The organism is Pseudarthrobacter sp. 902506025 (genome assembly GCF_040702325.1).
GTDB lineage: Bacteria > Actinomycetota > Actinomycetes > Actinomycetales > Micrococcaceae > Arthrobacter.
Window position 1 is genome coordinate 225,895 of the sequence record NZ_JBFBKW010000002.1, and the last position, 56,076, is coordinate 281,970.

At 66.5% G+C, this 56,076-nt stretch carries 52 protein-coding genes (2 of these 52 cut by a window edge); 23 read left to right on the top strand and 29 right to left on the bottom strand.

Annotation, left to right across the window (positions count from 1 at the left end; all coding sequences use genetic code 11):
* On the top strand, positions 1-15 hold the 3' end of the coding sequence (locus AB0280_RS04850; RefSeq protein WP_307491405.1) for an MFS transporter. 1,374 nt of this gene lie to the left of the window's left edge; the window shows 15 of its 1,389 coding nt (coding positions 1,375-1,389); its start codon lies off the left edge, out of view; it ends in the stop codon at positions 13-15.
* A 64-nt stretch (positions 16-79) separates the two neighbouring features.
* On the opposite strand, the gene bcp is transcribed toward AB0280_RS04850, so the two are convergent.
* From bcp to AB0280_RS04885, 7 genes are all read right to left on the bottom strand, one after another.
* Positions 80-559, bottom strand: a complete 480-nt coding sequence (gene bcp, locus AB0280_RS04855) for a thioredoxin-dependent thiol peroxidase (RefSeq protein ID WP_224023231.1) — start codon at positions 557-559, stop codon at positions 80-82.
* 81 nt (positions 560-640) lie between these two features.
* Positions 641-1,321 (bottom strand): winged helix-turn-helix domain-containing protein, encoded by a 681-nt coding sequence (locus AB0280_RS04860; protein WP_224023229.1) that lies wholly within the window; start codon positions 1,319-1,321, stop codon positions 641-643.
* Between the two features lie 9 nt (positions 1,322-1,330).
* Entirely contained in the window at positions 1,331-2,674 is a 1,344-nt protein-coding gene (allB, locus tag AB0280_RS04865; RefSeq protein WP_307491408.1) for an allantoinase AllB, read from the bottom strand.
* Positions 2,667-3,863: a glycerate kinase gene (locus tag AB0280_RS04870; RefSeq protein ID WP_307491410.1), complete on the bottom strand. Its 1,197-nt coding sequence runs from the start codon at positions 3,861-3,863 to the stop codon at positions 2,667-2,669. The genes allB and AB0280_RS04870 overlap by 8 nt, the downstream gene beginning before the upstream one ends.
* 2 nt (positions 3,864-3,865) lie before the next feature.
* A complete protein-coding gene (gcl, locus tag AB0280_RS04875) occupies positions 3,866-5,656 on the bottom strand; it encodes a glyoxylate carboligase (protein ID WP_366366330.1) in 1,791 nt (596 codons plus the stop codon).
* Between the two features lie 131 nt (positions 5,657-5,787).
* Positions 5,788-6,666, bottom strand: coding sequence for a 2-hydroxy-3-oxopropionate reductase (locus AB0280_RS04880; protein WP_307491414.1), 879 nt, complete (start codon positions 6,664-6,666; stop codon positions 5,788-5,790).
* Positions 6,667-6,699: 33 nt separating this feature from the next.
* Positions 6,700-7,500 carry a hydroxypyruvate isomerase family protein gene (locus AB0280_RS04885; RefSeq protein WP_307491416.1) on the bottom strand — a complete coding sequence of 267 codons (801 nt, stop codon included), beginning with the start codon at positions 7,498-7,500 and terminating at the stop codon, positions 6,700-6,702.
* Between the two features lie 193 nt (positions 7,501-7,693).
* Here AB0280_RS04885 and AB0280_RS04890 point away from each other — a divergent pair, with 193 nt between their 5' ends.
* Complete coding sequence (locus AB0280_RS04890; RefSeq protein ID WP_307491418.1) at positions 7,694-8,566, top strand: hypothetical protein; 873 nt, start codon at positions 7,694-7,696, stop codon at positions 8,564-8,566.
* 143 nt (positions 8,567-8,709) lie between these two features.
* Here the strand turns inward: AB0280_RS04890 and AB0280_RS04895 are convergent, their stop codons facing one another.
* Positions 8,710-9,963 carry an MFS transporter gene (locus AB0280_RS04895; RefSeq protein WP_370871798.1) on the bottom strand — a complete coding sequence of 418 codons (1,254 nt, stop codon included), beginning with the start codon at positions 9,961-9,963 and terminating at the stop codon, positions 8,710-8,712.
* 106 nt (positions 9,964-10,069) lie between these two features.
* Entirely contained in the window at positions 10,070-11,290 is a 1,221-nt protein-coding gene (locus AB0280_RS04900; RefSeq protein WP_366366332.1) for a M20 metallopeptidase family protein, read from the bottom strand.
* A gap of 136 nt (positions 11,291-11,426) precedes the next feature.
* On the opposite strand from AB0280_RS04900, the gene AB0280_RS04905 reads away from it, so the two are divergent.
* Entirely contained in the window at positions 11,427-12,449 is a 1,023-nt protein-coding gene (locus tag AB0280_RS04905) for an Lrp/AsnC family transcriptional regulator (RefSeq protein ID WP_159630362.1), read from the top strand.
* Positions 12,450-12,516: 67 nt separating this feature from the next.
* Here the strand turns inward: AB0280_RS04905 and AB0280_RS04910 are convergent, their stop codons facing one another.
* Positions 12,517-12,960 (bottom strand): hypothetical protein, encoded by a 444-nt coding sequence (locus AB0280_RS04910; protein ID WP_307491425.1) that lies wholly within the window; start codon positions 12,958-12,960, stop codon positions 12,517-12,519.
* A 390-nt stretch (positions 12,961-13,350) separates the two neighbouring features.
* Here AB0280_RS04910 and AB0280_RS04915 point away from each other — a divergent pair, with 390 nt between their 5' ends.
* From AB0280_RS04915 to AB0280_RS04930, 4 genes are all read left to right on the top strand, one after another.
* On the top strand, positions 13,351-13,650 hold the full coding sequence (locus AB0280_RS04915; RefSeq protein ID WP_307491427.1) for a putative quinol monooxygenase: 300 nt from the start codon (positions 13,351-13,353) through the stop codon (positions 13,648-13,650).
* 84 nt (positions 13,651-13,734) lie between these two features.
* Positions 13,735-14,613 carry a Rieske 2Fe-2S domain-containing protein gene (locus tag AB0280_RS04920; RefSeq protein WP_307491429.1) on the top strand — a complete coding sequence of 293 codons (879 nt, stop codon included), beginning with the start codon at positions 13,735-13,737 and terminating at the stop codon, positions 14,611-14,613.
* Between the two features lie 95 nt (positions 14,614-14,708).
* Complete coding sequence (locus AB0280_RS04925) at positions 14,709-15,344, top strand: GyrI-like domain-containing protein (RefSeq protein WP_307491431.1); 636 nt, start codon at positions 14,709-14,711, stop codon at positions 15,342-15,344.
* Between the two features lie 7 nt (positions 15,345-15,351).
* The gene (locus tag AB0280_RS04930) at positions 15,352-16,182 is read left to right on the top strand and encodes an MBL fold metallo-hydrolase (RefSeq protein ID WP_307491433.1); all 831 of its coding nucleotides are present in this window, start codon (positions 15,352-15,354) and stop codon (positions 16,180-16,182) included.
* A gap of 172 nt (positions 16,183-16,354) precedes the next feature.
* Here the strand turns inward: AB0280_RS04930 and AB0280_RS04935 are convergent, their stop codons facing one another.
* On the bottom strand, positions 16,355-17,836 hold the full coding sequence (locus AB0280_RS04935; protein ID WP_366366334.1) for an HNH endonuclease signature motif containing protein: 1,482 nt from the start codon (positions 17,834-17,836) through the stop codon (positions 16,355-16,357).
* A gap of 74 nt (positions 17,837-17,910) precedes the next feature.
* Positions 17,911-19,110: an N-acetylglucosamine-6-phosphate deacetylase gene (locus AB0280_RS04940; RefSeq protein ID WP_275180749.1), complete on the bottom strand. Its 1,200-nt coding sequence runs from the start codon at positions 19,108-19,110 to the stop codon at positions 17,911-17,913.
* Positions 19,111-19,284: 174 nt separating this feature from the next.
* Here AB0280_RS04940 and AB0280_RS04945 point away from each other — a divergent pair, with 174 nt between their 5' ends.
* The gene (locus tag AB0280_RS04945; RefSeq protein ID WP_366366335.1) at positions 19,285-20,160 is read left to right on the top strand and encodes a hypothetical protein; all 876 of its coding nucleotides are present in this window, start codon (positions 19,285-19,287) and stop codon (positions 20,158-20,160) included.
* 62 nt (positions 20,161-20,222) lie between these two features.
* On the opposite strand, the gene AB0280_RS04950 is transcribed toward AB0280_RS04945, so the two are convergent.
* Positions 20,223-20,795: an AAA family ATPase gene (locus AB0280_RS04950; RefSeq protein WP_307491441.1), complete on the bottom strand. Its 573-nt coding sequence runs from the start codon at positions 20,793-20,795 to the stop codon at positions 20,223-20,225.
* A gap of 98 nt (positions 20,796-20,893) precedes the next feature.
* The gene (locus AB0280_RS04955; RefSeq protein ID WP_307491443.1) at positions 20,894-22,150 is read right to left on the bottom strand and encodes an SLC13 family permease; all 1,257 of its coding nucleotides are present in this window, start codon (positions 22,148-22,150) and stop codon (positions 20,894-20,896) included.
* Between the two features lie 269 nt (positions 22,151-22,419).
* Here AB0280_RS04955 and AB0280_RS04960 point away from each other — a divergent pair, with 269 nt between their 5' ends.
* Together AB0280_RS04960 and AB0280_RS04965 are read left to right on the top strand one after the other, a co-directional pair.
* Positions 22,420-22,698 (top strand): hypothetical protein, encoded by a 279-nt coding sequence (locus AB0280_RS04960; protein WP_307491445.1) that lies wholly within the window; start codon positions 22,420-22,422, stop codon positions 22,696-22,698.
* Positions 22,699-22,700: 2 nt separating this feature from the next.
* Complete coding sequence (locus AB0280_RS04965; RefSeq protein ID WP_307491447.1) at positions 22,701-23,633, top strand: threonine/serine dehydratase; 933 nt, start codon at positions 22,701-22,703, stop codon at positions 23,631-23,633.
* A 40-nt stretch (positions 23,634-23,673) separates the two neighbouring features.
* Here AB0280_RS04965 and AB0280_RS04970 read toward each other — a convergent pair whose 3' ends face one another.
* Positions 23,674-24,027, bottom strand: coding sequence for a hypothetical protein (locus tag AB0280_RS04970; protein WP_307491449.1), 354 nt, complete (start codon positions 24,025-24,027; stop codon positions 23,674-23,676).
* Between the two features lie 156 nt (positions 24,028-24,183).
* Between AB0280_RS04970 and AB0280_RS04975 the strand changes: the two genes are divergently transcribed.
* Positions 24,184-25,098, top strand: coding sequence for an SMP-30/gluconolactonase/LRE family protein (locus AB0280_RS04975; RefSeq protein ID WP_307491451.1), 915 nt, complete (start codon positions 24,184-24,186; stop codon positions 25,096-25,098).
* A 71-nt stretch (positions 25,099-25,169) separates the two neighbouring features.
* Here the strand turns inward: AB0280_RS04975 and AB0280_RS04980 are convergent, their stop codons facing one another.
* From AB0280_RS04980 to hisC, 3 genes are all read right to left on the bottom strand, one after another.
* Positions 25,170-25,811: an NADPH-dependent F420 reductase gene (locus AB0280_RS04980; protein WP_307491453.1), complete on the bottom strand. Its 642-nt coding sequence runs from the start codon at positions 25,809-25,811 to the stop codon at positions 25,170-25,172.
* Between the two features lie 85 nt (positions 25,812-25,896).
* Positions 25,897-26,586: a YitT family protein gene (locus tag AB0280_RS04985; protein ID WP_370871800.1), complete on the bottom strand. Its 690-nt coding sequence runs from the start codon at positions 26,584-26,586 to the stop codon at positions 25,897-25,899.
* A complete protein-coding gene (hisC, locus tag AB0280_RS04990; RefSeq protein ID WP_366366338.1) occupies positions 26,583-27,701 on the bottom strand; it encodes a histidinol-phosphate transaminase in 1,119 nt (372 codons plus the stop codon). The genes AB0280_RS04985 and hisC overlap by 4 nt, the downstream gene beginning before the upstream one ends.
* A gap of 83 nt (positions 27,702-27,784) precedes the next feature.
* On the opposite strand from hisC, the gene AB0280_RS04995 reads away from it, so the two are divergent.
* A complete protein-coding gene (locus AB0280_RS04995; protein WP_224023186.1) occupies positions 27,785-28,267 on the top strand; it encodes an Lrp/AsnC family transcriptional regulator in 483 nt (160 codons plus the stop codon).
* A 245-nt stretch (positions 28,268-28,512) separates the two neighbouring features.
* The gene (locus AB0280_RS05000) at positions 28,513-30,507 is read left to right on the top strand and encodes a rhamnogalacturonan lyase (protein WP_307491687.1); all 1,995 of its coding nucleotides are present in this window, start codon (positions 28,513-28,515) and stop codon (positions 30,505-30,507) included.
* A 73-nt stretch (positions 30,508-30,580) separates the two neighbouring features.
* On the opposite strand, the gene AB0280_RS05005 is transcribed toward AB0280_RS05000, so the two are convergent.
* The 3 genes from AB0280_RS05005 to AB0280_RS05015 form a co-directional block, all read right to left on the bottom strand.
* Entirely contained in the window at positions 30,581-31,522 is a 942-nt protein-coding gene (locus tag AB0280_RS05005; protein ID WP_307491456.1) for an SRPBCC family protein, read from the bottom strand.
* Between the two features lie 138 nt (positions 31,523-31,660).
* Positions 31,661-32,389, bottom strand: coding sequence for a polysaccharide deacetylase family protein (locus AB0280_RS05010; protein ID WP_307491459.1), 729 nt, complete (start codon positions 32,387-32,389; stop codon positions 31,661-31,663).
* Positions 32,390-32,616: 227 nt separating this feature from the next.
* Complete coding sequence (locus AB0280_RS05015) at positions 32,617-35,256, bottom strand: Tat pathway signal sequence domain protein (protein ID WP_366366340.1); 2,640 nt, start codon at positions 35,254-35,256, stop codon at positions 32,617-32,619.
* A 316-nt stretch (positions 35,257-35,572) separates the two neighbouring features.
* Between AB0280_RS05015 and AB0280_RS05020 the strand changes: the two genes are divergently transcribed.
* Positions 35,573-36,184 (top strand): NADPH-dependent FMN reductase, encoded by a 612-nt coding sequence (locus AB0280_RS05020; protein WP_224023178.1) that lies wholly within the window; start codon positions 35,573-35,575, stop codon positions 36,182-36,184.
* Positions 36,185-36,315: 131 nt separating this feature from the next.
* Here the strand turns inward: AB0280_RS05020 and AB0280_RS05025 are convergent, their stop codons facing one another.
* Positions 36,316-36,792, bottom strand: a complete 477-nt coding sequence (locus AB0280_RS05025) for a sensor histidine kinase (RefSeq protein WP_366366342.1) — start codon at positions 36,790-36,792, stop codon at positions 36,316-36,318.
* Between the two features lie 200 nt (positions 36,793-36,992).
* Here AB0280_RS05025 and AB0280_RS05030 point away from each other — a divergent pair, with 200 nt between their 5' ends.
* Positions 36,993-37,745 (top strand): ZIP family metal transporter, encoded by a 753-nt coding sequence (locus AB0280_RS05030; RefSeq protein ID WP_159630406.1) that lies wholly within the window; start codon positions 36,993-36,995, stop codon positions 37,743-37,745.
* Here AB0280_RS05030 and AB0280_RS05035 read toward each other — a convergent pair.
* Both AB0280_RS05035 and AB0280_RS05040 read right to left on the bottom strand, forming a co-directional pair.
* Positions 37,723-38,436 (bottom strand): ABC transporter ATP-binding protein, encoded by a 714-nt coding sequence (locus AB0280_RS05035; protein ID WP_366366344.1) that lies wholly within the window; start codon positions 38,434-38,436, stop codon positions 37,723-37,725. The genes AB0280_RS05030 and AB0280_RS05035 overlap by 23 nt on opposite strands.
* Before the next feature lie 31 nt (positions 38,437-38,467).
* Entirely contained in the window at positions 38,468-39,496 is a 1,029-nt protein-coding gene (locus AB0280_RS05040; RefSeq protein WP_366366346.1) for an ABC transporter permease, read from the bottom strand.
* Between the two features lie 167 nt (positions 39,497-39,663).
* Between AB0280_RS05040 and AB0280_RS05045 the strand changes: the two genes are divergently transcribed.
* The 4 genes from AB0280_RS05045 (at position 39,664) to AB0280_RS05060 (ending at position 43,653) form a co-directional block, all read left to right on the top strand.
* A complete protein-coding gene (locus tag AB0280_RS05045) occupies positions 39,664-40,974 on the top strand; it encodes a sensor histidine kinase (protein ID WP_307491469.1) in 1,311 nt (436 codons plus the stop codon).
* Positions 40,971-41,630 carry a response regulator gene (locus AB0280_RS05050; RefSeq protein WP_159630414.1) on the top strand — a complete coding sequence of 220 codons (660 nt, stop codon included), beginning with the start codon at positions 40,971-40,973 and terminating at the stop codon, positions 41,628-41,630. Before AB0280_RS05045 ends, AB0280_RS05050 begins: the two co-directional genes overlap by 4 nt.
* A 116-nt stretch (positions 41,631-41,746) precedes the next feature.
* A complete protein-coding gene (locus AB0280_RS05055) occupies positions 41,747-43,360 on the top strand; it encodes an AMP-binding protein (RefSeq protein ID WP_307491472.1) in 1,614 nt (537 codons plus the stop codon).
* Positions 43,361-43,467: 107 nt separating this feature from the next.
* Positions 43,468-43,653, top strand: a complete 186-nt coding sequence (locus AB0280_RS05060; protein ID WP_141159249.1) for a hypothetical protein — start codon at positions 43,468-43,470, stop codon at positions 43,651-43,653.
* A 221-nt stretch (positions 43,654-43,874) separates the two neighbouring features.
* Here AB0280_RS05060 and AB0280_RS05065 read toward each other — a convergent pair whose 3' ends face one another.
* The gene (locus AB0280_RS05065; protein WP_364401756.1) at positions 43,875-44,186 is read right to left on the bottom strand and encodes an antibiotic biosynthesis monooxygenase family protein; all 312 of its coding nucleotides are present in this window, start codon (positions 44,184-44,186) and stop codon (positions 43,875-43,877) included.
* Positions 44,187-44,213: 27 nt separating this feature from the next.
* Positions 44,214-44,732: a GNAT family N-acetyltransferase gene (locus AB0280_RS05070; protein ID WP_366366349.1), complete on the bottom strand. Its 519-nt coding sequence runs from the start codon at positions 44,730-44,732 to the stop codon at positions 44,214-44,216.
* A 143-nt stretch (positions 44,733-44,875) separates the two neighbouring features.
* On the opposite strand from AB0280_RS05070, the gene AB0280_RS05075 reads away from it, so the two are divergent.
* Complete coding sequence (locus AB0280_RS05075; protein ID WP_224023162.1) at positions 44,876-46,117, top strand: GAF domain-containing sensor histidine kinase; 1,242 nt, start codon at positions 44,876-44,878, stop codon at positions 46,115-46,117.
* Between the two features lie 64 nt (positions 46,118-46,181).
* On the opposite strand, the gene katG is transcribed toward AB0280_RS05075, so the two are convergent.
* On the bottom strand, positions 46,182-48,476 hold the full coding sequence (katG, locus tag AB0280_RS05080; protein ID WP_366366350.1) for a catalase/peroxidase HPI: 2,295 nt from the start codon (positions 48,474-48,476) through the stop codon (positions 46,182-46,184).
* A 327-nt stretch (positions 48,477-48,803) separates the two neighbouring features.
* Between katG and AB0280_RS05085 the strand changes: the two genes are divergently transcribed.
* On the top strand, positions 48,804-49,895 hold the full coding sequence (locus tag AB0280_RS05085) for an SDR family oxidoreductase (RefSeq protein WP_366366351.1): 1,092 nt from the start codon (positions 48,804-48,806) through the stop codon (positions 49,893-49,895).
* On the opposite strand, the gene AB0280_RS05090 is transcribed toward AB0280_RS05085, so the two are convergent.
* Complete coding sequence (locus AB0280_RS05090; protein WP_366366353.1) at positions 49,849-51,084, bottom strand: MFS transporter; 1,236 nt, start codon at positions 51,082-51,084, stop codon at positions 49,849-49,851. The genes AB0280_RS05085 and AB0280_RS05090 overlap by 47 nt on opposite strands.
* Before the next feature lie 224 nt (positions 51,085-51,308).
* Between AB0280_RS05090 and AB0280_RS05095 the strand changes: the two genes are divergently transcribed.
* The gene (locus tag AB0280_RS05095; RefSeq protein ID WP_275180762.1) at positions 51,309-53,042 is read left to right on the top strand and encodes an ABC transporter ATP-binding protein; all 1,734 of its coding nucleotides are present in this window, start codon (positions 51,309-51,311) and stop codon (positions 53,040-53,042) included.
* Positions 53,039-55,066, top strand: coding sequence for an ABC transporter ATP-binding protein (locus AB0280_RS05100; protein WP_307491490.1), 2,028 nt, complete (start codon positions 53,039-53,041; stop codon positions 55,064-55,066). Before AB0280_RS05095 ends, AB0280_RS05100 begins: the two co-directional genes overlap by 4 nt.
* A gap of 71 nt (positions 55,067-55,137) precedes the next feature.
* On the opposite strand, the gene AB0280_RS05105 is transcribed toward AB0280_RS05100, so the two are convergent.
* Positions 55,138-56,076, bottom strand: partial view of an MFS transporter gene (locus AB0280_RS05105; RefSeq protein WP_224023152.1) — the 3' portion only. Its footprint extends 438 nt past the window's final position; only the last 939 of its 1,377 coding nucleotides appear in the window; its start codon lies beyond the right edge, outside the window — the gene reads right to left on this strand; the stop codon is at positions 55,138-55,140.

A 56,076-nucleotide genomic window follows, 5' to 3' on the forward strand; every position in this document is an offset into this window, starting at 1 on the left:
GAAGCTGCGCATTAAACACCGGACGCCCCGGCACCAGGTGCCGGGGCGTCCGTGGAAATGCTGCAGGAAGTGATCGGCGCTAGAGTCCCAGGGCTTCCTTGAGGCGGCCGACGTGGCCGTCGGCCTGTACCTGGTACTGGGCCAGGGTGACGTTTCCTGCAGGGTCCACCACAACCGTGGAGCGGACGATGCCTTCGTGGATTTCGCCCTGGACCAGCTTTTCGCCCCAGGCGCCGTAGGCCAGGGCAACCGCGTGGTCGGGGTCGGAGAGGAGGGGGAAGGTGAGGGAGAAGTCGCCGCTGAAGCCGGCCAGGGCTTCCTGCGCGTCGGGGGAGATGCCCACTACCTCGTAGCCCTTGCCCTGCAGGGAGGCCAGGCTGTCGCGGAAGTCGCAGGCCTCGGTGGTGCAGCCGGGGGTCGCAGCCTTCGGGTAGAAGTAGACAATGACGTTCTTGCCACGGTAATCGGCCAGAGAGGTCTCGCGGCCCTGGGCGTCCCGGAGGGTGAAATCAGGAGCCGGGGTGCCGGGCTGAAGCTTGGTGGTCAGGGTGGGGCTCATGGCGTTCCTTTGTAAGACTCGGTCAGTGATGGCCAAACATCAAGTGAAGCGGGTCACCGCTTACTGATACAAACCAGCGCGTCATATGCAGTATTCCGCCGGACCCCGAACGGCTGCGTGCGGGCCCGGCACAAACTGGTAGCCGCCGCCGCGGACAGTGGCCACGGCATGGCGGGCATTGCCCAGTTTCTTGCGGATCCTGCCCACGTAGACGTCGATGGAACGTGCGGTGGCTCCGGGAAAATCCAACGATTCCAGGAACTCCTGCAGCTCTTCGCGGCCTACCGTGCGGGACAGGTGCGTCACCAGGTAGCGCAGCACCTTGTATTCGACGCCGGTCAGCGCCACCGGCCTGCCGTCCAGCAGGACGGAGTCGGCGGCGAGGTCCACGGCGACCCTGCTGACGGGGCCGGCCGACGGCGGAAGGCGGGTGCCGCCGTCGGCCGCGGTTGCGCCGGGGTTCTCCGCCATGGAAGGAACGCGAGAGGAGTCGGCTGCGGCTCCTTCCGCATTGGCGGAGACCCCGGACGTGGGGGCTCCGGCGGCAGGCCAATGGACTTCCGCCTCCGGAGCAGTTTCGAGGGCCCTGGCAAGGACCATTTGGGCGGCGTGGCGCAGGATATCCGGGCTGGTCCCTTCGGCCGGGACCACCCAGACGGCCAGCCCGTGGGCGGTGGCGCGCCTGGGCGGAACCCGGTGCGGAACGCCGTGCGGAACCGGATGCGGGACCGCCGTCCGCGGATGGTGGGCTTCCACTGCCATGGCGGGCCCTTATACGCCGCCGCGGCGGATCAGCTTGCCCGTGGGGGTCTGGCCGTCCACTACGGCGCCGCGGAGGAAGGTCTTGCGGACCACGCCGGACAGGGCCTTGCCGTCGTATGGCGTGATGGGGTTCTTGTGCTTGAGCTTGGACACGTCCACCACGAACGCCTCATCAGGGGCAAACACGGCGAAGTCGGCGTCGTAGCCCAAAGCCAGCTGGCCCTTGTTGGTGAGCCGGGCCAGGCTGGCAGGCTTCTCCGCCATCCAGGACACCACCTGTTCCAGCGGGATGCCGCGGTGCCGGGCCTCGCTCCAAATCAGGGACAGTCCCAGCTGCAGGGATGAGACGCCGCCCCAGGCCACGGCGAAGTCGCCGTTCTCCAGGTCTTTGAGGTCCAGGGTGGACGGGGAGTGGTCCGAGACGATGCAGTCGATGGTGCCGTCCTGCAGGCCCTGCCACAGCAGCTCGCGGTTGGAGGCTTCCCGGATGGGCGGGCAGCACTTGTAGGCGGTGGCACCGTCCGGGATTTCCTCCGCCATCAGCGTCAGGTAGTGCGGGCACGTCTCCACGGTGAGCTTGACGCCGTCGCGCTTTGCCGAGGCGATCATGGGCAGCGCGTCCGACGACGACAGGTGCAGGATGTGCGCACGCGCGCCGGTCCACCGGGCGCGTTCGATGACCTCGGCGATGGCCTTGTTCTCGGCGCCGCGGGGGCGGGAGGCGAGGAAGGTCTCGTAGTGGTCGCCGCCGGGGTGGGGTGCGCGGTCGATGGCGTGCGAGTCCTCGGCGTGGACGATCATGAGCGAGTCGAAGGACTTCAGCTCGGCCATGTCCTCTTCCATCTCATCCGCGTCCAGGTGCGGGAACTCGTCCACGCCGGAGTGCAGGAGGAAGCACTTGAAGCCGAACACGCCTTCGTCGTGCAGGGGACGGAGGTCTGCCTTGTTGCCGGGGATCGCGCCGCCCCAGAAGCCGACGTCGATGAAGGCCTGGTCCTCGGCCACCTCGCGCTTGAGCTTGAGGTTCTCCACCGTGGTGGTGGGCGGGACGGAGTTCAGCGGCATGTCGATGATGGTGGTGACGCCGCCGGCCGCAGCTGCGCGGGTGGCGGAAGCGAAGCCCTCCCACTCGGTGCGGCCGGGCTCGTTGACGTGGACGTGGGTGTCCACCAGGCCCGGGAGCAGGGTTTCGTCGTCGGCCAGTTCGACGATCTCGGTGCCGGCCAGGCCGTTGCCCAGCGGCTCGATGGCGACGATCTTGCCGCCGCGGACGCCCACTTCGCGCGGGGCGATGCCGGCGGTGGTGAGGATGCGCTGGCCCCGGATGACCAGGTCAAAACGTTCTTCAGACACGGAGGTCCTCCTTGGTACTTGCAGCGCCGGCAGGCCGTCCGGCCGCCAGCCGCTTGCTGATCTGGGTGCCCAGCTGCTCCAGAAGCTCGCCGGCCTCTGATATGCACCTGTTTACATCGGTTTCGAGCTCGGTCAAAGCGTAAACGCCTTCGAATCCTGCAGCGGCGGCCTGGCTGTGCTCCAGGGTGGTCCGCCCGCACACCGCGATGACGGGAATGCCCTGCGCTGCTGCGGCCCTGGCAACACCCATGGGGGTCTTGCCGAGCAGGCTTTGTTCGTCCAGGCTGCCTTCGCCGGTAATCACCAGGTCGGCGCCGGCCAGCCTTTCGGCCAGATCGGTGAATTCGAGGACGACGTCGATTCCCGGCCGCCGCGTTGCGGCCAGGGCTGCGATGGCGGCGTAGCCCACGCCGCCGGCCGCCCCGGCCCCGGGAGCCTCGGCGGCCTTGACGGCGCGGAATCCGATTTCCCTGGCCAGGACTTCGACAAACCTGGCCAGGGCGGCGTCGAGCATGCCGACGTCTTGTGGTGTGGCACCCTTTTGCGGGCCGAAAACCGCCGCGGCGCCCTGGGCGCCGAGCAGGGGGTTGTCGACGTCGGATGCCAGCACGAAGCGGGTGTCCACCAGGCGGGGCTCAAAGTGGGTGAAGTCGATGCTGTGCAGGTTGGCCAGCGCAGCCCCGCCGGGGGGAAGCTCGTTGTTCCGGTTGTCCAGGAGCCTGGCGCCGAGCCCCTGCAGGAGCCCTGCGCCGCCGTCGGTATTGGCACTGCCGCCAACGCCCAGCATGATCCGCCGGCAGCCGGCGTCCAGCGCAGCCCGGATTAGCTGCCCGGTGCCCAGGCTGCTGGCCGTGGCGGCAGACGTTGAGTCCGGGCGGGCGCCACTCCGCACGCTTGGCACCAGGGCCAGCCCGGACGCCGTCGCCATTTCAATGACGGCCTCCTGCCCGCGGACCGCGAAGTCCGCCTGCACCGGCTGTCCGGTTGGCCCGGCGACCGTTGCCGTGCGGCGGGTGAATCCGGAGCCGACGGCGGCGTCGAGGGTGCCCTCGCCGCCGTCGGCCACCGGAATCTGGACGATGTCAAGGTTGCCGCCAGTCCCGCGTTGCAGGCCCCTTTCCAGGAAGCTGCACACCTCCGGGGCGGACAAGGATCCCTTGAACTTGTCCGGGGCGATCACGATGCGCATGGTTAGGCCTGCAGTGCCAGGATGGCGGTGGGAGCGTCGGCGGCGGATTCCGCCAGTTCCTCGAACTCGTTCACGGCGTTGATTTCCACGCCCATGGAGATGTTGGTGACCTTCTCCAGGATCACCTCCACCACCACGGGAACCCGGAACTCACCCATCAGGGCCTTGGCCTTGTCGAACGCGGCAGCGAGGTCGCTGGGGTCCTCCACGCGGACGGCCTTGCAGCCCAGGCCCTCGGCCACCTTCAGGTGGTCCACGCCGTAGCCGCGGGTGTCCTCGGACAGGTGGGAGCTGTTGATGTTCTCGAACGCCAGGGACACGTTCTGTTCCATGTTGAAGCCGCGCTGCGACTGCCGGATCAGGCCCAGGTACGAGTTGTTCACCACCACGTGGATGTACGGCAGGTTGAACTGCGCGCCCACGGCCAGTTCCTCGATCATGAACTGGAAGTCGTAGTCGCCGGAGAGGGCCACCACGGTCTGGTCCGGGTTGGAGCGGGCGACGCCGAGGGCAGCCGGGGCGGTCCAGCCCAGGGGGCCTGCCTGGCCGGCGTTGATCCACTTGCGCGGGCCGAAGACGTGCAGCATCTGCGCGCCGGCGATCTGGGACAGGCCGATGGTGGAAACGTAGGTGGTGTCGCGGCCGAAGGACTTGTTCATCTCCTCGTACACGCGCTGCGGCTTGATGGGGATGTTCTCGAAGTGCGTCTTGCGGTGCAGGGAGGCCTTCCGGTCCAGGCACTCGGCAACCCAGGCGCTGTAGTCCGGCAGGGACCCGGCCGCAGCCCGTTCCTTGGCGAGCTCAACCAGCCCTGCCAGCGCCGCGCCGGCGTCGGACGCGATGCCCAGGTCCGGCGAGAACACGCGGCCGATCTGCGTGGGCTCGATGTCGATGTGCACGAACTTCCGGCCTGCCGTGTAGGTTTCCAGGCCGCCGGTGTGGCGGTTGGCCCAGCGGTTGCCGATGCCGATCACGAAGTCGCTCCGCAGGTAGTTCTCGTTGCCGTAGCGGTGGCTGGTCTGCAGGCCCACCATGCCGGCCATGAGCTGGTGGTCATCCGGGATGGTGCCCCAGCCCATCAGGGTGGGGATGACCGGAACGTTCAGGGTTTCGGCCAGCTCCACCAGCTGCGCGGAGGCGCCGGCGTTGATGATGCCGCCGCCGGCCACGATCAGCGGGTGCTTGGCGGCGAGCAGCATGTCCAGGGCCTTTTCCAGCTGCTTGCGGGAGGCCTTGGGTTTCTCAACGAGGAGTGGCTCGTAGGTGTCGATGTCGAATTCGATTTCGGCCATCTGCACGTCGATGGGCAGGTCCAGCAGCACCGGCCCGGGGCGGCCGGAGCGCATCAGCTGGAAGGCCTTCTGGAAGGCGCCGGGAACCTGGCCCGGTTCCAGGATGGTCATGGCCATCTTGGTGACGGGCTTGGCGATGGACTCGATGTCCACGGCCTGGAAGTCCTCCTTGTGCAGCTTGGCCACGGGGGCCTGGCCGGTGATGCAAAGCATGGGGATCGAGTCTGCCCAGGCTGCGTAGAGGCCGGTGATCATGTCGGTGCCGGCGGGCCCCGAGGTGCCGACGCAGATGCCGATGTTGCCGTCCTTGGCGCGGCTGAAGCCATCGGCCATGTGGCTGGCGCCTTCGACGTGGCGGGCCAGGGTGTGGCGGATGCCGCCGTGGGCGCGCATTGCGGAGTAGAAGGGGTTGATGGCGGCGCCTGGCAGGCCGAACGCCTCGATGGCGCCTTCCTTTTCCAGGATGGCCACCGCTGCATCAACGGTACGCATCTTGCTCATGGGGTGCTCCTTGAAAGCTTGAAAGTCTGTTTTTGGGTGTGCTGGAGAGACCGCCGTCGTCTCGTGTACGACGGCGGGTTCCCTGCTGAGGTGCTTGTTCCGCGCTTTTGTCCCGGCTGCGCCGGGAGTGGCTAATTCCTGCCGCTGAGCTGCAGGACCTGCTTGAAGAGTCCGGAGTGGTCCAGTGCGCCGTCACCCTGGTTGACGGTGGCGGCGACGAGCTGGGCGGCGACGGCGCCGAGCGGGATGGCGACGTTCGCTTCGCGGGCGGCGGCGGTGACGATGCCCAGGTCCTTGTGGTGCAGGGCGAGCCGGAAGCCGGGGTCGAAGTTGCGGTCCAGCATCTTCTGGCCCTTCTGGTCCAGGACCTTGGACCCGGCCAGGCCGCCGCCGAGGACCTTGAGGGCGGCGTCGGTGTCCACACCGTAGGCCTCCAGGAAGGCGATGGCTTCGCCGAGGACCTCAATGTTGACGGCGACGATCAGCTGGTTGGCCGCTTTGACGGTCTGGCCGGAGCCGGAGGGGCCGACGTGGACGATGGTTTTGCCGACGGCGTTCAGGACATCCTGGGCGTCGTCGAAGTCTGCCTTGTCGCCGCCCACCATGATGGACAGGACGGCGTCGATGGCGCCCTGTTCGCCGCCGGAGACCGGGGCGTCGAGGGGGCGGATGCCTGCTTCGCGGGCTTCGTCGGACAGGCGCTTGGCCACGTCCGGGCGGATGCTGGAGGCGTCGATCCACAGCGTGCCCTGCTTCGCGTTGGCGAAGACGCCGTCCTTGCCGCTGACCACGCCCTCAACGTCGGGGGAGTCCGGCACCATGGTGATGACGACGTCGGCGTCCTTGACGGCGTCCGCGATGCTCGAGGCGCCCTTGCCGCCCTCGGAGACCAGCTTGTCGATCTTGTCCTGGCTGCGGTTGAATCCGGTGACGGTGTGGCCGGCCTTGACCAGGTTGGTGGCCATGGGCAGGCCCATGATTCCGAGTCCGATGACTGCAACGTTGCTCATGATGGTTCTCTTTCTGGAAAGTCTGTGTGGGTACTAGTTGCTGGCGTGCTCGCGGATGGCCCAGCTGAAGGCTGTTTCCTGCGGTTCCTTGTACTCGAGGCCGATGTAGCCCTCGTAACCGAGTTCGCGGCTGCGGGCGATCCATTCGCCGAGCGGGAGGGTGCCGGTGCCGGGGGCGCCGCGGCCGGGGTTGTCGGCGATCTGGATGTGGCCGAACTCCCTGGCATGGTTTTCGATGACTGCCTGGACGTCGTCGCCGTTGACCGCCAGGTGGTAGAAGTCGGCGAGGAGCTTGATGTTCCCGACGCCGGCTTCCTCCTTGACGCGTGCGATGACCTGGAGTGCGTCGTCGGCGGTGAGAAGCGGGTACTTCGGTGCGCCGCTGACGGGTTCGAGGAGGACGGTGCCGCCGATGCGGGCGACGCCTTCGGCTGCTGCCGCGAGGTTCTTGACGGCCAGCTCGTCTTGCTCTTCGGGGGTGAATTCGTCCTGCCGGTTGCCGTAGAGGGCGTTGAAGGCCTTGCAGCCCAGGCGCCCGCCGATGCCGGCCACGACGTCGATGTTGTCCTTGAACTCGGAGCAGCGTCCCTTCCACGAGACCAGGCCGCGGTCGCCGCCGGGCATGTTGCCGGCGTTGAAGTTCAGGCCCGTGAGCTGGACACCGGCGTCCGTGATGGCGTTCTCGAACCTGGTGGTCTCGCTGTCCGCCGGGACCGAGGTTTCGAAGGGCCACCAGAACTCAACCGCGTCGAAGCCTGCGGCCTTGGCGGCTGCGGGGCGTTCGAGCAGGGGAAGCTCCGTGAGGAGGATGGAGCAGTTCACTGTGTACGTCATCGTAGGTCCTTCCGAGGAGGGGCTTTGATCTATCTTCCCTTGCTGCCGGCATCTTCACCGTTTCCGCTTTGTGGAATTTAGATTCTGCTTTATGAAAAGTGTAGGGAAGGTGGGGTGGGGTAGTCAAGGGGAGGCGCGGGCGGGAGACTGGTAGCAGGTACGCCCGCTCAACGTGAAATGGACTGGAGCGATCATGACCGCTGCCCGCCTAAGGCTTCTGGCCTGGCTCATCGCCGTCATGGCCTTCCTTGCCGGCTGCACGCCCGGGGTGGGCGCGGGGCAGGCCGTGTCTGGATCCGCGGCCCCTTCACCTGGGGCGACCGCGACGGTGCCCGCCACCGCGGCCGGTTCGGCAAGCTCCGCGCCGGATGCGGCCGACGTCGCCCTCGCTCCGCCGCAGGCGCCGATCCCGGCGGCCACTCCCGCTCCCGCCCCCGCCAGTGCTCCCGCTCCCGCCCCGGTGCCCCAGCCGTTTGCCCTCAACCTGTACCGTGAGGGGGACTTCGTTCCGCAGTACACCTTTGACTGGTGCGTGGCCGCGAGCATCCAGATGGCGCACAACCTGATTGACGACACCGGCGGCGGCACCTGGGCTGACCGCGCGCAGCAGAATGAGCTGTGGGAGAGGGCCCGCGCCCACTCTTCGGACTCGTTCAACGGTGCCAATCCCTTTGGCTGGGCGCAGGTGCTGACGGAAGCGGGGATGGGGCCGTACGCCGTGGTGAGTGTTCCGGGCTATGAAGAAGCGGTGCGGACGGCGGCGCGTGCCATCACGGAGACGGGCAGGCCGGTGGGCCTGGTGATGTGGAGTGGCCGCCACGCCTGGGTGATGAGCGGATTCGAATCGGTGGGCGATCCGCGCCAGTTCCCCGATTTTTCAGTGACCGGCATCCGCGTCCTCGATCCGCTCTACCCCTACGGCAGTGGCCAGTGGGGCCCGTCGCCGGCGCCCAATGCCCTGCTGACGCCGGAGCAGTTGGCCACGCAGTTCGTAGTCCGCGAGCCGAGGCGCTGGAGCAGCGGCCTGGCCGCCGGCTACCTCCTGGTGCTTCCCACTGCCGCGTAGCCAGGACGCCTCCAACCTGCCATCCAGCCAACCTGCCATCCACCCTGGCCGCCATCCAACCCGGCTGCCGCGAAACCCTGGAAACGCCAAAACATCCCCGGCACGGAAAACCGCGCCGGGGATGTTTGCAGTAAAGCCGGGGACTAGTGGGTCAGGTCCTTGCCCTTGGTTTCGGGAATCGTGAACACGAACGCTGCGCTGACCGCCAGGAGCAGCACTGCGTAGATGTTGAACACCTGCGGCGCCCCGAGCGAGGAGCCCAGCCACTGCTGCAGGTAGGGGGCGGTGCCGCCGAACACCGCCACGCAGATGGAGTAGGGCACGCCCACGCCCACCGTGCGGATGGAGGTGGGGAACAGCTCGGCGTACACGGCCGGAACAATGGCGGCGCTCGCAGCCACGAAGACCAGCATCACGGACATGCTCACGGCCAGCTGCCAGGCGGAGTCCTTCAGCAGCCAGGTCATGGGGAAGTGCAGCACCGCGGAGCCGATTGCGCCGGCCCACAGGACCTTCTTGCGGCCGATGCGGTCCGAGAGCTTTCCCCATACGGGCAGGGCGGCGATGAAGACGATGTTGGCGATCACGCCCGCCCACAGTGCCTCGCCGCGGTCGATCTTCAGCGCGGTGGTGGCGTAGCTTGGCGCCACCACGCCCCAGATGTAGTAGATCACCGTCAGGCCCACGGTCAGGCCGATGACCTGCATGGCCTGCTTGCGGTAGCGGACAATCTGCGGCCAGATGGGAGCGCGCTTGGCGGTGACGGCCTCGTCCTGGAATGCCTCGGTCTCGTGCAGGCGTGACCGCATGATCAGCGCGTACAGGCCCATGGCGGCACCGATCAGGAACGGGATCCGCCAGCCCCAGGCATTCATCGCCTCGGTGCTCAGCGCCATGTTCAGGACGGCGCCCAGCAGCGTTCCGAAGAGGATGCCCACGGTCCCTGAGGTGTAGATGAGGGTGGCCCAGAAGCCGCGGTGTTCCTTGGGGGCCATCTCGGACAGGTACGTCTGCGAGGACGGCAGCTCGCCGCCGTGTGCCAGGCCCTGCACCAGGCGGGCCACCAGCAGCATGAGCGAAGCGAAAGCACCGACGCTGGCGAACGTGGGGGCGATGCCGATCAGCAGGCTGCCCAGCGAGGCGAGGCCGACGGCGAACGTCATCGAGGTCTTCCGGCCCACCCGGTCGCCGATCCAGCCGAAGAGGAAGCCGCCGAAGGGCCGGGCCACGAAGCCGACCGCAAAGATCGCCAGGGTGGACAGCACCGCCGACGCCGGGTCCTCCTTGCTGAACAGCTGGCTGGCGATGAAGGGGGTAAACGTGGCATAGATGGCCCAGTCGTACCACTCAACGGCGTTGCCGATGCCGGTGCCGACGATGGTCTTGGCGGTGGACATGCGTCCAGTCTGGGGCTTGCTTACTGCAACGGACATGGTCTTCTTCCTGGTCGGTTGGTCTGCGGGAGAGGGCAGCGGCACTGCTGCCGGGGGCGGGAGGGGGAACTTAGGCGGTCCGCGACAGCGTGGCCAGCCGCGAAATGGCGAGTTCCGCATAGAGTGCGGCCCCGTCTGCCAGCACGGCGTCATCGAACGTGGCATACGGGGAGTGGTTGAACGGCGACGCGTCGGGGTCGCCCCCGGGGGACACGGCGCTGAGGCCCACAAACGTACCGGGTACCTCGGCCAGCACGCGGGAGAAATCCTCCGAGCCGCTGAGCGGGGTGGCCCAGCGCGAGAGGCGGCGCTCGCCGAAAAGCTCGGTGATCACTTTTTCGGCGGTGTGTGTTTCGTCTTCGTTGGTGATGGTGAGCGGGTATTCCTGCAGGTAGTCGACGGCGACCTCCACTCCGTGTGCGGCGGCGATCCCCTTGAGCAGGCGTGGCACGGCGTCCATCATCTTCAGGCGGGATGCTTCCGAGAAAGTCCGGATGGTTGCTTCGATGCGCGCAGATTCCGGGATGATGTTCCGCTTGGTCCCCGCGTGCAGCACGCCCACGGACAGGACTACGGGATCGAACATGTTGAACTGGCGGGTGACCATGATCTGCAGGGCTGTCACCATTTCTGCTGCCACTGTGACCGGATCCTTCGCGGAATGCGGTGCCGAACCATGGCCGCCGGCGCCGAGCACCGTGACTTCCAGGCCGTCCGACGCGCTGAGCATGACGCCGGGCTTGGTGCAAAAGGTGCCGTGCGGCTCCAGCGAGGAAAACACGTGCACGCCGTACGCTGCCTGGACGCGTGGACCGGCGGCGTCCAGGACGCCCTCCCGGATCATGTAGCTGGCACCGTCGCAGCCTTCCTCGCCAGGCTGGAACATGAGGACGACGTCGCCCTGGAGTTGGTGCTTCTTCTCGGCCAGGAGGGTTGCGGCTCCGGCGAGCATGGAGGTGTGCAGGTCGTGGCCGCAGGCGTGCATGGCGCCGTCAGCCTGGGACGTGAAGTGGACTCCGGTCTTCTCCTGGACGGGCAGTCCGTCCATGTCTGCGCGGAGGAGGACCGCGGGACGCTGCCTGGCGGGATCAGAGTTGCCGCCACGCAGGACTGCGGTGACCGACGTCGTCTCCTTGCCCAGGGTGATCTCGAAGGGGAGGCCGTCCAGCGCCTCCAAAACCTTCTCCTGGGTGCGCGGAAGGTGGAGCCCGATTTCCGGCTGCCGGTGCAGGTCGTGGCGCAGGCGGACCAGGTCATCCTGCAGGTCCTTGGCGTCGGCGGTTATGGTCACGTGTTACTCCTTGGCAATGGGCATCAGGGCTTGGAGACTATTCTGAAGTGGCGTGGTTCACATTCAAGGAAAGCGCTGGAATTATTCTGCAAGTGCATGATGGCGTCAGGATTCATGCAAGGTGAAGGAGGCGTGGGTGGAGCTCAGCGAGGATGACCTTGCCCTGATCCAGGTGCTGCAGGCTGCGCCGAGGCTTGGCTGGGCTGACGCCGCCAAGGTGCTGGACGTCCATGCAACTACCCTCGCCGCCCGCTGGGACAGGCTGGCCTCGCAGGGCGCTGCGTGGACGACGGCGCACCTGGCGGGTGACCCCAAGCAGATGCTCCTGGCGTATGTGGCCGTTGACTGCGAAATGAACCGGCGGGACAGCGTCACGGCGCAGCTGGCCGCTGTGCCGGAGATCGTTACGGTGGAGGAGGCGGCGAGCAACCGGGACCTGATGCTGACTGTCATTACCCGGTCGCTGGAGGAATTCAGCGACCGGGTGGTCTCGCACCTGAAAACCATCGACGGGCTGACCAAGTACCAGGTGGCCCTGTGCACACGGCTGCACAGCAGCGGCGACGACTGGCGGTTGAATGTCCTGAGCCGTTCCCAGCTGGCCACCCTGCGGACCCTCGCACCGCAGGCAAGCCCGGAGCCGGCGCAGGTGGCCGGGCAGCTTCCGCAAAGCCACCTTGACCTGCTGCCGTTCCTGGCCCGGGATGGCCGTGCCACAGCTGCCCAGATTGCCCGCGCCCTTGGCCGCCACCCCGCCACCGTGCAGCGCCAGCTGAACCGTGTGCTGGCCAGCGGCATCCTGTCGTTCCGCTGCGAAATCGCGCAGCGCTACTCATCGTTCCCGGTGACCTGCCAATGGTTCGTGAACGTACCGGCCGGCCAGCACGAGGCAGCCGCAGCGGAGATCCGCACCATCAGCAACGTGCGGCTGAGCGCCTCCACCACCGGACCCACCAACTTCGTGATCATCATGTGGCTGCACACGCTGGCGGACGTCATGTCCGCTGAACTGGCGCTGCAGCAGAAGGTGCCCGGCATCGACATTGTGGAGAGCGCGGTGATGCTGCGGACGGTCAAGCGGGTGGGCTGGATGCTGAAGGAAGATACGACGGCGAGTGGCGCCGTCGTCCATGCCGGAAACCTGGGCGCCGCAGACTGAGACGGACAGATCGTAACGGGGAGCCAGGGACGCTGCCCCTGGCTCCCCGCTAAGGGGAAGAAGAGTTCTACTTCCCGTCGCGGTGGACTTCCACTACGGCGCTCTTCTCCCATGGGGTCCAGTCGGACCAGTGTCCGCCGTGGTTCTGCACGCGGAACGAGACCAGCTGGTAGACCTCTTCTGCGCCCCTGCGGTCGAGGTTGGGCACACGGTCAATGCTGGAAATGGTCCTTGCGCCGTCGTGGCGATCAAACTGCTCGGTGAAGACTGTGCGGCCGAGGAAGTCGTCACTGCTGCGCGGACCGGGGTCGTCTTCGGAGCGCAACTGGCGGATCTCGACGGTCTTTTCGCCGTTGCAGTCCACTTTGATCCTGAAATCGACCTTGTTGCCCCGGAGATCCTTGGGATCCTTTGGGTCGACGGTACAGCCGTTGCGGCTTGTTTCCGCGTTGGCGGGTGCGGCCAACGCGAGGAAACCTCCGAACAGGCCCAGTGCAAGGACTGGAACCATGGCCAGCCTTGCCCGGGTTGGCCTCTTAGTTCGAGTGTTGGACATATCTTGTTGCTCCTCAAAGGATGCGATTCACCTTTGCGGGCAGCCTTAAGCCGCCGGAATTGAGCACATTTTCAATAAACCGTTGTGGTGGCAGGAGCCTGCCCGTCCCTTTTCCAACAGCGCGCCCCGCAGTGCGGGTGGCTTCGACTCCGGATCCTTCTGTTCGCTGAATCCGGTGTTTAAAAACATCCTCCCCTCTGCGCAGCTGCGCTAGGGGCAACCGCACCCTGCTTGACCGGTTCCCCTTCAAGAGTTCCGCCCTCCCATTGGAGCTGGGCGCCGCTTGTGCCGGGGCCGGCCTTTGTGCTCTTTTCCGGCGTTCGCCGCAGGCGGCAAACTGTCCCTATGACCTTTGCGAATGTGGGAATGCTGGGAACCAAGCCCGGCCAGCGCGATGCCCTGGTGGCCATCCTGCTCCGGCCGAAACCCGGGATGAAGGAAGCCGGGTGCCTGCTGTATGAGGTGGGAATCAATGCCGATATGCCGGACACCGTGTTCGTCTCGGAACTGTGGGAGTCTGCCGAAGCGCACCAGGCATCGCTGCAGTTGGACAGCACGCAGGCCGCGATCGCCGAGGCCATGCCGCTGCTGTCCGGTGAAATGGGAGGCCACCGGTTCACGGTGCTGGGGTCCCCGCTTCGGTAGCTGCCGCCAAAAGCGAAATACCTCCCTCCCAGGACGGGTATTCAGCGGCGAGTGGATTGCGGTAATTGGGGTAAGGGAGGACACATGAAACCGTTGCCCGCACTTGAGCTTGTCACCCGTTTCGAGGATGCCGAGTGGCTTGACCCACTGGCCAAGAGCGTCCGGAAAGCCGTCCTGAAGGTCGTCAAACCGCGCTGGGCCCGTGATGTCCTCCACGGCGTTCCCATCGGCCACCCGGTGCATCCCCTTGCTGTCCAGGTGCCCATCGGTGCCTGGCTCTCCGCAGGAGTACTCGACGCGGTCCCGGGCGGAGAAAAAGCTGCCCGGCTGCTTATTGGGGTGGGCACTGCCAGCGTGATTCCGTCTGCGTTGGCCGGATTCACCGATTGGTCCCAGCTTCATCCGCAGCAGCAGAGGGTGGGCCTGGTGCACGCCGCGGCCAACGTCACCGCCACGGGCCTCTACATCGCGTCGCTGGTGCAGCGGTCAACTGGCAGCAAGGGAGGCGGCAAGGTGCTTGCATATCTTGGACTGGCCACCGTCAGCGCCGGCGGCTTCCTGGGCGGCCACCTTTCTTACCGCCAGGCTGCGGGCGTGAACCACAGCGAGGAAATCCCGCACCGTTTCCCGTCCGGCTGGCAGCCGTTGGCGCCGTTGGCGGAGCTGCCCGAGGGCGGCCTGCACAATCGCGAAGTGGCCGGCATCCCGTTGCTGGTACATCGTGAGGGCGGGACGGTCAACGTACTCTCCGACGTCTGCAGCCACCTCTCCGGTCCGCTTCACGAAGGCAAGATCAAGGACCACGACGGCGACCCGTGCGTCGTCTGCCCCTGGCACCGGAGCACATTCTCACTGCGCACCGGTGAAGTGAAAGCCGGCCCGGCAACTTCGCGGCAGCCGCTTTTCGAAACGCGGGTGACCGGGGAACTCGTGGAGGTGCGCCTGCCCGGGGCTGACGGCTAGAAAGGCCGTTAGGCCCTGTTGGGTTGCCAGGGGCGGCGAAAAACTGGGTGCATGGCGACGTCAAGGGGAATCCAGGCGAGGTGAGTCCAGGCGCGGTGAGCGATCTTCGCGAGGACATCGCAGTCCTCTACAAGGGGCGGAAGGGATCCGTCGATTTCGTTGACGTTCCTCCGCTGCTCTTCGCCATGGTCCGGGGCCAGGGGGACCCCGACGGACCTGCATTCGCGGAGGCAGTCCAGGCGCTCTTTACCATCAGCTACGCCGCGCACTTCGGGCTCAAGAAGCGGGCTGGTTTGATCACGAAAGTGATGCCGCTGGAAGCACTGTGGTGGTTCGACGAGCCTGGGCACGCTGACCCCGACGAGCCCGTAACAGCAGGTTTCGGCGGCCTTTCGGGAGTCGACCGGGAATCATGGCGATGGCAGGCCATGATGGTTCAGCCCGAACCAATCGACGAAGCCCTGCTGGAGCGGGCCAGGGAGGAGTCCCGGGCCAAGGAACTTCCGGCACTGGACCTGCTCCACTTCGAGCGTTGGGAAGAGGGCCGCTGCGCCCAGACGCTCCATGTCGGTCCTTACGCCGACGAAGGCGCCACAATCGCCCGCCTCGACGCGGTGGTGGTGGAGGCCGGGCTGAAGGTCCGCGGCAGGCACCACGAAATCTACCTTGGCGATCCCCGCCGCAGCGCACCTGAGAAGCTGCGAACGCTGATTCGCCACCCGGTGGTGTAAAAGACTGATGACGCGTGTAACCGAACCGCGGGAGATTGCTTCCGGCGTGCTGTTGATGACCTCCGGTGCAGGTCCAATGGCCGCAAACCTCTACCTTGTGTGCTCGGGTACCACCTGGGCGATGGTGGACTGTGGCTGGGCCGGCAGCGCGGAGCCGGTCCGGCGCGCTGTGGAGCAAGAGTTGGGGAATGGCATCACGCCTGATGCCATCCTGCTGACCCACATCCATCCGGACCACTCCGGCGCTGCCGGTGCCCTGGCCCGGACGTGGGAGGTGCCGGTGTACGTCCACCAAGCAGAGCTGCCCATGGCCGCCGGGAAATACATCCCCGAGTTTTCAATGCCGCTGGACCGCTGGATCATCGCCCCGCTCCTGTGGTCGTTGCCCGCCCGCACCCGCCGCAGGATCGAGGCGTCCGGTGACATCACGGACGTGGCCCGCAGCCTGCCCCGCGATGGAGGAATACCAGGGCTGCCAGGGTGGGCGGCCATCCCCACGCCCGGCCATACCCCGGGACATGTTGCCTATTGGCGCGCCGGCGATGGCGTCCTGCTCACCGGGGATGCGGTGGTGACGGTGGGTTTGAATTCCATCCGCGGCATCCTCTCAGGCGTACCGGACCTGTCCGGGCCACCCAGGTACACCACCTGGAACTGGGAGCAATCCATGGACTCCATCACACGCCTCGCAGGTCTGGGTCCCCGGTTGCTGGCGCCGGGCCATGGGCAGCCGCTTGCTCTTGGGGCCGTTCCGCGGCTGCGGGCTCTCACTATGAAGGAGCGCACGCAACGGATGAGGCTCCGTGGCCGCGCTGCGGGATCCCCCGAGGCTGCCTAGCCGGTTCGCTGGCTGTCCGGGATGTGCCAAGGGGAGCATCAGTCGCTCTGTGGTTCCTTGCCCGGTTCCTGCCCAGCAGTCCCGGCCTTGGAGTTCCCACCTTGCAGTTCGTGCGGAGTTCGCGCCCTGCAGTTCCTACACGGCAACGCGCCCTGCGGTTCCTCCAGAGTTGCTACACGGCAAGGCGCTCCAACAGGGCTTCCTCCAAGAGGCTTCGCTCCGTTGGCATGGGCCTTTGCAGCCATTGCGGCCAGTTTCCTGGTGGCCAGTGGGTTGGTTCTGGGTCCTGGTCTTCTGGGTTGTAGTGCCTGCCTGTTGGTGAGGTCCAGCCGGGTGGTTCATTCTTGGTGGCCGGGTCGGGTGTCCATTGGCTGTGGTGTTTGAGTCGATGGTGTTTGGGGCAGAGTTGGGCCAAGTTACTGGTTCCGGTGGTGCCGCCGTGTTGCCAGGCTTGTAGGTGGTCGGTTTCGTTGTCGGGGGTGCGGTTTGTGCAGCCCCGGAAGGTGCACTTGGCATCCCGCATCCTGACCCACCGTTTGATGGCCTCCGTGAGCCGGTAGTTCTTCCTTCCGATCTCCAGTGGTGCCCCGTCCCTGGGGTCGATCAGGACCCGGTAGAGGGAGTCCGCCCCGTCGGCGACCAGTTTCCGTGCCATGGAGGCCGGGATCGGGCCGAAGCCATCCAGTACGGCGGGTTCGTCGGTGGCTCCGAGGAGGGAGAATACGGGCACCATCACCAGGACATCGGCCCGCGGGGTGGGGACCTTCCCGACCTCCGTGGATTTCCCGGTCTGTGTGGTGTTCCCAGCCCCCAGCAGCAGGGAGGCGGCGATGTCGGGGCGCAGCTGGGTGAGCGTGCGCTCTTCGTCGGGGCCTTGGAGTCCGCGGGCGGTTGCGGTGGTGCGGTTCCAGATCGCGGAGGCGGTGTCCCCGGGGAGGTAGAGGGAGACCCAGGCCATGCCGTCCTTGTCGGGGGTGTATTCCATCCGCCGGTCGGCTACCCCTTTTACATGGCGTTTCTCGATCGATTCCGGATGGTGGCGTTCCCGCCAGCCACGGACCTTGGCTCGGAACCGTGACGGTACGAGGTCTCCGGGGGTGGCGCCGCGGGCGGGGCGGGGTGCGTCAGGGTCGAAGAAATGCGCCACCAGCGACGCCGCGCCGTCAGTGGTGAGGCCCTCGGTTTCGTCGGCGACAATCCGGGCGTGCTGCCAGGACATCGCGCCCGCGGCCAGGGCGTTCATGGCGTGCGGCAGGGAGCAGATCCGGCGTGACTGCTCCACCAAAGCGCCCGCGGCTGTGGAGCTGATGGTCAGGACTCCGGCGATTTCCTCCACCACCGACATGTCAGCGTAAGTGCGGTCCTGGATCGAGGCGTCCGGCGGGGTCATCGCTTGCTGGAACTCCGCTGCCTCAGCGGCGTCGCGTGCTTTCGTCGCAGCGAGCTGCGCCTCCAGCCGAGCCATCAGCTCCAGCCGTTCCAGCCGGATCTCATACCGCCGCTGCAAAACATCCGTACCGGCGCTAATATTCACACCGGCACCAGCATGAGCCCCGGAAGCCAGGAAATCGTCCTCTTTCTCCAGCGCATCAAGGGCAGCAACGGAGGCATGGACACCTTCCAAAGCCACCCCAACACCACCGGCGATTCCCATAAGAACATCATCCAACGGGGGTCCGACATTCGAAGCGGCGCCCGAAACCGGTGCGCCTCAGCAGGCTGTAGCGGTCAGCCCGAGGAGTTTACCCACGCGCCTTTCCGCAGCACGCGGGCAAGCTTCAAATCCTGGTCAAGCACCAACACGTCCGCCGGCATCCCGGGACGCAGATCCCCGGCCTGCGCCGAGAGCCCCAGCACGGACGCTGGAACAGCCGACGCTGAGGTTACGGCGTCGCGCAGGGAAACACCCGCGGCCACAGTAGTCCGGAGGACCTCCAGCAGCGTGCTGGTGCCACCCGCAATGGCACCAGTGGCATCCACCCGCGCCACGCCTTGGTCTACCGTGACGGAAAGGGACCCCAGCAGGTATTGGCCGTCGTCAAGACCGGTTGCAGCCATCGAGTCGGTAACGAGGGCGATATTGTCCGCACCAACTAGATCAAAGACCAACTGCACCGTTTCGGGCGCCACATGTACACCGTCGGCTATCAGTTCCACCACCGCTTCTCCCGCCCGTGCCGCGCTGAGGCATGCCGCGACGGGTCCGGGGGAGCGATGGTGCAGTGGAGGCATGGCGTTGAACAGGTGGGTAACCGTCGGCCGCCGCCGCCCCGTGGAATGCCCGCCAGCGGCCAAACCGCCCGCTGCGCGCTTAAGGAAAGCCGCCGCCGTCGGATGATCCGCAGCCGTGTGTCCCAAGGACGGGATGATGCCGCGCGCCGCGAGGAGATCCACAAGTTCGAACGCTCCGGAAAGCTCGGCCGCCAGGGTCATGGAAACCATTGATTCCCCGGCAGCACCAAGGAATCCGGACACCAGGCCCGGATCGGGATCCAACAGCAGCGCAGTGTCATGGGCGCCGCACTGCTCCGTTGAAAGGAATGGACCCTCGAGATGCGAACCGGCAATGAGGCCCTCACCAGCCAGCCCCCGAAGAGCGGAAAGGTTGCGGACAAGCTGTCCGGGCTGCCCCGTGACGATGCTGGCCAGAAGCGTAGTTGTGCCGCGGCTGTGAAGGTAGCGGGCGGCGTGGCGGGCACCGTCCGGGTTGCCCTCCGAGAAGTCAGAGCCGTGTGCCCCGTGACAGTGCAGGTCGACCAGGCCCGGCAGGAGAAACCCCGGTGCCGCGGCCTGATCCGGAAGAACCCCGGGAAATTCCGACGCCGGCCCAGCAAAGGTGACCACGCCGCCGTCGACCGCTACAACACCGTCCGGCACATCCAGGGTCGCCGAAACAATGTGCCCGCGGAGGATGAGCTCACTGTTCACGGTCCACTCGCCTCCCGCCACGGATTATTCCACAACGGCCCCGCGGGCATTCGGCACAAATCCTGCACGCGGCACTATCAGGCAAACTTCCTCCGTGCCGTTATTTCACCGTGCCAGTGGGAACCTTTACAGTGAAAGTGCTAAGCATGCTGTCTATTTCGGAGGGTGAACCTGATGCGAAAAGTTTCTGCGCTTGGAGTAATGGCTGCGGCGATGCTGGCATTGGCCGGCTGCTCGGGCGGGGGCGGCGGTACGGCCACCCCGTCCAGTTCGGCGACCGCGTCGCCGTCCGCCAGCCCGACCGCGGACGCCAAGGTGTACTCGGAGGATCAGCTCCGTGACCTGATCTCGGGCATGAAGGACGCCGACGGCAACGAGCTCAAGCTGTACTCCAAGGAGCAGGTTGACCAGGGCGGAAATATCGCCAACCTGCTCATGAGCACGGCAACCATCGACCCCAAGGACTGCAAGGACATTGCCACGGCCGGCCTGCTGGACAAGGTGGAAAACGGTGACGTTGCCGTAGCACTTTCAGACGGTAACCAGCCGCGCAGCCTGTCGGCCCAGTCCGGCAGCGACGGCCCAGACGCCGTAAAGACCCTGAACGACATCAGCGGCAAGATGGACCAGTGCGCCAAGTTCTCGGTCTCCGCGCTGGGGCAGAAATACGACGTGTCCAGTAAGGAACTGAAGGCGGACACCGACGCGGACAAGACCTTCGCCACCGTCAGCACCCGCAGCGGTGACAACCAGCAGAAGCTGATGCAGGTTTCCGCCGCGCAGGGGCGCCTGTTGGTGGTTGCCACGAAGAGCGGCACCGACCTGGGCGACAAGGACCAGAAGGAACTTGAGGGCCTCATCAATGACGTGTTGAAGAAGGCCGACGGCGGGGGCGCCACTTCCAGCCCGTCCTCCACTAGTTCGTCGGGTTCCATAGGCACGTCCTCGCCGAGTGGCTCGGCTTCGTCGACCGCCTCGTCCACCTCTTCGGCGACGATGTCATCGGGCAGTGGCGCCTCGTCGTCGGCCTCCCCGACTGCCTCGCGGTAGCCGCAACCCACAGCGCGGAGGCGGGCCAGGACTGCAAAGTCCTGGCCCGCCCTGCGCGCCCCTCAGGCCTGCGCGAACTCCAGCCGGGAATTGAGCTCCGCCGCTACCTCGCCCGCCGGTGCGGACGCGTCTATCCGCAAAAAGCCCGCGTACTCCGGCAGTTCCCGGTACCCGTGGTGGAAGGCGGCGAGGTCAGCGAGGCTCTCCGAATCCGTCCCACGGGCAATGATGCGGCGGTGGGCTTCGGTGTGGTCGATGTCCAGGTGGAAGATGGCGTCCGGTTGCGGCAGCCGGGCCAGCAGCCAGGGGAGGAAGCGTCCGCGGGGCAGCCCTTTTGCGTGCCGCAGTGCCAGTTGGCAGTGAAGGTGGCGGTCCATCACCACCAGGCCGTCGAACCGGCTGGCGCGCAGGTGCGATACCAGCACGTTGCCCACCCGGAGAAGGGTTTCGACGCCGTCTGCCACCCTGTCCGGCAGCCGCACTCCCAGCCTGGCCGCGGCCAGGGACATGACCCGCCGGCCCGCATGGTTGCTCACCAGCAAGGCCCGTCCGCCGCGGGCCCGCACCATCGACACCAAGGCGCGGGCCGCCGTCGACTTTCCCGATCCGTCGATGCCCGTCAGCACAATGATCATCCGGCCTCCTCCCGCCGCTCCGTTTAACGCCGGGGACGGGCGCAATGTCCCGAATGAGCTGGAATTCACAGGCGCCAGCGGCGGGGTGAAGTGCAGTGCTACATGATGTTGGTGGGTACCAGCAGCGCCCAGGCCAGGGCCGGAGCCACCATCACCACGCCGCCGGCATAGAACGTCAGCTGCTTGTAGACCCGTTGCCGGTCGTGATCCCGGGCATTGGCCACCACCAGTGCGCCATCAGTGGAGAAGGGGGAGACGTCGACGACGGTGGCCGCGATGGCCAGCGCGGCCACAGTTCCGGAGGCGCTGAGGGAGCTCGTGGCCAGGAGGGGTCCGGCCAGGGGTATGAACGCGGTGAGGAGAGCCGTGGAGGAAGCGAAAGCAGAGCCCACACCGATCACGTAGCACAGGACCAGTGCGATCAGCAGCGGCGTACCCAGGGCCAGGGCCTGCCCGGCCAGGGTATCGATGACGCCCACGTGCTCCAGCAGGGAGACGTACGTGATCATCCCGGCAACCAGCAGGACCGTGGACCAGGAAATGCCGCCGATGAAGGTCCTGTGCTCCTTAATGTTGATGAATGCCAGGAGCAGGCCTGCGGAGAGGGCCACAAAGCCGATGGGCAGGTGGAAACCGAGCGTGGCTGCCAGCATCACGGCGATCAGGACCAGGGTCAGGACCTGCTGGCCGTGCGGGCGTCCGGTGGCGGAGGTGTCGATGTCCGCGTGCTGGCCCGCGGTGCCGTCACGCAGCCTGCCGATCAGGGCGAACAGGACGATGGTGAGCACCGAGAGGATCAGGTTCAGGGCGAAACTGGCAGTGAACAGGCCGCCCTGGGAGATAGGGAAGTGGTTCTTCAGGGCGATGTCATGCACCAGTACACCGGCAACGGACAGCGGAGAGAAGCCGCCGGCGTGGGCGCCGTTGATGATGAACGCGCCCATGAGGACGGGGTGGATCCTCGATTCGTAGGCGAATCCGATGGCCGCGGGAGCGAGCAGCGCGACGGCGGCGGGCGAGAACGTGCCGAGCGAGGTCAGCGCGGCGGCGATCAGGAAGAACACCCACGGCAGCAGCAGGGTCTTTCCGCGGACCATCCGCACGCAGCCCTTGACGATGATGTCGATGGTGCCGTTCCGCTGGGCCATGCTGAAGAAGTAAGTGACGCCAATGATGGTCAAGACGATGCTGGCGGGGAACTCCGCCAGGATCTCCCGGTCGGACATTCCCAGCATGAAATAGCCGACGCCGAAGGAGGCTACCAGCCCCATCACCCCGATGTTCAGCGGCCATTTGGTGGCGATGACGAACATCGCCACGAGGATCACCAGCGGGATGATCTGGACAGCTGTCATGGCAGGCTCCGGTCTCATGGCGGCTGCCTGGTTGAACATGCCACCGGTCACGGGGGCAAGCACTCGGGGTGCGGCTTGCCCATGGAAAGCATCATGACATTCCATTTGCCGCTGCCGGGAGTCGCGCGCCGGGCTGGCGGGAATTGTGCGCCGGGTTGCCGGAAATTGCGCGCCGGAAGGGGCCGACGGCTGCCTCGAGACCGTAGGCTGGAGCCCCGGAAGGGGGTATCCCCGGCCGGGCAAGCAGTTCCCAGGTGAAAGGCAGGACCATGACCGTTTCCAGCGACGATCCCCAGAACACCGCAGACCTCCGGGGCCCGGGCGATCCGGACGAAGCCAGGGAGGCCGCCAAAAAGGCACCCCAGTCCGGGCAGCACCCCGAAAAGCCGGGCGCGGCGAACATCCGTGAGGAACAGCTGGTCCACGCCGCCGGAACCGTTCCGGCCTCGTATGTTGGTGGCGGGGACGCGGCCGGCGGCAACAAGCCGGAGGAAAGCAAGCCGGAAGAGGCGCTGGGGGAGCCGGGTACCTGGGACGACGAAGTCTAGGCATGATCTCCCGCACCGACATTGACCAGGCCGCGCGCCGGACCGCCGGCCTTATCCGCAGAACGCCCGTGATGGAGGCGGACAGGGGCCTGTCTGACGGCCAGGTCTGGTTCAAATGCGAGTTCATGCAGCACACGGGCACATTCAAGGCCCGCGGCGCGCTCAACCGCATCCTGGCAGCCAAGGAGCGCGGGGAACTCAGGGGTGGCGTCGGCGTCGTGGTGGCGTCCGGCGGAAACGCGGGGCTGGCCAATGCCTATGCCGCCAAGCAGCTGGGGGTTCCGGCCACCGTCTTTGTCCCGGAAGCCGCGCCCGCCGTCAAGGTCGCCAAGCTGAAGGCCATCGGTGCCACCGTGGTGCAGGGCGGGGCGGAGTACGCGGCCGCCTACCAGGCCGCCGTGGCCCATGCCGGGGAAACCGGCGCGGTTTACTGCCACGCCTATGACCAGCCCGAAATCGCTGCCGGTGCCGGAACAGTGGGCTCGGAGCTGCTGGAGCAGCTGCCGGACGTGGACACCGTCCTGGTGGCAGTGGGCGGCGGCGGGCTGATGGCGGGGGTAGCCGCCGCCGTCGAGGGCGCCGCGAAAGTGGTGGCCGTGGAACCGGAAACAGCGCCAACCCTGCACGCCGCCCTGGCCGCCGGTGGGCCGGTGGACGTCGCCGTATCGGGTGTCGCGGCCGACTCCCTGGGTGCCCGCCGCGTAGGCGAGATCGGCTTCTCAGTGGCGGTCCGCTGCGGCGTCGAAAGCGTCCTTGTCAGCGACGCGGACATCATTGCCGCACGCTCGGCACTCTGGAACGACTACCGGATCGTGGTGGAACACGGCGCTGCAGCGGCCTACGCTGCGTTGACCTCCGGCGCGTATGTGCCGGGGACGAACGAGCGCGTTGCCGTCATCCTCTGCGGTGCCAACACGGATCCGGCCACGCTGTGACGCAGCCCGGGCGAACGGGACGCCCGGGCAGATCAGCTGACTACTGGCCGCCGGCCTGGCCGCAGAACTTGCTGTAGGTGCTGCCGGCCTCCTGGTAGCCGGACTGCAGATCGGCAAGCTTGTCCTTGTCCGGGTTCTCCTTGACCTGTTCGTCCGTGTACGCGAGGATCGAGGCCAGGGCAGGCTTGAGGTCGTCCGAGGCCACGGCGTGGATGGGACGGATCTGGTTGGCGAGGTTGTTCATGCCCGTCTTGCCGGCGTTGTTGGCGGGGTTCGACACAACGGCCTGGATCCGCTCGCAGGTCTCAGCGGTGGTCAGTTGGTGTGTGGCGGTGCAGGCCGTAGCGGAAGCAACGAGGCCGGCGGCAAACAGGGCTGTGGCGAATTTCTTCATGGGTCCCTCGGTAGTGGTCAGAGGTTTCGATTGTAAGCAGATTGGGTACCCCCATGCCTTCGCAAGCCCAATACCGGCGCTTAAACTGGCAGAACCAATCGTGCGGAGCTTCCGCAGATGGGCCCCGCGCGCATCAAACCAGACTAAGGAACCAGCATGCGCCGAACAGCACGCCGCCGTGCCGCCGCAGGACTTGTCGCCCTGCTTTCACTGCTCCTCCCCACAGCCGTTCCGGCGTCGGCCGCGCCCCGATCAGGGGAGATAGTGCTCGACGGCGCCACCTCCGCGGAGGGCATCGCGGCGGGGGAGGGGAGGACTTTTTACGCAGGGGAACTCACCACGGGTGATATCTTCCGCGGTGACCTCCGCCAAAGCACCGCCACCCGCTTCATCCACGCCCCCGAAGGGCGCGCAGCCGCCGGAATGAAGGCCGATCCCTGCCACAACCTGTTGTTCGTGGCGGGCGCCACCACCGGCAAGGCTTTCGTCTACAACACCGACACCGGCGAACCCGTGGCCGATTTTGACCTGGCCAAGGGATTTATCAACGACGTCACCCTGACCAGCGAGGGCGCCTGGTTTACCAATTCGGCCGCGGCGGAACTCTACTTCCTGCCGGTGGGAGAAGACGGTGAACTGGGCACGGTGAAGACCCTGAAGCTGAGCGGCCCGGCGGCGGACCTCACGCCGGACTTCAACCTCAACGGCATCGCCGCCACCGAGGACGGCAAGACGCTCATCGTGGCCCACACCGCCAACGGTGCGTTGTACACAGTCAACCCGAAGAACGGCAAGAGCGCCGCGATCAAGGGTGTCAGCGTTCCCGACGTGGACGGCATCCTGGTGCATGGCGACGATGTGTGGGCGGTCCAGAATTTCCTGAACCAGATCGCCCGCATTGATCTGTCCGGGGACCTGTCCTCCGGCGTTGTGGAAGGCACCATCAAGAGCGACTCGTTCAATGTCCCCACCACCGTGGCCCTCTTCGGAAATACGCTGGCCGCCGTGAACGCGCAGTTCAACCAGCCGCCCAGCCCGTTCGAAGTGGTGTTGGTTCCGGCCCGGAAGTAGTGCCGTGACAAGAAACTGGCCGGCAGCAGGGGCTGCCGGCCAGTTTGGCCTGCGGCATCCGGAAGGACGGATCAGATGGTGCGCGGAGCCTTGGCCAGGTTGTCCTTCAGCTGGGTGGCGGTCTGCCGCTTCACGTAGGCCGGACGGTCCCGCTCCACACGCCAGCTCTCTGAGAGCGGGCCCACATTGACGGTGTCGAAACCGAACTCGTCGTAGAGGCGGGTCACCAGTTCGGCTGCTTCCGGATAGTCGCTGGCGGTGGCCAGGGCCCGCCGGTCGGCGGTGCCGGCGGGTGATCCGTCGGTGGTGATGTCCTTGGCCATGATGTGGTTGAAGCCCTTGGCCACCTTCGACTGTGGGAGGTGCTCCTGCAGCAGCCCGGAGGTGGTGGCCTCGCCGTTGTCCAGGGCGGGGATCCTGCTGTCCCGCTCCCAGTAGTAGTTGTTCGTGTCGATCACAACCTTGGCGGCCAGCGGCTCCGCCGGGACGTCCTTGTAGTTCTTCAGGGGCACTGTCACCACTGCGAAGTCGCCCGCGGCTGCGGCTTCGGCTGCGGTGGCCGCCCGGGCCTTCGGGCCAAGCTCAGCCACCAGGTCCTGGAGCGTCTCCGGCCCGCGGGAGTTGCTGATGACCACGTCGTAGCCCAGTTCCACGGCCTTCCGTGCGACCTGGCTGCCAATATGTCCTGCACCGATGATTCCGATTGTTGTCATAGTGGCGGCAACAGCGGTCCCCGTGCAGATATTTCAGCCGGTTCCCGGGAATAAAAGGGCTGGGCTCTGGCTACTTTCCGGCCACCTATTTGCCCAGGTAGCGGCCCGGGCGGTGGTTCAGCGCAAGGATGAGGTTCAGCAGCGTGGCACCGGCGGCGGACAGCAGCACCAGCAGCGGAGGCACCAAAACAAGCGATGCCAGCACGATGGCAACGTCCAGCACCATCTGCACATACCCGGCGCGCCAGTTCAGCTTCTCCTGCAACAGCAGGGCAAGGATGTTGAAGCCGCCCAGGCTGGACTGGTGCCGGAACAGGATCAGGAGGCCGACGCCGGCGAGCAGGTTTCCGCCCACCACGCCGTACACCGGGTCGAGGTGCAGTGACCCCATCGCGGCAGGGTGCAGGCTTGCCATCACTGACACGAGGGCGATGGCCGCCCCGGTGCGGAGGGCGAAATTCCAGCCCTTCTTCCAGACCGCCAGCGCGAAGAACGGCAGGTTTACGGCGAAGAAGATGACACCAAACGGCAGTGCAACGGAGTAGCTGAGCAGCAGCGCCAGGCCCGCGGTGCCGCCGGTGACCGCGCCGCTGGACTTGAGGAGGAATAGGCCCAGTGACGCCGCAAAGGTGCCGGTGAGGATGCCCAGGACGTCCTCTACCACCGAATGGCGGACGGCCGACGGCGGCACGGGACGTCCCGCCGTCGGCTCTTCCGGGTGCGTGGCCGGGGCAGTAGTGGTTGCGTCAGCGCGTGTTTCCGTGGAGGTGCTCACTGGGCGGCGCCCGCCCCAGGCAGGAACCGCCCGCGGTCTGCCAGGACTGCCAACACGCGGTCATTAGTGGCGGCATCGGCCAGGGTGATGCGCACGCCGTCCACCGCGTAGCCGCGTGCCAGGATGTCGGCCTGGGCCAGCGCGTCAAGAAGTTGCACGCGCAGCTCGTCCGAAGCCCGCAGCCAGTAGAAGTTCGCCTGGCTGTCCGGGACGTCCCAGCCCAGGCCCCGAAGTGCCCCGATCACGCGGGTCCGTTCCTGCGCCACCGCCTCGGTGCGCTCAAGGATCTCGTCCTCCGCAGCAAGCGAAGCGACCGCGGCAGCCTGCGCCATCCTGTTGACGCCAAACGGAACGGCCGTGCGCCGAAGGCCTTCGGCGATCTCCGGCCGGGCAATGGCGTAACCGATCCTCAGGCCAGCCAGTCCGTACGCCTTGGAGAAGGTCCGCAGGATGCAGAGGTTGGGGTAGCGGCGGTAGAAGTCCAGGGAGTCGACGCCCGGGCCGCGCTGGAACTCGATGTAGGCCTCGTCCAGGACCACCAGCACACGCGGGGGAACGGACTGGAGGAACTCCTCCAGCGCCTCCGCGCTGATGGACACCCCGGTGGGATTGTTCGGCGAGCACAGGATCACCAGCCGGGTGCGCTCCGTAATGGCCGCAGCCATGGCCGTGAGATCGTGGTGCTCATCCGCCAGCAGCGGCACGGGGACCGAAACCGCGCCCGCCACCTCCACAAGGATGGGATATGCCTCAAAGGACCGCCAGGCGTACACCACCTCGTCCCCGTGCGAGCAGACGGCGGAGATGATCTGCTGCAGCACTCCGGAGCTTCCCGGTCCGGCGGCAACCTCATCGGCGCTGACACCGAAGTGCCCGGCAATAGCCTCCCGTGCTTCCACCGCGCCCATGCTCGGGTACCGGTGGATCCTGCCGCCCTCTGCGGCAATCGTGTCGACGACGGACGGCAGGGGAGTGAAGTGGCTTTCGTTCGAGGCAAGGGCCGCGGTCAGGGCTGACTGGGCGCTCTTGCCGGCCACGTAGGCGGGAAGCTGGGCGACGGCGGCGCGGACCTCTGGTGCCGCGGCTTCTGGAAGGGTGCTGGTCATGGACGGCATGATGGGTGAAATCAGGACGTCTGCGCAACAGAGGAGGATCGAGCAGGACAGATCCAGCAGATGTTATCTCCAGAAGTGGCAAAATGCTCACTATGCACCTCATTGATGCCCTTGACGCAGAGATCCTCCTCACACTCGACCGGGACCCGCAGGCTACTGTCCTGTCCCTCTCCCGCACGCTGGGCGTGGCCCGCAATACGGTGCATGCCCGGCTCCGCCGCCTCGCAAATGACGGCAGCCTGGCACCCTTCAGCCAGCGGGTGCGGACCGAGGCTCTTGGCCTGCCGCTCATCGCCTTCATCTCGATTTCCATCAGCCAGTCCTCCAGCGACATTGCCGTGGCAGCGCTGCAGACCATCCCGGAGATCATCGAAATGCATGCCACCACCGGCGATGCCGACCTGCTGGCCAAGGTGGCCGCGAGGGACCCGGCCGACCTGCACCGGATCACCAACGCGATGCTGGCGATTGACGGCGTCGTTCGGACCAGCACCGCCATGTCCCTGGTGGAAGTGATGCCCACCCGCACGGTGCCCCTGCTGCAGGCGGCCGCAAAGAAGCAATAGGCGTTAGAGGCACAGAAGCAATCGACCTAGAACAAATTCTCCCATTTCCTCACGGTCAAACTCTTGACCATTCTTGTAAAGCACTGATAAACCTAAAGGGCAGAAAGCGCTTTCCTCGGTGCTTGCACCTCCTCAAAATCACTCGTGAGAAGGATGCGCGGCATCGAATGAAACGTTCCAAACTGTTGTGCGGCAGACTCAGCTGCCGCCGCATCAAAGGAGATGTTCTTTTGGCAAACCCCTCAATGTGTTCCCCGAAATTCCCGGCGGGCAGGGCGCGGAAGGCTGTGCCGGCTGCCGCGGCGGCCACGCTCGCTGCAGCAGCGATGGCCTTGGCCGGCGTCCCGTTTGCTGCCGCTGATCCCGGCCCGGGCGGCCCGGCCGCTCCGGCTGCCCGCGCACACTCCGGCCTCACGCGCCAGGTGGAGAACTTGGACCGCGCCCCGGTTGCCGTCCTGACGGACAAGGGGGTCAGCCTGGGCTGGCGGATGCTGGGCCTGGACCAGGACAGTGTTGGCTTCCAGGTCATCCGCGACGGCATCCTCATTACCCCCGAGCCCATCCGGGACACCACCACTTACCTTGACCCGGCGGGAACGGCGGACTCCAGATACGTGATCAAGACCGTAGGCAACGGCAACGGGCAGGACAAACTCAGCGCCGAGTTCAGCCCGCTGGCACAGAACTACCTCCCCATCAAGCTGGACAAGCCGGCTGACGGCGTCAGTAGGGACGGAAAGCCATACTCCTACAGCGCCAACGATTCCAGCGTCGCCGACCTTGACGGTGACGGCGCCTACGAGATCATCCAGCTGTGGAACCCATCCAACGCGCAGGACAACTCCAAGTCCGGGTACACCGGCAACGTCTACGTTGACGCCTACAGGATGGACGGCACCAAGCTGTGGCGCATCGACCTGGGCCGCAACATCCGGGCGGGCGCCCACTATACGCAGATGCTGGCCTACGACTTTGACGGTGACGGCAAGGCCGAGGTGGCGTTCAAGACCGCGGACGGAACCACCGATGCGGCGGGAACCGTCATCGGTGATGCCGCGGCCGATTACCGCACCAGTGCCGGCTATGTCCTGTCCGGGCCGGAATTCCTCACGGTGTTCAACGGTGCCAGCGGCACCATCATGGACACCGTTCCCTACGATCCACCGCGCGGCGCTGTATCCGCGTGGGGCGACAACTACGGCAACCGCGTGGACAGGTTCCTCGCCGGAGTTGCCTACCTGGACGGTGAACACCCGTCCATGATGTTCAGCCGCGGCTACTACACCCGCACGGTGCTGGTCACCTATGACTTGGTGGACGGCAAGCTGGTGAAGCGCTGGAAGTTCGATTCCGATGTGGCCGGAGCCGAGTACAAGGGCCAGGGCAACCACAACCTCTCCGTTGCGGATGTGGACCAGGACGGCAAGGACGAGTTTGTTTTCGGTTCCATGACCATCGACGACGACGGCACGCCGCTCTACAACACCAGGCTGGGCCACGGTGACGCCGTCCACACGGGCGATCTTGATCCCTCCCGGCCGGGGCTCGAAACCTTCGCAGTGCACGAAAGCATGAGCCAGAGCGGCAACCGCGGCGCCACGTTCCGCGATGCCGCCACCGGCGAAGTGCTGTGGAGCATCCCCGCCGTCAAGGACACCGGCCGCGGCGCCACGGGCGACATCGACCCCCGATTCCCGGGTTCTGAAAGCTGGGCCGTAGGGGGCGACGCCGCGTGGAACTCCCCGGCGGGGTTCCTCATGTCCGCCAAGGGTGAGCGGATCTCGGACAAGATCCCTGCAGCCAACTTCATGGCCTGGTGGGACGGCGACCTGCTGCGGGAGATCGTGGACCACGACTTCGATGCCGTGGCCGGGTACGGCGTGCCCACCATCTCCAAGTGGAACTGGGAAACCGAATCCAGCGACCGGCTGTTGACGGCCACCGGCGCCCGCACCAACAACTACACCAAGGGCAACCCGTCGCTGCAGGCGGACCTGCTGGGTGATTGGCGGGAAGAGCTGGTGTTCCCTTCAGTGGACAGCACCGAGCTGCGGATCTACACCAGCACCTCGCCCACCCAGGTCCGTCTGCGCACCCTGATGCATGACCCGATGTACCGGACCGGCGTGGCCCGCGAAACGGTGGGCTACAACCAGCCGCCGCACCCCAGCTTCTTCATCGGCGAGGGTATGCAGGCACCGGCCATGCCGGCCGTCTTCTACGCAGGTAAGGCCAAGTAGACCGGCCGAAGACGCGAAAGCGCCGCCCGCCTTGGGGGAAGGCGGGCGGCGCTTTCTTGCGGGTCGGTGCGGGTCAGTGGCCGCCGAGGTTGCCACCCACCGGCGGAAGGCCGCCCTCGGTACCGCGGTCGTCCCCGCGCCGTTCGCCGGCGCTGAGGTTCTCGCCTTCGAGCGTCTCGTCGGACTCGCCGGTGGTGTCCACCAGGCCGTTGGTCTGGTCGAAAGCGTGCCCGATCCTGTCATCGCCCAGGTCGGCGACTGAACCGGTGGAGCCGGCCGCCGCCGTCGTGCCCGCTGCCGGAATCCCGACGCCTGCGTCGGCCGAGCCCGTGGTGGATCCGGTGGTCAGCGGTTCGGCCGGAACAACCGGCTCTGCCGGAACCACCGGGGTGGTCTCCGCGACCGTCTTGTCCTTGTTGCTGCTGGCTGCCATCGCCGCTGCTGCACCGGCGGCTGCGGCAATGCCGACGCCGGCGGCAACCTTGCCCGAAACACCGGCCTTGCCGGAATCGCCGCGGGACGCTCCCGCGTGTTCGACGCCGGGCGTGCCAACCGCGGAGCCGGCGTTGACCGATCCGCGCCAGGCGCCGCTGGCGTAGCCTTCATCCTCGATGAATTCCTTGAACTTCTGCAGGTCCGATTCCGCCTGCCGGTCAACGACGTTCAGTTTGTCGCCCACCTTCTCCACCAGGCCTTCGGGCTCGTATTCGAGGGTCAGCCGGAGGGAGGTCTGGCCGCCGCCAACGTCCTCGAAGTCCACGGCGCCGGCATTCGTGGCGCCTTCGGTGGCGGCCCAGGCAACGCGCCGGTCCGGGACCTGCTCCAGGATTTTGGCTTCCCATTGCCTGCGGACGCCGCCGATCTCGGCCACCCATTCCAGCCGGTCGTCACTGAGCTGCGTGACGCTCTTGACGCCGCCCATGAAGTGCGGGAACTCCTCGAACTGGGTCCACTGGTTGTATGCGGTGCTCACCGGTACGTTCACCAGAATGCGTTTTTCCACCTTCGTGCTCATAACGTCTCCTTCGCTTTGTTACCGGGGGCTGACGACCAGGAAGAAATCATCAGCATGCTTACCAACATACCTATTAGGTGCTTCGGATTCCAGAGCGGTGGGCAACGAAAAGGTGAAACGTCCGAAAGGCGGCCTTACTCAGGGCGCCACCACAACGCCATAGGACCCTTCGTTGAGCGCGCTTGGTTTGTTGGAAGGAGCCACCACGCCGAACTCGTAGCCCTTGGCCCGGATGGCGTCGATGGTCCTGGACAGGTAGTCCCACTGCGAGGCGGGGCAGGACAGGACGTCGTTGCCGTCGTGGAGCAGGATGATTGCACCCGGGGCCACCTCATCCAGCACGTACTTCTGGACTCCAGCTGCGCCGGGGCACTCGAAGTCGCCGGGCTCGCCGACCTCCCAGTGCCACTGGATGCCGCCGCTCATGCCGAGGCTCCTGATGTATTTGAGCGCGTACGGGGTGCTGTTGCCGAACGGGAAGCGCATCAGCACGGGTGTTGTACCGGTGATGGTTTTGAGCGTGGCGTTGGTGCGGTCAACTTCCTGCTTCTGGTTCGCCTGGGAGAGCTCGGGGAAGTTGGCGTGGTCCCAGGAGTGGTTGCCAATCACGTGCCCCTCGTCCCTGATCCGGCGGACAAGGTCCGGGTACTGTTGGGCGTGTGAGCCCTGAATGAAGAATGTTGCCTTGACGTTCTTTTCCTTGAGGACGTCGAGGACAAAGGCGGTGCGCTCGGCGGATGGCCCGTCGTCAAAGGTCAGGCCGATCAGCGGCTTGTCGGCGGCATGGGCTGATGCGGGGGCCCCGGCGACTAAGGCCAGAATCAAGCTCAGGGCAGCCAGGGCCATGACCGCAATCTTGCTTTTCATGGTGCTCTTTCCCTTCCCAAGGCTGCTTTCAACCTTGTTTAGGTGAGCACCCTATGACCGCCTTAAAGGGGGTGTAAACAGGTGGCAGGCGTCGACTGCGTAACTTCTCCTGCCTCCCAAAATGGCGTAATTCCGGGCGTTACCTAAGCGTTGCCTGGAAGGGAAAAGCGGACGACGGCGGCACCAGGCCGGGTGCCGCCGCCGCGGTTTTGGCCGGGCCGGTTGAGTCAGTCCAGGTACTGGCCTACCAATGCAAGGTTCTGGATGACGGCAAGCCCAAACTGCGCGGTGTCATTGGTGGAGACGGTGGGCGCCTCATCCACCGGCTGCAGCACGAATGGGGGCCTGATCCGCCGCAGCGAGAACGCTGATCCGTGGTTCAGGTGTTCTCCGCCCTCGGCAAAACTCTCCCAGGCCCGGGCTGCCAGGTCACGATCCTGCAACCTTGCCGCCGCGTAGGCCGTCAGACGGCTGTGTGCCTGGGTCAGGTGGATGCCCTCCAGCGCCTGTCCTACCGCCTCGACCTGCTCCTCCTTCGTGGCCAGGAACAGTCGGCAGTATTGCAGCCAGGCGTGCTCGAACTGCGGATCAGGGGCCAGGTCCACCAGCTCACTGCAGATCTCCACCAGCCCGAACACCGCGCTGAGGTGCGACACCGAAATCTGCTCCCGGCCGGTGTCGAACCGTCCCTTGTCCAGGTCATACAGCGCCTCGCCGGTGAGGAAGCCGTACTTGAGCGCGCCGATGTCAGCCATGGTGCCCAGCAGCCGGTCGCGGGAGCGGGGGTTGCCGGTACGCTCCCAGTCGGTGAGCCAGGTGGCGGCGAGCGAGCCCCAGTCTGTCCCGAGACCCACGCCCAGGGCGCCGCGGTTGGGGCGGTAGGTGGCGGCGTCCGGGCGGACTTTGCGGACGGGGTCCAGCCCCAGGAAGTTTTGGTCGCTGTGCACCAGTTCGGTCAGGAGGTCGCCGGTGCGCTCGTCCGCCGTCAGGTAGTAGTAGAAGCGGCGGTAGGCGGGGGTGCTGATCCGCAGCTGCTTGGCGCTGCAGCCCCAGTGCTGGACGTTGTGCCGGGAGCCGAGGCCTTTCCATGGGCCCAGGTGGTAGACGTCCACCTCGCCGGTGTGGCGGGTCATGGCCTCGGCGAAGCGGAAGATGTCCGCCCGGCCGGAGCGCAGGTAGGAGTACCAGAGCCAGAGGTCGGGGGAGAGTTCGGAGTTGTCCCACGCATAGCCGCCCACGTCGTACCGCCACACGTGCCGGTCGAAATCGTACGTGTGCATGACGTCGCCGTAGTTCCAGAAGCCGTACCAGCGGCGCTGCTCCACCTGGCCGGCATAGAAATCGAAGAGGAAGTCCAGTCGGTCTTCCAGCCGTGCCCGTGCCGGCGTGCTCCGGTCCACCGGGGCCCAGTCGCCGAACACACCCGCGGAATGCAGGTACTCCGGCGTGGCCTGCAGCAGGGCCGGGGTGGAAGCCGCGGCTGCATCCGCGGCCAGGCGCTCCGTAGATGGGGTGGCCTCGTAGGCGAACAGGGTGAGTTCGTGGGTCCGGGCAATGCCCGTGGGGTTGCCGAACCCCGGCTCGTGGTCCTCATAAGTGATTTCCAAGCCTTCGAGCTGTTCCTCGAACGTGTCCTGCCCCAGGCCGTCGTGGTAGAACCGCATGTCCATGGGCTGCGCTTCGGGGGAGTACAACCATGCTGTCAGGTCGGCTTCGCTGCCGGCCGCGCCGCGGATGTCCAGCTGTCCCGGGTGGGATTGCCAGAAGTCCTTGATGCCGATTCCCAGGCCGCCGTGGGTATCGCTCAAGGAACAGAAACCGGCGGCACGGGTTCCACCGGAGATGCCCACCCAGCCGTGGCCGGCAGCCGTGCGCTTGCGCAGTTCGAAACCGTCCGCGCTGAGCTGGCTGAGCGTGTAGTCACTCCACGTGGGGATCAGGTGCAGCCGGCCTGAGACCTCCGGGTTCCAGGCCTGTTCCGGGGGAGTGGCGCGTCCGGCGATCTGCGCCTCCCGCACCTCCGCCCCCGGATCCCGGCGGAGCCCGGTCAGGCCGCGGACTGCCTCGGCGAGGAAACCGCCGTCGGCTCCTGCAATGCGGATATGCCGGTTGTGCAGTTCCGCCTCCAGCGGCACGGTGAACCGTACGCCGAGTCCGGCCAAGAAGTCGCGGTCCGGGTCGCCGTCCCAGATGAAGGAGTGCACCATCCGCACGCTGCGGGCGTTGGCGTGGAAGTAGAAGCGCACCACAAAGGGCAGCCAGGACGGCCCGTTGCCGGGGCCGTCCTGGCGGTGCCGCCCTTCCAGCCGCACCACCGCGCGGACCGGGCCGTTTTGTTCGACGGCCGCTGCGGTGACCTCTCCAGTGAAGGCCTCCCGCCGGGCCGTCCCTGCCCCTTCGGGGATGCCATCCTGCACCAGGCTGACCAGCCGGGCGTCCCGGGCAACGGTCCTGCCGTTCCGGGAAAGGCTGCTGAACAGGGTGGAACCGCCGCGGTTGATGACCATCTGCAGGACGCCGGTATCCACGGTGAAGGCGTCTGCACTTTCGGTGACAGTGACTGAGGCGGAGCCCGACGACGTCTGGCTGGCCCCGGCGGGTGTGCCGGCGTCGGACGTCACGTGGTAGGTGTCCGACGGCGAGCAGGTCGCCGGGAGCGCGACGCCGGCCCACTTCAGGGATCCGTCCGGCCAGGTGGCCAGTGGCCACGCCTGGCTGGGGACGCGGGCGCCGTTGACGTCCGCAACTGCCAGGGCCTCCACCCCGGGAACTGTGCCGCGCAGGAACGGCATGCCCCAGGTGGTTCCGCCGCTGATTTCCGCAGGGGCCTGTCCGTCGATCCACTTGATGAGGATGTTGTCCGCCATGTCATCCAATTCCACTTGTTGCTGCGCGCAGAAGACCCAACGCTGCTGGGAAAGCGCTTTCTTGATTGGACTACAACGTAGTAGACCGGTGGCGTGCGTGCAAGGGGTTGTTGCCAGGCGGGACGGCCGCAGTGTCACGGGCGTTTCCGCTTCGCCGGAGGCCGGCACCGTTCACCCTCTGGCCGCAGCCGCGCTGGTGTGCTGGACTGATGAGGCACCGGGCACCAACCGCCGCTTCCGGCCCGTGCCGGGGACGGCACCATTTCCAGCCACACTCAGCCAGCCGGCGCGGACCGGCTGTTGGAAAGGATCCCTTATGGCAACGTACAAGATCGGATATTTCGTGGGCAGCCTGGCAAGCGGCTCCATCAACCGGGTCCTGGCCAAGGCCTTGATCAAGCTCGCTCCGGAGGAATTGGAATTCACCGAGATCCCCATCAAGGACCTCCCGCTGTACAGCTACGACTATGACGCCGACTTCCCGCCCGAGGGCCGTGCCCTCAAGGAAGCCATCGAGGCCGCCGACGGGATCCTGTTCGTCTCTCCCGAATACAACCGCTCCATCCCCGGCGCCCTGAAGAACGCCATCGACTGGGGCTCGCGTCCGTGGGGAACCAACTCTTTTGCCCGCAAGCCCACCGGCATCATCGGCGCCTCGCCGGGCAGCATCGGCACGGCGGTGATGCAGTCCTCCATGCGCAGCGTCCTGAGCTTCCTCGATGCGCCGCAGCTGAACGCGCCGGAGGCCTACATCACCTACAAGGCAGAAGCCTTTGGGGACGACGGCGAGGTCAAGGATGCGTCCACCGCCAAGTTCCTGGGGCATTACATGGACGAGTATGCAGCCTTCGTGGCGAGGGTCCTGGCTGCCAACGCACCGGGCCACATTGGCGACCTGGAACCGGATGCCGCCAAGCTTTCCCGGTAGTTCGGTTCTCCACCAGGCAGTTTTCCATCAGGCGGTTCCACCAGGCATACGGATGCCCGCCATCCCAGCAACGGCGGGCATCCGAGTTTATGGGGCAGGCGCGTCTGGCGCCTGCGATCCGGGCGTGCGGGTCAGTCCAGCGGAAGCGTCACCGTCACGCTGGTGCCCATCCCCGGGGTGGCGTTGATATCAACGGCCCCGCCCGCTTCCTGCACAGCGACCGCCATGAGCCGCAGGCCATAGCCGTGGTGCCGCCCGCACGTGGCGAGGTCGCTGTCAAACCCTGTGCCGTCGTCGGCCACCACCAGGCGGATGCCGTGGTCAACGGCTGCCAGCTGGATGGTGAGCGTGTGCGCAGCGGAGTACTTGAAGGCGTTGCTGAGTGCCTCGCGGGCGGACTGGTACAGGAGGGACGCGGAGTCCGCCGGGATCTCGATGCCCCAGTGTGGAGTATCCCAGTGGACCACGGTCCCGCGCTGCCGCAAGGGCGCCGTGAGCCGGTCGATGCAGCCGGCGAGGCCCAACGTGTGGAAATTTAGCGGCTGCCGGTCTGTCAGCACACCGCCCACTGTTGTGACGTCGCTGTCCAACGCTGTTCTGCTTCCCATGACGTCCTGCTCCCCACAAGCTGGTTGGTCTGATCTCTCCAGCGTGGACCCGCAAGGTATGGGGATCGTAAGGTTTGGCTCAAGATCCCATCAATTCTGCGCGCGGCGCCCCATGGGCCGGGTAGGGCCGGCTGCCCGCCCAGCGAGCCTTCCGGGATGGCCCTCTGTTTCAGTTCTGCGCAGCTGGGGACAGGATACGTATGCCTACTTGGTTGATGTCACTTGTATGGGGCACCGGTGCCGGTGCCGCGCTGGTCCTGGGAGCAGCCGTGTCCTGGCGCTGGTCCATACCGTCCAAGGTGGTGTCCACCATCATGTCCTTCGGCGCGGGCGTGCTGATCTCTGCCCTGGCCTTTGAGCTGGTGGACGAGGCCGTCAAGGGTGGCGGCCTGTGGCCTACGGTGGCAGGGTTCCTGGCCGGCGCGGTGGTGTACGTCGGCGCCAATATGCTCCTGGCCAAGGCCGGCGCCAAGCACCGCAAGCGGTCCGGAGACCAGCAGCCCTCCGAAAAAGACGATCCCGGCAGCGGCACGGCAATCGCCGTTGGGGCGCTACTGGACGGCGTCCCGGAATCCGTGGTCCTTGGCGTCGGCCTGCTGGCCGGGGGAGCGGTGAGTCCTGCCATGCTGGCCGCTGTTTTCATCTCCAACGTGCCCGAAGGGCTCTCCGGGACAGCCGGCATGAAGAAGGCCGGCCGGAGCAGGGGGTACGTGTTTGGACTGTGGGGCGGCATCGCGATCCTGAGCGGGGTGGCCGCGCTGCTGGGGTACGTGGCGCTGGAGGATGCGCCGGACGAGCTGGTCGCGTTCATTACGTCCGTGGCGGCCGGCGGCATCCTGGCCATGCTGGCGGACACCATGATCCCGGAGGCCTTCGAGGAGCATCACAACCTCACCGGGCTGACAGCATCTGTGGGGTTCCTGACAGCGTTTACGGTGCACCACTTGGGCTGAGGGCCAGGACCGGCGCCGTGAGCCTGCCGTCCCGCATGGTGGCCACCGCGTCCGTCAGGGGCACGAACTCGGTGTCATGCGTGACCATCACCGTGGCCACGCCAAACTCCGTGGTCACCTGCCGCAGCAGTCCCACGATGGCCGCACTCCGTTCATGGTCCAGCGCCGCCGTCGGCTCATCCACCAGCAGGACCTTGGGGCTTCCCATGAGCGCCCGGGCAATGTTCACGCGCTGGCGCTGGCCGCCGGAGAGCTGGTGGGGCAGCTTGTCCGCGCTCGCGGAAAGACCCGCCACGTCCAGCAGCCCCGCTGCCCTCGCACGGGCTGCTTTGGCGTTTTTTCCCCGCAGGTGGGCGCTGATGACGAGCTGTTCGACGGCGGTGAGTGACGGCAGCAGGTTGGGCTGCTGGAAGATGATGCCCACTTTTTCGCGCCGCAGCGCGGAGAGCTCCCTGTCCTTGAGGCCGGCCGTATCGGTGCCGTCAATGAGGACCTGCCCGCGGGTCGGCCGGACCAGGGTGGCGGCGGTGGCCAGGAGGCTGGATTTACCGGATCCTGAGGGGCCCACGAGGGAGACCAGCTGGCCCGCGCTTGCGGTGAGGTTGACCTGGTCCAGGGCGGTGGTGGTCCCGCCGCCGTCCGGGTATTCGAGGGTGACGTTGACCAGGCTCAAGGGAGCGGTTGTGGCCATGGTGGGTTCCTTTCGGGGGAGGGAAGAGGGATTAGTTGCCGCCGAGCGCGAGCAGCGCATCGACTTTGGTGACGCGGCGGACAGCCAGCGCGGCACCGGCCAGGCCCAGGGCAACGATCCCGACGACGGGAATCACCGTGGTGCCCACGCTCAGCTGGACGGGGGCGGCCTGGGTCATGGCGTCGCGCAGGATGTAGGTATTGGGCGCGCCCATGGCTTTCAGGACGGCGATGTCCCTGGTGCGCTGGATGGTCCAGACGCTCAGGAAGGCCACGATCACCAGTGCCGAAATTCCGTACAGGAACGCCTGCATCAGGGTCAGCGACCCGTTTTCGCTTTTGAAGGAGCCCAGGGCCTGGAAGGATCCGGTGCGCGACGCGCTGACGGTGTGGGCTGCAGCGTTCGCCGCCGCCTCATCCACTGTGGCCCCGTTCGCATAGGTGACGGCGACGACCGTGGCCAGCTGTCCGCCGTCGGACACGTGTGCCGCCTTGGCCCACGCGGGCAGCGCGGTCCACACCACGCTGGTGTGCGCGTACCACTGGTCCGGCACCACGGCCGCGACCGAAAGTTCCACGCCGCCCAAAGACAGCTTGCCGCCCTGGCCCACCGACAGGGCCTCCGCCACCGAGGAGCCCACCACGGCCGTGCCGGTGGAGACCTCCGCGGGTGGCAGCGGACTGCCCTGCGCGACGCCGAACAGGGCAACATTCGCTGTCCCCGAACCCTCCGCCGTCTGCGCCCGGGTCTGGATGATGCCCAGCGGTTCGGCGGACCGGACCCCGGGCCGGTCCTTCCAGCTGTCCACCTGGGCGGCGGTCACGGCGCTTTCGGTGAAGGACGCCTTGGGGGAGCCGGAGCCGGGGGCGCCGAAGACGATGGTGTCCACAGGGCTGGCCGCAGCTGCCCCGAGCCTGGCGATGACGGACGTGGATTGCTCGGCAAGGCCCGCGGTCAGGCCGGACAGCATGACCAGCAGCAGGGTGATCAGGGCTACGACGCCGCCCATCATGGCGAACCGGCCTTTGGCGAAGCGGATATCGCGGATTGCCAGGAACACGTTGTTTCTTCTCTCAGCAGGGGTGGATTGTTCTGTAGTTCCACCATCCCGGCCGGAGCCTCTACGGACATCGCGGGGATGGTTGATCCGCGGGCATGGAACGGTTGAGCCCGGAGTCAACCTTTCGGTTGATCCGCTCCCCGCAGTCCCCGGCATAAGCTGATGAAATGCCTGCCACTCCCTTGCCAACACCACCGGAGAAGGCCGCAGGTGTTTCCGGGCGGGGGCCGCTGAATGCCCTGGAAAACGCATCATCCGCAGCTATCCTCCGAGTCCTGCGGGTCACGCTGCACACCGGGTTCGCGCTGCTGCTGGCCGTCGGCCTGGTCCGGATGCTGATGGCGGGAGGTGCCCTGCGCTGGGTGTGGGCCAGCGCCGCTGTGGTCCTCGCTGCTGTCTACCTGGCCGGCACAGTCCTGGAAAAGCGCCATGCCGAGGGCCGGACCGTTGTGGATCCCCGCCGCTACGGTTTGCTCTGGCTGGGCCTGGTCACGGCCCTGTGGGTTTTCCTGCTGGCCGGCAGCGCCGATTTCGCCTGGCTGGCGTTCCCCATCTTTTTCCTGCACCTTCATTTGCTGCCACGGCGCGCCGCGCTCCTGACCATCGCGCTGATGACGGTGGCGGTCATCGCTTCCCAATGGGCTGCCAGCGGCGCTCCTGTCCCGCACGCTGCGGCCGTCGTCGGGCCTGTCCTGGGCGCGATCTTTTCCGTCATCACCGGCCTGGCCTACGCAGCCCTGTACCGCGAGGCGGAAAACCAACGGCGCGCGGCGGACGAGCTGCGGCGGACACGGGAGGAGCTGGCCCGGTCCCAGCACCAGGCGGGCGTACTGGCCGAGCGGGAGCGGCTGGCCCGGGAAATCCACGACACGCTGGCGCAAGGCCTGTCCAGCATCGTGCTGCTGGGCCGGGCCGCAGGGCAGTCCCTCGCCGACGGTGATCTCGCCACGGCTTCAGGGCGGCTGGCGCTGGTGCAGCAGACCGCGGCGGATAATCTGGCCGAGGCCCGCAGTTTTGTCCGCGGCCTGTCCTCACCCCAGCTGGAGGGCACCACCTTGGTGGAGGCCCTGGGACGGCTGTGCGAGAGGACCTGGACAGACGCCGAGGCCGCGGGGGCGCCCCTGCACTGCCGCCTGGAGGTGGACGGGGAGCCACAGGACCTGCCCCAGCCTGTCCGCGTTGCCCTGCTGCGGGCGGCGCAGGCGAGCCTTGCGAACGTCCGCGAACACGCCCGGGCAAGCACCGCCGTCGTCAGCCTTGCCTTCCTGGGCAGTGAAGTGACCATGGACGTGTACGACGACGGCACGGGCTTTGACCCGCCAGATCGGGAAAGTGCCGCGGGCGCAGCGGACGGCAGCGGCTTTGGGCTGCGCTCGCTGCGGGAACGGGTCGCCGCCTTGAACGGCACGCTGGCGGTGGAGTCGGCGCCGGGCGAGGGCACAGTGGTGGCCATCAGGCTCCCGGTGGAGGAACCGTGAGCGACATACGGGTATTGCTGGTGGACGACCACCCTGTGGTCCGCGCCGGGCTGCGTGCCATGCTCACCGGCTTTGAAGGCATTTCGATCGCCGCGGAGGCCCCTGACGGCAGGGCAGCGCTGAAGGAACTGGCCCGGTTGACCGCCCTGGGTGAAGCGCCGGATGTGGTCCTCATGGACCTGCAGATGGGGGACGACATGGACGGCGTCACGGCCACGGCCGAGATCCGGAAGCTCGATGCTCCGCCGCCGGTGCTCATCCTCACCACCTATGACACCGACGCGGACATCCTCGCCGCCGTGGAGGCAGGGGCCAGTGGCTACATGTTGAAGGACGCCCCGCCGGAGCAGCTGCGGCAAGCGGTGCTGCAGGCTGCCGCCGGCGGCACGGTCCTGGCACCGCGGGCGGCCGCGCTGCTGATGAACCGGATCAGCAACCCCGGCACGTCGCTGACCCCGCGGGAAGTGCAGCTGCTGGAACTGCTGGCCACGGGCCTGTCCAACCGCGCCATTGCCAGGCAGGTCTTCATTTCGGAGGCGACCGTGAAGACCCACCTGGTGCACATCTACGGCAAGCTCGGCGTGGACAACCGCACGGCCGCCATCGCTGCCGCCACGCAGCGGCGGATCATCCGGCCGCCCGGCGCCAAGGGGTGACCTGTCGGCGCATGACAGCAGGGCGCGGCATGTGACGGCGATCTCAGTGCAGTAGGTTGATTCCACCGTGTTACACATGCCGGTGCTTCAAGGTGCTGTTGTTCAAAGGAGAATGAATGTCCCGTCCGGTTCCAGCCGTCGATGCCCTTCTCGCCACCTACGGTGCGCCGGACGCCTGTGCGGCCGAGCTCCTGTGTGACAGCCACGATCCCGATGCCGTTGCCTTCACAGTGGTCGCAGCTGACCTTTCGGCGGAGGACATTACCTACGGCCAGCTGCGGGAGCGGTCGGAACGGGGAGCCGCCGCCCTGGCGGAACTGGGGGTCGGCCCCGGGGACGCGGTGGCCACCCTGATGGGAAAGTCGGCAGACCTGGCGGTTATGCTCCTGGCCATTTGGCGGCGCGGGGCCGTCCATGTGCCCTTGTTCACGGCCTTCGCGTGGCCCGCCATCGAACTCCGCCTTACCGCTTCCCGTGCCAAGGTGGTGATCACCGACCCCGACCAGCGGGCGAAGATCCAGGAAACCGGCGCCGCCGTGGTGGTTGCCGGCGAAGAAGCCTCCGCGCCGGACCTGGCGCTCACGCCGCTCCTGGCCAGGCAGCGGCCGGGGATCGCCTCCGAAGCTGTGGGAGGGGACGGCGACCTGGTCCTCATCTTTACGTCCGGCACCACGGGCGCCCCCAAGGGCGTGCCGGTGCCGGTCCGGGCGTTGGCAGCGTTCCGCCAGTACATCGAACTGGGCCTGGACGTCAGTGAAGGGGATGTCTTCTGGAATGCCGCAGACCCCGGCTGGGCGTACGGCCTGTACTACGGGATCCTCGGTCCCATGGCGGCGGGACGGCGGAACATCCTGCTGCGCCCCGGGTTCTCCCCGGAACTCAGCTTCAAGGTGCTGGAGGCGTTCTCGGTGACCAACTTCGCCGCCGCGCCTACCGTGTACCGCACCATGCGGGCCAAGGCCGGCGCCGGAACCGGGCCGTTCCAGCTTCGGCGCGCTTCATCCGCCGGCGAACCGCTGACCCCTGAAGTGATCAGCTGGGCCCGGGAGGTGCTGGGCGTTCCGGTGCGGGACCACTACGGGCAGACCGAACACGGAATGATGATCATCAACGCCTGGCATGACGATGTGAGGACGGAACTGAGGCCGGGTTCCATGGGCCGGCCCTTGCCGGGGTGGAGCTGCGCGGTCCTCAAGGACAATGCCGACGAGCCGGCCGCGCCCGGCGAGCTGGGCCGCGTCGCCGTCAACGTGGCGGAAAGTCCCATGATGTGGTTCAAGGGCTACCAGGATGCGCCGAAGAAGACCGCCGAAAGGTTCAGCGCGGACGGCAAGTGGTACCTGACCGGGGACGCGGGCATGGTGGACGCGGACGGTTACTACTACTTCTCCTCCCGCGATGATGACGTGATCATCATGGCCGGATACCGGATTGGCCCGTTCGACGTGGAAAGCGTCCTGGCCACGCATCCGGCGGTCCTGGAAAGTGCCGTGGTGGGCGCTCCCGACGAACTGCGCGGTGAAGTCCTGGAGGCCTACGTGGTCCTGGCGGATGGCACCGCCGCCAGTGATGCCCTGGTGGTTGAACTCCAGACCATGGTTAAGACGCAGTTCGCCGCCCATGCCTATCCGCGCCGCATCCACTTCGTTGCGGACCTGCCCAAGACGCCGTCGGGAAAGCTCCAGCGCTACATCCTGAGGCAGCAGCGGGCAGCGGCCCCCGACAGCTAGGCTAGCGGGCGCGGTTTTTGGGGGACGGGCAGAAAACCTCGAGCTGTTCCGGAGCCTTTTCCGGCACCGGCTGTTAGCGTTGAGGCCCAGCCACAGAAGGAGGAGCGATGTCCATCAATTCACCTGATTCACTGCCTGAGGACGAGCCGCAGGAGGATACGGCGGCCAGGAAGGGCAACCCCGACGGCGGGATCCCCGGCGGGAAAGACGGCGTCGGGATCTCCGATGGGGCCGAGCCCAACACTTTTGAGCCGGAGGAGGACCCCGACGCCTCGGCGGGCCCGGCAGACTAAAGGGCCTCGCGGACTAGAGGGCCCCGCAGATTGAAGGGACCCGGGGCCACCCTCAAAGTTCCATCAAGATTGGCCAAAGCCGCTGCAATCTGTGATTTCCGCAAGCTACCGGCCGGTAATTTATAACTGTTTCCAACGCCAGTTCCCCGGCAGGAAGCAAGGAGCCCCCGCGCTGGAGCGAGACTCGCGCGGGGGCTTCCCCCCAACGTCCGCGGCGCGGCTTATGACGCGGCTTTCGGCGCGGCGCTAACTGTTTCGAAGTGCTCCACCACCGGAAACGGCTCATAGAAGCGGTGCAGCAAAGAACGCCACTGCTGGTACCCCGGGGATCCCCTGAAGCCCACTGTATGGTCTTCCAGCGACTCCCATTCAACGAGCAGCAGGTACGTTTGGGGAGATTCAATCGAGCGCGACAAAGACATGGCGAGGAAGCCCGGCATTGAAGCGATGATGTGCCGGGCCTGGGCGAAAGCTGCCTCGAAGTCCTCTTCCCGGCCGGGTATGACCGGAAGCAGCGCGTGTTCTGTGATCACCCGCCAAGTTTGGCACGCGTTCGCCGGCTATTCGGTGTCGATCCAGTAGCGGCGCTTGCCGTTGCGCGTGTCCTCGTATTGGCCGCCGTTCTTTTCGATGGTTGCCCGCGAGCCGGCGTTGTCCTCGTCGCACGTCAGGAGAACCTGCGTGATTCCCAATGCCCGTGCCAGGGGCAGCGCATCGGCAACTGCTTTCGCGGCATGGCCGCGGCGCCTGGCGGAGGGCCGGACGCTGTAGCCGATGTGCCCCCCTTCGTTGAGGAGGTGGTCGTTCAGCCCGTGCCTGATGGCCAGGGACCCAAGGAAGGTGCCGCCGTCGGCAATCCATAGATAGGTGCAGGGCACGTAGCCCGGCTTCCGCACGGTTTCCGGCTGCGCGTCTTTGATGAGGGCATCGACGAAGCGGCCAAAGACGGCGGGGTCCTGGAGATCGTCCGGGGACCAGCCCTCGGCGCCTGCGCCGTCCAGGTGGGCACCTTGGAACTCCGCAGTTCCTTCCAGCCAGGAAGAGTGGAGGGCTGGGTCCGGGACGATGAGTTGGGCCATAACTGGATCCTATGCCGCCTGCCGGAGCAATGCCTCTGAATCCCGGCCCGCGGCAGAGGAGCGGGGAAACGTATTCCCGGGACACGGGTGGTGGCCTGTACTATCTCCCCGGGGACCCCTTTGCGGTCTGGGAAGGGACGTTCATGGTTGGCACGCACTCGATGACAGCAGCGCTCAGCGATCCACTCGGACGGGACGAGTTACTGCAGGAGTACGGATTCACCTTCGCCAACGGCGGGGGACGCCAGCGGAGCGTTGATCAGGCGCTTTCAACGGAACCCCTCGAAAACCTTGTCCAGCTTGCCGCAAAGCTCTGCGGCGTCCCCTACGGCGTGATTAACGTTGTCACGTCCGATGAGCAACAGCAGGTGGCCGCCGTCGGCTTTGAGGCCGCCGTCTGCGCCCGGGAGGACTCCATGTGCGCACAAGTCTTCCTCTCGGGGAAGACAACAGTTGTCCCGGACGCATCCCTGGACCCCCGCCTCGCATCGAATCCGTTTGTGACAGGGGAAATTGCCGCCGTCCGGTTCTATGCTTCGGTTCCGTTGGAGACGTCGTCCGGGTTCGTGCTGGGGTCGCTGTGCGTCTTTTCCAATTCTGCGGGCACACCCGATAAGGACCAGCTGGACATGCTGGAGATCCTGGCCCGCCAGGCAGTGCAGCTGCTTGAGCTCCAGCGGCGCACGCTGCAGTTGAACAGTGCCCTCGACGAGGTGCGGGAAAGCAACGCCAAGCTGGCGGAGTTTGCAGGACGCGTCAGCCATGACCTGCGCGGACCACTCACCACCATGCTGGGCTACGTGGAGATGGCAGAGGATGAAGTGGACGGGGACCACCCGGCGGCCGAGTATCTGCAGATCATCGGCGCCAGCGGCCACCGCATGCTGACCATGCTTGAGGACGTCCTGACCTACTCACGGATGGGCGGTGTCCTCCAGCGGCAGCACGTATCCCTTCAGGACGTGGCGGCCGAAGTGGCCAGGGATTTGGGCCTGTCCTTCGGGCCCGGCGCCGTCCTGGACAGCGGGGAGATGAAGCTCCACGTGGACCCCGGGCAGTTGCGCACCCTGCTGCAGAACCTGGTGGCCAACGCCATGAACTACCGGAGCCCGGACCGGGACCTCAGCGTGCGCATCAGCGGCATTTCGAATTACCACGGAACCACTGTGCTGGTGGCGGACAACGGCAAGGGCATTGCGCCGGTGGACCGGCAGCGCGTGCTGGAACCACTGGTCCGGCTGCACCGCGACGGGGACGGGCACGGCTCCGGCCTTGGGTTGGCCATCTGCCGCCGCATTGTTGAGGCGCACGGTGGGGAATTGAGCTTGAAGGAATCACCCGGCGGCGGGACCACGGCGGTCATCAGCTTCCCGGCCGACCAATAAAGCCGCCTCAGCAGGTCCGGGCCGGCTGCGGAATGCAGCCGGCCCGGAGCCTGGATTGTGGAGGCTAGTTCAGGTCGAACCGGTCCAGTTCCATGACCTTTGCCCAGGCGGCCACGAAGTCGTTCACGAACTTCTCCTTCGCGTCATCGCTGGCGTAGACCTCGGCCAGTGCCCGCAGCTGGGAGTTGGAACCGAAGACCAGGTCCACCGGGGTGGCCGTCCACTTGAGTTCACCGGTGGCAACATCGGTGATCTCGTAGGAGTTCTCCTCCGACTCCGACGCCTTCCATTTGGTGCCGGGCGAGAGCAGGTTGACGAAGAAGTCGTTCGTCAGGACCTGCGGCTTGTCCGTCAGCACACCGTGGCTGGAGCCGGCCACGTTGGTGCCCAGGGCACGCATGCCGCCCACCAGCGCCGTCATCTCGGGCGCGGAGAGGTCCAGCATGTACGCCTTGTCCAGCAGGAGGGTCTCCGGCTGGACCTTCGCACCGGGGCGCAGATAGTTGCGGAACCCGTCGGCCCGCGGCTCCAGGTACTGGAAGGATTCGACGTCGGTCTGTTCCTGCGTGGCGTCCGTGCGGCCCGGACGGAACGGCACCGTGACGGGGAACCCGGCGTCGGCTGCTGCCTTTTCCACGGCAGCAGCGCCGCCCAGGACGATAAGGTCCGCGAGTGAGACCTTCTTTCCGCCGGACTGTGCCGAGTTGAACTCCTCCTGCACCCGCTCAAGGACGGGAAGCACGGCAGCCAGCTGCTCCGGCTCGTGGGCCTCCCAGCTGCGCTGCGGCTCCAGCCTGATCCGGGCGCCGTTGGCCCCGCCGCGGCGGTCCGTCTTGCGGTACGTTGCAGCCGACGCCCAGGCCGTGCCCGCCAGCTGCGGGATGGTCAGGCCGGAGTCGAGGAGCGTGGCCTTGAGCTGGGCGATGTCCTGCTCGCCGATCAGTTCATGGTCAACGGCGGGAACAGGGTCCTGCCACAGCTGTGCCTCCGGAACCCAGGGCCCCAGCATGTGCGGGCCCACCGGTCCCATGTCGCGGTGCAGCAGCTTGTACCAGGCCTTGGCGAAGGCCAGGGCGAACTGGTCCGGGTTCTCCAGGAAACGCCGGCCGATCTTCTCGTACTCCGGGTCGAAACGCAGCGACAGGTCCGTGGTCAGCATGGTGGGCCGGTGCTTCTTGTTGGGGTCGTGCGCGTCCGGGATGATCTCGGGTGCGTCCTTGGCGACCCACTGGTGGGCGCCGCCGGGGCTCTTGACCAGTTCCCATTCGTATTCGAAGAGGATCTCCAGGAAGCGGTTGCTCCACTGGGTGGGCTTGTCCGTCCAGGTGACCTCCAGGCCGGAGGTGATGGTGTCGCCGCCCTTGCCGCTGCCGTAGGTGCTGAGCCAGCCCAGGCCCTGCGCCTCCAGGTCTGCGCCCTCCGGTTCGGGGCCCACGTGTGCGTCGGCGGGGCCGGCGCCGTGGGTCTTGCCGAAAGTGTGGCCGCCGGCGATCAGCGCGAAGGTCTCTTCATCGTTCATCGCCATGCGTTTGAACGTCTCACGGATGAACGCGGCAGCGGCCACGGGATCCGGGTTGCCCATGGGGCCTTCGGGGTTGACGTAGATGAGGCCCATTTCGGTGGAACCGACGTTGTCCGCCATAGTGCCCTCACCGGTGTACCGCTCGTCACCGAGCCAGGCGTCCTCCGGGCCCCAGAAGATCTGCTCGGGCTCCCACACGTCCTCGCGGCCAAAGGCGAAACCGAACGTCTTGAAGCCCATGGACTCAAGGGCAACGTTGCCGGCGAGGACCAACAGGTCCGCCCAGGAAAGCTTCTGGCCGTACTTCTGCTTGACGGGCCACAGCAGGCGGCGGGCCTTGTCCAGGTTGGCGTTGTCCGGCCAGCTGTTCAGCGGGGCGAACCGCTGGCTGCCGTCGCCCGCTCCGCCGCGGCCGTCATGGACGCGGTAGGTTCCGGCGGCGTGCCAGCTCAGGCGGATCATCAATCCGCCGTAGTGGCCGAAGTCCGCCGGCCACCAGTCCTGGGAAGTGGTCAGCACCTGGCTGATGTCCTGCTTGAGGGCTTCGACGTCGAGCTTCTGGAATTCCTCGCGGTAGCTGAAGGACGGGCCAAGCGGGTTGCTCGCCTGGCCGTGCGTGTGCAGCACGGAGAGGTCCAGCTGGTTGGGCCACCAGTCCTGGTTGGTCCGTGGCCGGTGCCCCTTGGGCGTCGGCGAATCGATCGCAGGGTTTTCGCTTTCACTGCCCTGGGCGGTGGCACTGCCATGGGCCACCGGGCACCCGCCCTCAACCTTCTGGTCCAGGCCCTGTGCGCTCCCGGAAGTGGGGACCGGGGGATGGTCTTGGGGATCGGTCATGTGCTTATTCCTTCCGTTGGGCCGAGGCCGCGGTTGGACTCGGGCAGCCGGTGCAACCCTCCTATTTGACCATGGACGGGTGACAGGTAGAGACCCTCCTACGCCATGGGTGAAACCCGGCCTGTCACCGCCCCGCACCCTGCAATTTGCAGGGTACCTCCTGGTGGCCACTTGCCGGCGCCGGAATATCTGGCTGACGCTCCGACTTGTCGCCAGAGGGTCCATGGTGGCCCACCGTCCCGGCGTAACGCAGCGCGCGGGCCTCCGCCCAGGCGTGAGGCCGCGCTGACGCGCGGATGCAACCAAGCACCTACCAAGAGGAGCACTATGACCATCGGATCAGGAACAGCAACGGGCAACGGACGGACAGCGCTGGTGGCAGGGGCCACCGGCATCGCAGGGTCCGCCCTGGTGGATACCCTGGTGGGCGAAGGCTGGACAGTCCTGGCCTTGTCCCGCAGGCCCGGTCCCGGACGCGCCGGCGTCAGGTGGCTCTCCGCGGACCTGACCTCGGCCGACTCCCTTGCCGCTGTGCTGGGTCCGGAGAACCCCTCGCATGTCTTCTTCACCACATGGTCGCGCCGCGCCACCGAGGAAGAAAACATCGCCGTCAACGCGGGCATGGTCCGTGATCTCCTCTCAGCACTGCAGGGCAAGGACGTGGCCCACGTTGCCCTGATGACCGGACTCAAGCATTACCTGGGACCGTTCGAGGCATACGCCGCCGGAGAAATGCCGGACACCCCCTTCCACGAGGAGGAACCGCGCCTTCCGGTGCCGAACTTCTATTACGCCCAGGAGGACGAGCTCTGGGCGGCCGCGGCCCGGCAGGGGTTCACCTGGTCCGTCCACCGCGCCCACACGGTAATCGGGCATGCGGTGGGCAACGCCATGAACATGGGACTCACACTCGCCGCGCAGGCCACCCTGTGCCGGGACAGCGGGCAGCCGTTCGTCTTCCCGGGGTCGGAAACGCAGTGGAACGGGCTCACGGACATGACGGATGCCGGCCTGCTCGCCGAGCACATGCTTTGGGCTTCAACCACCCCCGCGGCCGCTGATGAGGCCTTCAACATCGTCAACGGCGACGTGTTCCGCTGGCGCTGGATGTGGCCGAAACTCGCCGCCTACTTCGGCCTGGAGTGGGAGGGATACCAGGCGGAGCCCCGCCCCCTTGAGCAGTCCATGGCGGGCCGGGAGGAGCAGTGGCGGCGGATCGCCGCGGAACACAACCTCAGCGAACCGGACCTGGACCTGGTGGCCAGTTGGTGGCATACGGACGGAGACCTGGGCCGCGGCATCGAGGTGGTGACGGACATGGGGAAGAGCCGTGACGCCGGCTTTACCGGGTACCGGCGGACGCTGGACGCCTTTACGTCGCTGTTTGACCGCTACCGCGCCGAGAAGCTGATTCCCTGATGACACGGTCACGGCCGGCGAACAACCCGGTCACTGCCAGGATGGCCATGGCACCGGCGGTGCCGAGCAGCGGAAGCGTCCAGTCCCCGCTGGCATCCCGGAGTGCACCGAAGGCCACCGGGCCCACCGCAGCCAGCCCGTAGCCCACGGACTGTGCCATGCCGGACAGGGATGCTGCCTGCGGGTGGTTCACCGTCCGGAGGCTGAACAGCGACAGGGCAATGACAATGAGGCTTCCGCATCCGACGGCGCCCAACAGGACCCACAGGAGGACGAGGTCCGGCGCGAGTGCCAGGCCCAGGAAGGTCACGAACACCAACGCCCCGCTGGCGAAGGACACCACCCGCTGGTCGGGTCCCCGGTGCAGGATCGCGCCCGTCCCCAGGCTGGCGAACACGCTGATCAGCAGGAAGACGGAAAGGTGTACGCCGGCAGTGGTGGCGGGGATCCCGCGGCTTTGCTCGATGGTGGGCAGCCAGGCCATCAGGACATAGAAGGCGATCGACTGCAGCCCCATAAACGCCGTCACCTGCCAGCCCAGTGCTGAGCCCCAGGGCGATCGGTGTGCCCGTTCCTGCGGTGCGGCGTGCGCGGCGCTTGTTCCGTGGCGGCGCAACCATGGCAGCAGCACGGCCATGGCGATGAGGGCCAGCCCCACCCAGGCGCCGAGGGCGAGCCGCCATCCTGCCGGCGACGTTTGGGCCACGGGAACGACGACGGCGGCCCCCACCGCTGCGAACGCGGCCTGGGCAGCGGTATAGCTGCCGGTGACCTGGCTGACCCGCAACGGAAAGTCCCGCTTGACGAGGGAGGGGACCAGGACGTTGAGGAACGCGATGGCCACGCCGATCAGGACCGTCCCGGCCCAGATGAAGCCGGGCACGGGCAGGGAGCGGAGCACGATGCCGGAGGCGAGGATCAGCAATGACATCCACAGTGCCCGGTCCAGGCCCAGCCGGGCAGCAAAGCCGGGCGCAAGGGGCGAGAAGACAGCGAACGCGATGAGCGGGAGGCCGGTGAGGAATCCCGCTGCGGCACTTGACAATCCCAGGTCGCTGCTGATGTTGACCAGGACCGGTCCGACGCTGACAAAGGACACCCGAAGGTTGACTGCGATGAGCAGGACGCCGATGAAGGCGACTCCGAACCTGGCAGTGTTCTGGGAGGGGTTCCGTGTGCCGGCAAACATCGTTGTTTCTTCCATCCTTCGGTGGGGCGGCGCGTTCTTGGCGCCCATCCAGTTCTCTCACACCCATGTACCCACCGGCCCGGCTGGATCCCCGGCGAGTCCCCCGAATACGCCGTGGGAGAACCTGCAAAGTTCTGGCTTGATGGCCCGGTCAAGTCCCAGCTGCTGGACGTAAACTGACGCTCGCACCACGTTTGTGGACATTCCGTCAGGTTGGAGCCGCCTTGCTCTGGAAGTTGCTTGTCGAATACCTGCGGCCGCACCGGCCGCTGCTGGCCGCCGTCGTGGTTTTCCAGCTGGCGCAGTCCATCGCGTCGCTGTACCTGCCCACGCTGAACGCGGACATCATTGACCAGGGCGTGGCCCGGGGCGATACCGGCTACATCCTGTCCACCGGCAGCATCATGCTGCTCATCACCCTGGCGCAGATCGCGTGTGCCGTGGTGGCCGTGTACTTCGGTGCCAAGGCGGCGATGGGCCTGGGCCGCGACCTGCGCGGGGCCATTTTCGAGCGGGTGGGGCAGTTTTCCGAGCAGGAGGTCACCAGGTTCGGCGCGCCCAGCCTGATCACCCGCTCCACCAATGACGTCCAGCAGGTCCAGCAGCTGGTGCTGATGTCCGCCACGCTCATGGTGGCCGCGCCCATGCTCAGCATCGGCGGGGTGATCATGGCTATCCGGCAGGACGCCCAGCTGTCCTGGCTCATTGCCGTGTGCGTCCCGGTGCTGCTGATCGCCGTCGGCCTTATTGTCACGCGCATGGTGCCACTGTTCCGCAAGATGCAGGCCCGGATCGACACCGTCAACCGGGTGCTGCGCGAGCAGCTCACCGGCATCCGGGTGGTGCGGGCCTTCGTGCGGGAGGACATGGAGACGGAACGGTTCGCGGGCGCCAACACGGACGTTACCGATGTTGCGCTCCGGGCAGGCCGGCTGATGGCCCTGATGTTCCCCACCGTCATGCTGATCCTGAACGTCTCCAGCGTGGCCGTGATCTGGTTCGGCGCGTTCCGGATCGAGGACGGGTCCATGCAGGTGGGAACCCTGATCGCGTTCCTGAGCTACCTGATGCAGATCCTGATGTCCGTCATGATGGCCACGTTCATGGCGGTGATGATCCCGCGGGCGTCGGTATCGGCGGACCGGATCGGCGAGGTGCTGGGCACCAGTTCCAGCGTCCTGCCGCCGAAGCAGCCGGTCACCAGCGCGGTCCGGCGCGGTGAGCTGGAAATGCGCGACGTCGGATTCGCTTACCCTGGTGCCGACCAGCCCGTCCTGTCCGGGATCAGCTTCACCGCCCGCGCGGGGCAGACCACGGCGATCATCGGCAGCACCGGCTCCGGCAAGACCACCCTGGTGAACCTGATGCCGCGGCTCTTCGACGTCACCTCGGGGGCGGTACTGATGGACGGCGTGGACATCCGCGACCTGGACCCGGACCTGCTGTGGGGGCACATCGGCCTGGTGCCGCAGCGGCCCTACCTGTTCTCCGGCACCGTTCGCAGCAACCTGCTGTACGGCAATCCGGATGCCACCGAGGATGAGCTGTGGAGCGCGCTGGAGATTGCGCAGGCCCGGGATTTCGTGGAGCAGATGGAGGACGGGCTGGATGCGACCATCTCCCAGGGCGGGACCAATGTCTCCGGCGGCCAGAGGCAGCGGCTGGCCATTGCCCGGGCTTTGGTGAAGCGGCCCGAGCTCTACATTTTTGACGATTCGTTTTCTTCGCTGGACACCGGCACCGATGCCCGGCTGCGTCAGGCACTCAAGCGCAACATCGCCGGCGCCACCATGGTGATCATCGCCCAGCGGGTGTCCAGCATCGTTGATGCGGACCAGATCCTGGTGCTCGACGACGGCAGGATCGTTGCGCAGGGCACGCACCACGAGTTGCTGGAGACATCGGAGACGTACCGCGAGATTGTGTCGTCCCAGCTGGCAGCGGAGGAGACGGTATGAGCCACGGATCCACCCCCGCACGCGGCACCAAAGCCGCGCCCGCCTCCGCAGGCGGCCAGGCCGACGTCGTACGCATTCCACGGCCGCGCGGCGGCCCCGGGCATGGCGGCCCCTTTGCCGGGATGAATGTCCCGGCGGAGAAAGCGATGAACTTCGGCGGCTCCGCCAAACGCCTGCTGGGCACGCTGCGGCCGGAGCGGTTCTGGCTGATGCTGGTGCTGGCCATGGCTGTGGCGGGCGTGGTGCTGCAGGTGATTGGGCCGCGGCTGCTGGGCGAGGGCACCAACCTGATTTTTTCCGGCGTGGTGTCCAAACAGCTGCCGCCGGGGATGACGCAGGCGCAGTTGATTGCGATGCTGCGGGCATCGGGGGAGAACCAGAAGGCGGACATGCTCAGCGCCATGACGCTGACGCCGGGCGCGGGGATCGACTTTTCTGCGCTGGCCAGTGTGCTGACGTGGGCGCTGGTGCTGTACGTGCTGGGCTCGGCGTTCATGTGGGGGCAGGCGTATGTGCTGAACGGCGTGGTGCAGCGGACCGTGTTTGGGCTGCGCGAGCAGATTGAGGCGAAGATCAACCGGCTGCCGCTGCGGTACTTCGATTCAATCCAGCGCGGTGAGCTGCTCAGCCGGGTGACCAACGATGTGGACAATATTTCGCAGAGCCTGCAGCAGTCCATCAGCCAGGCCGTGACGTCCGTGCTGACGGTGCTGGGCGTGCTGGTGATGATGTTCATCCTCTCGCCCACGCTGGCGCTGATCGCGCTGGTGACCATTCCGCTGACGCTGGGGATCACCACGCTGATCGCCAAGCGCTCGCAGAAGCTGTTCGTGCAGCAGTGGAAGAACACCGGCGAGCTGAACGGGCAGATCGAGGAGACCTACACCGGGCACGCACTCGTGAAGGTGTTCGGCCGGCAGCGCGAGGTGGGGGAGCGGTTCCGGCAGAAGAACGCGGAGCTGTATGAGGCGAGCTTCGGGGCGCAATTCATTTCCGGGCTGATCATGCCGGCCATGACGTTCATCGGGAACCTGGTGTACGTGGGGATCGCCGTGGTGGGTGGCCTGCAGGTGGCGTCCGGGGCCATGCAGCTGGGCGATGTGCAGGCGTTCATCCAGTACTCGCGGCAGTTCACTCAGCCGCTGGCGCAGCTGGGGTCCATGGCGAACCTGCTGCAGTCCGGGGTGGCCTCTGCCGAGCGTGTGTTTGAGTTGCTGGATACGGAGGAACAGTCGGCTGATCCTGTTGGGGCTTCGCTGCAGAGCCCTGATGGTGCTGCCCGGGGGCGGCTGGTGTTTGAGGATGTGTCCTTCTCGTATTCGCCGGACAAGCCGCTGATCAGTGGGCTGTCCTTGGTGGCAGAGCCGGGGCAGACGGTGGCGATTGTGGGGCCGACCGGGGCCGGTAAGACCACGCTGGTGAACCTGATGATGCGGTTCTACGAGCTCGACGGCGGCCGCATCACTTTAGACGGTGTGGACATCACCACCATGAGCCGGCACGACCTGCGCTCGCGGATGGGGATGGTGCTGCAGGACACGTGGCTGTTCGGCGGGACCATTCGGGACAACATTGCGTACGGCCGGCCTGCTGCTTCCTCTTCAGACGTATTGGAAGCTGCCCGGGCGACGTATGTTGATCGCTTTGTGAAGTCCCTGCCCGAGGGGTACGACACCGTGCTGGACGACGAAGGCTCCAACGTCTCCGCCGGCGAGAAGCAGCTGCTGACGATTGCGCGGGCATTCCTGGCTTCGCCTTCGGTGCTGATCCTGGATGAGGCGACGTCCTCCGTGGACACCCGGACGGAGGTGCTGGTTCAGAAGGCGATGAGCGCGCTGCGGTCCGACCGGACGTCCTTTGTGATTGCGCACCGCCTGTCCACGATCCGCGACGCCGACCTCATCCTGGTGATGGAGAACGGGCAGATCGTGGAGCAGGGGACGCACGCGTCACTCCTCGCTGCTGGCGGGGCCTACGCGCGGCTGTACGAGGCGCAGTTCGCGGCTCCTGTGGCGGAGGTCTGAGGCCTGCCGCGACTGGACGCTCGAAAGCGGGCGACGGCTGAGAGCTCCCGCCGTCGCCCGCTTTTGTGGGCTTAGAACGCGTCTGCCTCCGCGTTGAGGTCCCGGCCCCTGGTTTCCGGGGCAAAGAAGCCTGCCGCAAGACCGATCGCCGCGTAGGCCATGAGGATTCCGGCAACTGGGATCCACCCCGGTCCGGTCGCAGCAACGACGCTGGCAGCAATAATGGGTCCAAGACCTCCGGACAGAACGGCGCCGATTTCCTTGACGGTCGTCATAAAGGAGAAGCGACGTTTGGAGCCGAACATCTCCACCAGCCACGTGGACTCCACGCCATACAGGTTCGGCAGCGGACCGCCTACATAGACAACGAAGACCAGGGCCACCAATACGGGGTTCCGTGTTTCGATCATCAGCATCGCGGGAATGGTGAAGGCGAACTGGAACCCGGAGAGCCAGAGCCAAACTTTGCGTCGGCCGAACCGGTCAGTGAGCTTACCGGTCAGCAGGACCGTAAGCACGCCCAAAACGGAGCCGAGCGTCACGCCCGTAGTGACCAGATTGGGGTCCATCTTCACCACAGACACCGTCCATCCGATAAGGAATCCCTTGACGAGGTACACGGAGCCGTTTTCGCCGAGTTTGATGCCCAGCGAGACGAGGAAGGCCTTCTTGGAATCGGCAACGTCACGCCAGACGCTTTGTTGCTTGGCCTCCAGGCGCGCCGCTGCCCGCCGCGCCTTCACCGCCTCGAAGACCGGTGATTCGCTCACACTGCGCCGCAAGTACAGTGCCACAAGGGTGGTACCGACGCTCAGCAGGAAGGGAAGACGCCATCCCCAGGCGAGGAACTCGTCTTTAGGCATTTGCGAGAGCAGCAGCCACAGTCCGCTGGCCAACAGCACACCTGTTGCCGTTCCCAGTGCCACCACGGCGCCGTAAAATCCGCGCTTATTCGACGGGGCGGATTCCACCAGCAGCAGCGAGGCCCCGGACAGCTCGGCGCCGGCGCC

Coding starts and splice junctions, on each gene's coding strand:
- bcp (WP_224023231.1), bottom strand. CDS start 559: ATGAGCCCCACCCTGACCACCAAGCTTCAGCCCGGCACCCCGGCTCCT.
- AB0280_RS04860 (WP_224023229.1), bottom strand. CDS start 1,321: ATGGCAGTGGAAGCCCACCATCCGCGGACGGCGGTCCCGCATCCGGTT.
- AB0280_RS04870 (WP_307491410.1), bottom strand. CDS start 3,863: ATGCGCATCGTGATCGCCCCGGACAAGTTCAAGGGATCCTTGTCCGCC.
- gcl (WP_366366330.1), bottom strand. CDS start 5,656: ATGAGCAAGATGCGTACCGTTGATGCAGCGGTGGCCATCCTGGAAAAG.
- AB0280_RS04880 (WP_307491414.1), bottom strand. CDS start 6,666: ATGAGCAACGTTGCAGTCATCGGACTCGGAATCATGGGCCTGCCCATG.
- AB0280_RS04885 (WP_307491416.1), bottom strand. CDS start 7,500: ATGACGTACACAGTGAACTGCTCCATCCTCCTCACGGAGCTTCCCCTG.
- AB0280_RS04890 (WP_307491418.1), top strand. CDS start 7,694: ATGACCGCTGCCCGCCTAAGGCTTCTGGCCTGGCTCATCGCCGTCATG.
- AB0280_RS04895 (WP_370871798.1), bottom strand. CDS start 9,963: ATGTCCACCGCCAAGACCATCGTCGGCACCGGCATCGGCAACGCCGTT.
- AB0280_RS04910 (WP_307491425.1), bottom strand. CDS start 12,960: ATGGTTCCAGTCCTTGCACTGGGCCTGTTCGGAGGTTTCCTCGCGTTG.
- AB0280_RS04915 (WP_307491427.1), top strand. CDS start 13,351: ATGACCTTTGCGAATGTGGGAATGCTGGGAACCAAGCCCGGCCAGCGC.
- AB0280_RS04920 (WP_307491429.1), top strand. CDS start 13,735: ATGAAACCGTTGCCCGCACTTGAGCTTGTCACCCGTTTCGAGGATGCC.
- AB0280_RS04930 (WP_307491433.1), top strand. CDS start 15,352: ATGACGCGTGTAACCGAACCGCGGGAGATTGCTTCCGGCGTGCTGTTG.
- AB0280_RS04935 (WP_366366334.1), bottom strand. CDS start 17,836: ATGGGAATCGCCGGTGGTGTTGGGGTGGCTTTGGAAGGTGTCCATGCC.
- AB0280_RS04945 (WP_366366335.1), top strand. CDS start 19,285: ATGCGAAAAGTTTCTGCGCTTGGAGTAATGGCTGCGGCGATGCTGGCA.
- AB0280_RS04950 (WP_307491441.1), bottom strand. CDS start 20,795: ATGATCATTGTGCTGACGGGCATCGACGGATCGGGAAAGTCGACGGCG.
- AB0280_RS04955 (WP_307491443.1), bottom strand. CDS start 22,150: ATGACAGCTGTCCAGATCATCCCGCTGGTGATCCTCGTGGCGATGTTC.
- AB0280_RS04960 (WP_307491445.1), top strand. CDS start 22,420: ATGACCGTTTCCAGCGACGATCCCCAGAACACCGCAGACCTCCGGGGC.
- AB0280_RS04965 (WP_307491447.1), top strand. CDS start 22,701: ATGATCTCCCGCACCGACATTGACCAGGCCGCGCGCCGGACCGCCGGC.
- AB0280_RS04970 (WP_307491449.1), bottom strand. CDS start 24,027: ATGAAGAAATTCGCCACAGCCCTGTTTGCCGCCGGCCTCGTTGCTTCC.
- AB0280_RS04975 (WP_307491451.1), top strand. CDS start 24,184: ATGCGCCGAACAGCACGCCGCCGTGCCGCCGCAGGACTTGTCGCCCTG.
- AB0280_RS04980 (WP_307491453.1), bottom strand. CDS start 25,811: ATGACAACAATCGGAATCATCGGTGCAGGACATATTGGCAGCCAGGTC.
- hisC (WP_366366338.1), bottom strand. CDS start 27,701: ATGCCGTCCATGACCAGCACCCTTCCAGAAGCCGCGGCACCAGAGGTC.
- AB0280_RS04995 (WP_224023186.1), top strand. CDS start 27,785: ATGCTCACTATGCACCTCATTGATGCCCTTGACGCAGAGATCCTCCTC.
- AB0280_RS05000 (WP_307491687.1), top strand. CDS start 28,513: ATGTGTTCCCCGAAATTCCCGGCGGGCAGGGCGCGGAAGGCTGTGCCG.
- AB0280_RS05005 (WP_307491456.1), bottom strand. CDS start 31,522: ATGAGCACGAAGGTGGAAAAACGCATTCTGGTGAACGTACCGGTGAGC.
- AB0280_RS05010 (WP_307491459.1), bottom strand. CDS start 32,389: ATGAAAAGCAAGATTGCGGTCATGGCCCTGGCTGCCCTGAGCTTGATT.
- AB0280_RS05015 (WP_366366340.1), bottom strand. CDS start 35,256: ATGGCGGACAACATCCTCATCAAGTGGATCGACGGACAGGCCCCTGCG.
- AB0280_RS05020 (WP_224023178.1), top strand. CDS start 35,573: ATGGCAACGTACAAGATCGGATATTTCGTGGGCAGCCTGGCAAGCGGC.
- AB0280_RS05025 (WP_366366342.1), bottom strand. CDS start 36,792: ATGGGAAGCAGAACAGCGTTGGACAGCGACGTCACAACAGTGGGCGGT.
- AB0280_RS05030 (WP_159630406.1), top strand. CDS start 36,993: ATGCCTACTTGGTTGATGTCACTTGTATGGGGCACCGGTGCCGGTGCC.
- AB0280_RS05035 (WP_366366344.1), bottom strand. CDS start 38,436: ATGGCCACAACCGCTCCCTTGAGCCTGGTCAACGTCACCCTCGAATAC.
- AB0280_RS05045 (WP_307491469.1), top strand. CDS start 39,664: ATGCCTGCCACTCCCTTGCCAACACCACCGGAGAAGGCCGCAGGTGTT.
- AB0280_RS05055 (WP_307491472.1), top strand. CDS start 41,747: ATGTCCCGTCCGGTTCCAGCCGTCGATGCCCTTCTCGCCACCTACGGT.
- AB0280_RS05060 (WP_141159249.1), top strand. CDS start 43,468: ATGTCCATCAATTCACCTGATTCACTGCCTGAGGACGAGCCGCAGGAG.
- AB0280_RS05070 (WP_366366349.1), bottom strand. CDS start 44,732: ATGGCCCAACTCATCGTCCCGGACCCAGCCCTCCACTCTTCCTGGCTG.
- AB0280_RS05075 (WP_224023162.1), top strand. CDS start 44,876: ATGGTTGGCACGCACTCGATGACAGCAGCGCTCAGCGATCCACTCGGA.
- katG (WP_366366350.1), bottom strand. CDS start 48,476: ATGACCGATCCCCAAGACCATCCCCCGGTCCCCACTTCCGGGAGCGCA.
- AB0280_RS05085 (WP_366366351.1), top strand. CDS start 48,804: ATGACCATCGGATCAGGAACAGCAACGGGCAACGGACGGACAGCGCTG.
- AB0280_RS05090 (WP_366366353.1), bottom strand. CDS start 51,084: ATGTTTGCCGGCACACGGAACCCCTCCCAGAACACTGCCAGGTTCGGA.
- AB0280_RS05100 (WP_307491490.1), top strand. CDS start 53,039: ATGAGCCACGGATCCACCCCCGCACGCGGCACCAAAGCCGCGCCCGCC.